We start from the raw sequence: 56,702 nt of genomic DNA on the forward strand, positions 1-56,702 counted from the left end.
GAGCTACATGAAGACTTACAACCATCTCATCCCGCAACGGGCGCTCAAACACGTCTCACCCGTTCAGGCGCTGAAAGACTGGCATGCCAAAAAACCTGAATTGTTCAAGAAGCGCGTTTATAACCAGCCGGGACTTGACACCTAGCCTGCCCAGTGTGGCATTTGGTCTTGAAGCGGCCCGCCGCCCGCACCCGGCCCGCAGACCGCGAGTCGCCCGTGTCGGCCCATAGTGGCCCCCAACGACGCCGCTCCGAGCCGCCCCTCCCTACCCCACTCGCCCGGCCCGGCGAGGCACCATGGGCCGCTCTTCGCGGCAAGTTCCAAAGGCCGCCCCGAGAAAAGCCGCGCGCCCTGGCATTGTCGGGGTTCGATCGGCTATCGTCTCTGCAACTCCTTGAATCGATTCGCTTTTTTGAATAAATCAGGAGCCCGGCATTGACGGCGGTTCGGCATAGGTTCGGTCAAGACGAAGACCCACTTGCGTCACTCCAAAAAACATGTTAAGATTCTTCATCTTACGGATAATCGGTGGTCGGACTGTTAATCCGTAGGTCCCTGGTTCGAGCCCAGGTCGAGGAGCCAAATAAGCGAAGCCCTGTACGAAAGTACGGGGCTTTTTGCTTCGTAGGTTCGGAAACCGAACTTCGATCATTGCTCTGCTCTCATCGCCACATACTCATGAGCACCTTGCCCGCCTGCCCTCAGTGCCAGTCCGCCTTCACCTATGAAGACGGCGCTCAGCTCATCTGCCCTGAGTGCGGCCACGAGTGGTCGGCGCCATCCACTGCGTCGTCGGCACCTGATGACATCCGCGTGATCCGCGATGCCAACGGCAATGAACTCAAAGACGGCGACACGGTCACAGTGATCAAGGACTTGAAGATCAAGGGATCTTCGCTCGTGGTCAAGGTCGGCACCAAGGTCAAGAACATCCGACTGGCCGAGGGCGATCACGACATCGACTGCAAGATCGACGGGATCGGCGCGATGGGCCTGAAATCAGAATTCGTCAGGAAGCTCACATGAAACCGATCCAAGCTGGCGATCACGCCGAGATCATCGAAGGCGCCCTGGGCACCAAGGGGCCGAACGTGGGCAAGAAGGTTCGCGTGGTGTGCCTGCGTGGGGAACACAGCGAGCATGGCCGCATCTGGAAGGTCGAGGGCGAAGGCTTGATCAGTGAATATGGCGCCGTGGGCACGACGGTGGACTGCGCTCAGTCGTGGCTGCGCAAGATTGAGCCACCAAAGGTGGGTTCGGACAGCAGCGCCAAGAAGGAAATTGACGCGCCGTTGACGCAGTCATAGCCAAGGGACCGCACCTCCTGGTGGTGCACCAATTGGAAACGCCTCAAGCAGCAATGTTGGAGGCGTTTTTCTTTGCCGGTTCGGTTACCGAACTTGAGAGTAATGGCGCTCTTGCACTTAAATGCTCTTTGGTGTTGCCGCCGAGACCGGAGTGAGCCACCGAGCCGACCTTCGACTGCGCCACTTGTTCAGCCCCGACGTCTAACAGGAGTGCGGGTCTCTGACCCGCTCGTGTGGCTCACGGGGTCGTCGGCACATGAGCCAAAAGTGGCTCACATCTGCATCGGCGCCAACACCATTGGTCCTGGCTTGGGGCAAGCACGAAGGATGGTGGTGAAGCTGGCCAAAAACGGTGCAGGCGTGGTCATGCACCGTTTGGAAGGACCGGGCGAACGTGTGAGACGCGCATTTTGAAAACTGACCGTCCGAATTCAATCGGCGCTGACAGTTCATACCCCGGATCACCAATAACTTGCGCGAGTTCGAGCGTGTGCCTGGATTGCTGCTGGGCAATTGGGTTTGACCTGAATCAACCATCCACCACCAAGGCTTCTCCATCCGGCGTCGTGAACAGGACCAAGTCCTTGTCGATGGAGAAGTACCCGATGTCATAAGTGCGTCGCAAACGGCGCTGCGTCTTGCCAAAGGCCAGGTCCACCGGGCCCGATACTCCCGCGCCGATCTCGACACGCGCGTTGCCAAACAAGGCCATCTGCTTGTCCAGCTCATCCTTGCGCACCAGTAACAAGCCCAGGGCCTGCAGCGCCTGCGCCCAGTTGGACCGCAGCCGGTCCAGCACACCCGTTTTGTCGCCCTGCCGGGTCAGGTGCTGGACAAGCCTGCCGAGGTTTTCTTCTTCCTGGTTCTGCTTGGCAATCAGGCCCAGCACATCCTGGTATTCGGCCTCCAGCACAGGGTTGACGCCCACCAGCACCTGGGTGACCACGCTGGCCGAATCGCCCAGCAGGGGCACACGGATCAGCATCATGGCGCGGGCAGAACCGCCCACCAGGCGCCCACGCTGCGGTGACTGCGTGCCAACGATGATCTGGTTACCAGCCTGCAATTGGCTTTGCAAGACCATGCTGTCGATGGTGATGCCAACACCGGCATCAACGCTGGAGTTTTCGACAAATCGGGCCGACACCGAATCGCCCGCGCGCGCACTGGCACGGGCGATGATGCCGCCGCCCACCCTGATGCTGCCGCCGGCCTCCAGGTGCCCGCCATCCACGGTCCCTGTCACGATGATGTCGCCGCTGGCCTGCACTTTCATGCCGGTGAGGACGTCACCTTCAATTTGCGCGGTGCCATCAAACGCGATGTTGCCCGTGGCCATGCTCGCGCCATTGAAATAAACCACCTGCTCGACCATGACGCCGTCGCCCATGCGCACCGGCTGCCCCTTGAAAAGGGCGCGCAAGAGCTTAGGGTCTTGGCCATCCACCTTGGCACCGGGCAGGTCTGCCGCGAAAGCCACGGGTTGGCCGCGCACCGGCTCCAGCACCTCGGCGCGGACGTTGCGGCCCAGGAATCCCACGGTTTCGGGGATGATTTTCATCAAGGCCTGATCAGCCTCGACCACGGGGATGTCACCCAGCTCACGGAAATCGATCAAGCCGTTCTGGCCCACTTTGGGTCGGCGATCGCGCGTGACGTCGACCAGCATCTCGAAACGTGCGTCTTCGCCATTGCGGGCCGGTTTGCCCTTGGCGGCCACCACCCGGCCACCTTCGGGCGAGGCGCACACTTGCTGCAAGGCGGCTTCGTCAACGCCAAACAGCACACCGGCCTGGGCCAATGCAGGCACCAGGACACTCACATCCAGCAAGCTGCCGCCCCGCGCTGGGCTTACCGTCACCCAGGCGCACATGGCATCGGGCGCGATTTCAAGTTCGAAGCTGGCGTCTCGCCGCTCGGCGATGACCACCTTGAAGGACTCTTCACTGGCACACCGGCTCACTGCCTGGTGCAGTTCGTCACCCAGCAAAAACCAATGGGCATGCCCGGATTGGGCAATCAAATCCTTCGCCGCCTCGACACTCAAGGCGGGGCGGTTGGGCATGGGCCGGTGGTGCAACCAGAGTTGCCCTTCGGCCTCGATCAGATCAACACCAGAAGAACCCGACATCTGCAGCCCTTTCCAATCGGGACAAGGTCCCAGGCTTCAGTGCTGACCAGTGTATCGAGCCCACTTTGGCTGGCAATAGCGGAAACACTTTTTTTGCAACCAACTGATCACAACTTGCCCGGGGCGCGTGGGCGCCTCAGCGCATTTTCAACTGCCCCACCCGGCTCATCGCCAGTCCGGCGGCCGCCGTGCGGGTCTCGACGCCCAGCTTGGCAAAGACATGTTCCAGCTGTTTTTTGACGGTGGCCGGACTGGTGCCCAGGATGTCGCCAATGTCGCGGTTGGTCTTGCCCTTGACCACCCAGTAGAGCACTTCGCCCTCGCGGGCCGTGAGCTTGAGCTCCTGGGTCAGGGCTTGGATGGCCGCCTCGTCCGAGGTCTCGCGCATGACCAGCAGCCAGTTGTCATCGCCCGTGGGTTCGTGCAGGGCAAAGCTCAGGCGCCGACCGGCTTGCTGCACCAGCCAGGGCGTTGGCGGCTTGCCGGTGGCCATGTCGGCCAGGGCGCTGGGCGTGACCTGGCGCAGCCAGACGACCAACTCGTCGGGCGCCACGCTCTCGGGCGTCTCGAAATACTGCTGCAAGAGTTTGCGCGCCAAGGGCGTCTGCCACATGACCCGGCCGTCCGACAAGCGCACCGTCATCGACGCATGGCCAAAGGCATCCAACGCACTGCGAGCTTGCCTGGCCTGGCGCGCGCTGGCCATGTGCGAGACGATGCGGGCCAGCACTTCGCGGGGTCTGATCGGTTTGGTAACGTAGTCCACGCCACCGGCTTCAAAGGCGGCCACCACGTGCTCGGTCTCGGTCAGGCCGGTCATGAAGACGATCGGGATGTGGCTGGTCTCGGGCAGTGCTTTCAGGCGGCGGGCCACCTCAAAGCCGTCCATGCCGGGCATCAAGGCGTCGAGCAAGATGATGTCGGGCACCGATTGGCTGGCGCGCTGCAAGGCGGCTTCACCATGCGTGGCCACCAGCACGGTGTAGCCGGCTTCGTCCAGCGCATCGTGCAGCAGGGAGAGGTTGTCGGGCACATCGTCCACGATGAGCACGACATCGGTACGGCTGCGGTCGAGTCGGTCAAGCATGGGGATCATGGCCGCGATTGTGCATGGAACTGCACCAGCGCCCGCTTGACGGCATCGGCCAAGGCATCGAGCTGGAACTGCTTGGCCAGGTGGCGCATGTGCTGCACAAACACCTCGCATTGGGGCTCGGCCGCCGCGATCTGGTCCAGCGTTTTGTGCACACCGCGCACATAGCCTGCATCGATCAGCTCTTCCAGGCTTTGCAAGGCTTTGAGCGATGGCAGCACCTGCATGCCGTCGCCCGCGCTTTGCGCGCCCATGGGTTGGCTGACGGCGGGGCGTTGCGCCTCGATCCATTGCAAGGTCAGGCGCCGCCCCAGCCAATCCAGCAGCTCGGCCATGCGCACGGGCTTGACGATGAAATCGTCAAACGTCACGCCCACGTCGTTGTCCATGCCCTTGTCAAAGGCGTTGGCCGACACGATGGCAATCGGCGCGCGGCTCAAGCCTTCTTGCTTGATGGTACGGATGGTGGTCCAACCGTCGATGCCGGGCATCGCCAGGTCCATCAACACGGCATGGGGTTCTTGCGCCTGCGGGCAACTGCGCAAAAGGGACAGGCACTCCACGCCCGATGCCAACGGGGTCACATCAAAGCCCAGGGGTTCGAGGATGCGCACCAGCAGGCCACGGTCGGCCTCTTCGTTGTCCACCACCCAGACCCGGAGGCGATCACCCACATAGCCGGTGCGCAGGCCCAAGGGCACCGAGCGGTCAGCGTGGGTCAGGCGCACCTGCGGCAGGAACAGGCGGATGCGGAAAACCGTGCCCTGCCCTTCCACACTGCTGACCTTCATCTCGCCGCCCATCAGGTCGGTCAGCATCTTGCTGATGGTCAAGCCCAGGCCGGTGCCTGCCACCGACGAGCCCGCCACCGATGAACCACGCGCAAAGGGCTCGAAGACGCGCTCCAGCTCGTCGATCGGGATGCCGGGCCCAGTGTCGATCACCTCGACCAAAGCGATTTCACGGGCGTAGCTGACCCGGAATTTCACGCTGCCTTGTGAGGTGAACTTCACCGCGTTGCCCAGCACGTTGAACAGGATCTGGCGCACCCGGCGTTCGTCGGCACGCACCACTTCAGGCAGGGCCGCGTCCAACTCCACCTCAAAGCTCAAGCCCTTGCTCAAGGCTTGCGGCTGCAGCATGTTGATGATCTGCTGCAGGGACTCGAACAAGCGCATGGGCTTGACGTCCAGCGTCAGCTTGCCGCTTTCGATGCGGGCGATGTCCAGGGTGCCTTCGATCAGCGACAGCAAATGGTCGCCACCGCGCTTGATCACCTCGATGCCGTGCCTGGCGTGCTCGGGCAGGCGCTGGTCTTCGTCCAGCAATTGCGCATAGCCCAGGATGCTGTTGAGCGGCGTGCGCAGCTCGTGGCTGATGGTCGAGATGTAGCGGCTTTTGGCCTGGTTGGCCTGCTCGGCGGTGCGTTTGGCCTGCTGCAGTTTGTCATCGGTGCGGCGGTGCAACTCTACTTCGCGCACCAGCAAGTGGGTCTGCCGGTTGGATTCTTCTTGCGCCACCTTGCGGCTTTTGTGCGCCAGTACCAGCCACCAGCCCACCACGCCCGAGATCACCAGCAGCACGGCAAAGACCTTGAGGAAGCCGCTTTGCAGCGCGTCGATCAGGCCCAAGGTGGCCGGCTGATCCAAGGCGCGCAACTCGTGGTTGAAGATCAGGGCGAACAGCAGCGCCAAGGCCGGTACCAGCCCGCCCATCAACAGCATGAAGTGGCCCAACTCGGTGTCCAGGTGGCGCCAGACGAAAGGTGGCAGCAGCTTTTGCCCCACCGCCCGCCACTGCGCCGACCAGCGCGCATCGGGCTTGCACAGGTCGTGGCAGCGGGCATCCAGCGAGCAGCACAGCGAGCAGATGAAGCCCTGGTAAGCCGGGCAATGGGCCATGTCCTCGCCTTCGTACTCGCGCTCGCACACGGTGCAGCGGTAGACGCCTTTCATGCCTTGCTTTGATGGACAGGTGTCGCAGCTGGGCGCCTTGGGCTCGGGCTGACGCGCGATGTAATAGCGCCCCTGGGTGAACCAGGCGATCAGCGGTGAGGTGACCAGGGCCGTGACCAACGCGATCAAGGCCGAGAAGGCCTGCGCCATCGGCCCCAGCCAGCCCAAGTAGGCCGTCACCGACAGGATCGACGCCGCGCTCATCGCGCCCACACCCACCGGGTTCACGTCGTACAAATAAGCGCGCTTGAACTCGATGCCCTTGGGCGACCAACCCATGGGTTTGTTGATGACCAGGTCGGCCACCACGGCCATCATCCAGGCGATGGCGATGTTGGAGTAAAGCCCCAGCACGCGCCCCAAGGCCTGGAACACGTTCAACTCCATCAGCATCAAGGCGATCATGGTGTTGAACACCACCCAGACCACGCGCCCGGGGTGGCTGTGCGTGATGCGCGCAAAGAAGTTGGACCAGGCCAGCGAACCCGCGTAGGCGTTGGTGACGTTGATCTTGAGCTGAGAAATCACCACGAACAGGCAGGTGGCCGCCACCGCCCAGCTCAGGTTCGAGAACATGGTCTCGTAGGCCAGCAGGTACATTTGATTGGGGTCAACCGCGCGGTCCGCCGGCACCGACAGGCTCAAGGCCAGGTAGGCCAGCACCGTGCCGCCCAACATCTTCAGCACGCCCAGGATCACCCAGCCCGGCCCGCCCATGAACACGCTGAACCACCAGCGCGCCTTGTGTTTGGGCTGCTGCTCGGGCATGAAGCGCAGGTAGTCGGCCTGCTCGCCCATCTGTGTGATCAAGGCCACGCCCACCGTCATGGCCGCGCCAAAGGACATCAGGTTGAAGCCCGGCGCCTGCCCCTGTGCGCCGCCATACCCCACCAGGTCGCTCAGCACATGCGGATTGGCCTTGAACACGTAGATGTAAGGCAGCACCAGCATCACCAGCCAAATCGGCTGCGTCCACACCTGCAATCGGCTGATGACCGTGACCCCGTGCGTGACCAGCGGCACGACCACCACCGCGCAGATCAGGTAGCCCCAGGCGGGCGGGATGTCGAAGGCCAGCTCCAGCGCATAGGCCATGATCGCGGCCACCAGCGCGAAGAAGATGAAGGTGAAGGTGGCGTAGATCAGCGAGGTGATGGTGGAGCCGATGTAGCCAAAGCCGGCGCCCCGCGTCAGCAGGTCCATGTCCACGCCATGGCGGGCCGCGTACACGCTGATCGGCCAACCGGCCAGCAAGATGATCAAGCCGGTGGCCAGGATGGCCCATAAGGCGTTGATGAAGCCATGCTCCACCATCAAGGTGGCGCCGACCGCTTCCAGCACCAGGAAAGACGCCGCGCCGAAGGCCGTGTTGGCCACCCGCCATTCGCTCCACTTGCGGAAAGACCGGGGCGTGAAGCGCAGGGCGTAGTCCTCCAGCGTCTCGCTGCCCACCCAAGTGTTGTAGTCACGCCGCACCTTGACCACGCGCTGCAGGGCCTGGTCTCCCAGCAAATCGGCCGAAGACTCGTCCTCGGCGGCGGGCGGGCCATCAATGCGCCGTTCGGCGGCTGGACTCATTTGGCGTGTGTCTTGCATAGTGGGTACTTCATCAACGGCCAGTGCCGCAATTTCGGTGCCGAGAACAACAATGGAACTGACCCCACGAGAGAAAGACAAGCTGCTGATCTTCACGGCCGCCCTGCTGGCCGAGCGCCGCAAGGCCCGGGGACTCAAGCTGAATTACCCGGAAGCCGTGGCCCTGATCACGGCCGCCATCATGGAAGGCGCCCGCGACGGCAAAACCGTGGCCACTTTGATGAGCGAAGGCAAAACCGTGTTGAGCCGCCACGACGTCATGGACGGCGTGGCCGACATGGTGCCTGAAATCCAGGTGGAAGCGACCTTCCCGGACGGCACCAAATTGGTGACCGTGCACCAACCTATTGCTTGAAACCATTCCATCAGCCTTGAATTGCACCAATAAGGTTCAATCAAACCCGTCCACGTCCCAGCCTGGATTCAAGAACATGCCGACAACCTCATTCCGCCGCACCATGGTGGCTTGCACTCCCTGGGCTGCCGGCCTGGCTGCGGCCACCTTGGCGTCCGTGGCGCAAGCCCACGTGGGCGCCGATGGCCTGGCCCACCACCGCGGCGCCTTTGACGGCTTCACCGCAGGCGGGGCCCACCCGTTGACGGGATTGGACCACTTGGCCGCCATGATCAGCGTCGGCTTGTGGAACGCCTTGAGCCTGGGGGCCAAATCGACCCCATCCGCCAGCGCCAGGCACCTTCTGTCTGCACCGCTGGCGTTTGCGGCCACCTTGCTGATCGGCGCCTTGATGGCCCTCAATGGCGTCACCCTACCGGGCGTTGAACCCATGATCGCCGCCTCGCTGTTGGCCCTGGGGCTGCTGGTGGCCACGCGCATCGAATTGCCGACCGGCGTGGGCGCCGCCCTGGTGGCGGGTTTCGCCCTCTTCCACGGGTTGGCCCATGGCCAGGAACTGGGCGGCCACGCGGCCGCAGCGCTCACCGGCATGGTCCTGAGCACCCTGGCCCTGCACATGGCTGGCATCGGCGTCGGCCTGGCTTTGCGCCAACGCAGCCGCTGGCTGCCTCGCATCGCTGGCCTCGGTGTCACCACCTTGGGCCTTAGCCTCTTGAGCCCCGCCATCGCTGGCTTGTTCTGAGGAGCCCACCATGATCCCTGGCGAACTCTTCACCGATGGCCCCGACCACAACCTCAACCCCGGCCGCCGCACCATCACCCTGGTCGTCGAGAACGCGGGCGACCGCCCCATCCAGGTCGGCTCGCACTACCACTTCAGCGAAACCAACGCCGGCCTGCGATTTGACCGCGGCGCCGCTCACGGCATGCGCCTGAACATCGCCTCCGGCACCGCCGTGCGCTTCGAGCCCGGCCAGCAGCGCACCGTCGAGCTGGTCGACTACGCCGGCGACCGCATCGTCTATGGATTCCGTGGCCTGACCCAAGGCCCGCTCTGATTTTTCCGAAGGATCACCCCTGATGGCAACCATCCAACGGCGTGCCTACGCTGAAATGTTCGGCCCCACCGTGGGCGACCGACTGCGCCTGGCCGACACCGACCTGGTCATCGAAGTCGAGCAAGACCTGACATTGCGGGCCGGTGGCTACGGCGAGGAAGTCAAGTTCGGCGGCGGCAAAACCATCCGTGACGGCATGGGCCAAAGCCAGCGCGTCAACGGCCCCGGCCCCATGGACGCGGTCGATTGCGTGCTGACCAATGCCCTGATCCTGGACCACTGGGGCATCGTCAAAGCCGACATTGGCCTGCGCGGCGGCCGCATCTTCAAGATCGGCAAGGCGGGCAACCCCGACGTGCAACCCGGCGTGGACATCGTCATCGGCCCTGGCACCGAAATCATCGCGGCCGAAGGCATGATCGTGACTGCTGGTGGCATCGACACGCACATCCACTTCATCTGCCCGCAGCAGATCGAAGAAGCACTGATGAGTGGCGTGACCACCATGATCGGCGGCGGCACCGGCCCGGCCACCGGCACCTTCGCCACCACCTGCACGCCCGGCCCCGAAAACATCAAGCTGATGATGCAGGCCGGCGATGCCTTCCCCATGAACCTGGGCTTTTTGGGCAAGGGCAACGCCAGCCGCCCCGAAGCCTTGCGCCAGCAGGTCGAGGCCGGCGTGATCGGCCTGAAGCTGCACGAAGACTGGGGCACCACGCCCGCCGCCATCGACACCTGCCTGAGCGTGGCCGAAGAGACCGATATCCAGGTGGCGATCCACTCCGACACCCTGAACGAGTCGGGCTTTGTGGAAGACACGGTGGCCGCCTTCAAGGGGCGCACCATCCACAGTTTCCACACCGAGGGCGCTGGCGGCGGCCACGCCCCGGACATCATGAAGGTGGTGGGCGAGCCCAATGTGCTGCCTTCATCGACCAACCCGACGCGGCCCTTCACCATCAACACCATTGACGAGCACCTCGACATGCTCATGGTGTGCCACCACTTGGATGCCTCCATCGCCGAAGACTTGGCCTTCGCCGAAAGCCGCATCCGGCGCGAAACCATCGCCGCCGAAGACATCCTGCACGACCTGGGCGCCATCAGCATGTTCAGCTCCGACTCGCAGGCCATGGGCCGCGTCGGCGAGGTCATCATGCGCACCTGGCAGACCGCCCACAAGATGAAGTCACAGCGGGGCAAGCTGCCCGGCGACACCGACCGCCACGACAACGCGCGCATCAAGCGCTACGTGGCCAAGTACACCATCAACCCGGCGCTGGCCCACGGCATTTCGCACGAGGTGGGCAGCATCGAAGAAGGCAAATGGGCCGACCTGGTGGTCTGGCGCCCGGCGTTTTTTGGCGTCAAGCCTTCGCTCATCTTGAAGGGCGGCTTCATCGCGGCGGCGGCCATGGGTGATCCGAACGCGTCCATCCCCACGCCGCAGCCAGTGCACTACCGCGCCATGTTCGGCTCATATGGCGGCGCCCTGCCGCGCACCTCGCTGACCTTCATGAGCCAGGCGGGCGTGGCTGCAGGCTTGCCCGAGCAATATGGTTTGAAGAAAACCGTGTCGGCCGTGAAGGGCTGCCGCAGCGTCAAGAAGATGGACATGGTGCACAACCACTACCTGCCGGTGATGGAGATCGACGCGCAAACCTACCAAGTGCGCGCCGATGGCCAGTTGCTGACCTGCGAGCCCGCCACGGTCTTGCCAATGGCGCAGCGCTACTTCTTGTTTTAAGCCTCGCCCGGCGGAAACACGATGAGGTGATCCATCTCCAGGCGCACGCCGATGGATTCGTTGAGCGCATGGTCGTGGTGCGAAGGCACCATCGACAGCACCCTGGCGCCACTGGGCAGCTCCAGGGTGTAGAGGATCTCGGCACCCCGGAAAGCCTTGTGTTTCACCAAAGCCCGCACCGCGCTGGCATCGTCGTGGACCACGTCATCGGGCCGCAACAACACTTCCACCGGACTGCCAGGGGCGCAGGGCGCCAGGTCATTCGCGTAGCAGATGGGCCCGGGTGAGATCACATCACCCAGCTCAATGCTCAAGCATTGCGCCTCGCGCACACGGCCTGGCACGAACACGCCCTGCCCGATGAAGTCGGCCACGAAACGACTGCGGGGCCGGTGGTACAGGTTGTAGGCCGTGTCGATTTGCTGAATGCGCCCGTGATCCATCACCACGATCTGATCGGCCATGGCAAACGCCTCGTTCTGATCATGCGTGACAAAAACCGCCGTGGTGCCCGTGGCCTTCAGCACACCACGCACCTCGGTGGCGAGTTGCTCACGCAAGGCCACGTCCAGGTTGGAAAAGGGCTCGTCCAGCAACAGCAAGCGCGGCTGGGGCGCCAAGGCCCGCGCCAAAGCCACCCGCTGCTGTTGCCCCCCGGACAGCTCATGCGGATAGCGCTTGGCGGCGGCGGCCAAGCCCACCGTGTCCAGCCATTGCCGCGCCGTTTGAAGTGCCCCCTCTCCGCCCTTCAAACCAAACGCCACATTGCGCTCGACAGTCAGGTGGGGAAACAAGGCGTAGTCCTGGAACACCATGCCAATGCGCCTGCGCTCAGGGGGCACATGCCGCCCCTGCCCGCTGACCACGTCGCCCCCCATGCTGATCGATCCCGCGGTCAGGCGCTCAAAGCCGCCCACACACCGCAAAACTGTGGTCTTGCCGCAGCCTGAGGGGCCCAACAAACAGCAGATGTCACCAGCCTCGACCGACAGGCTCAACTGCGCCACAGTGGTTCGGCCCCCATAAGCGTGGTGAATGCCGTGCAGCGCCAGCGAGGGATGGGGTGGTAAATGAGTCATACAGGGGGGCACCTTACACTAGACCGCATCCATGATGTCCCCCTACTCCCACCGTATTCGACCCAGTGGGCTGACCCTGCTCGCACTGCTCATCGCCGTGGTCATGGTCATCCCGCTGTTGTCCGTTGCCACCAATGTGTTCAACACAGGCACCACTGGCACCTGGACCCACCTGATGGACACGGTGATGCCAGACTACATCACCACCACCGTGGTGTTGTGCCTGGGCGTGGGCATCGGCACGACGTTGGTCGGCGTGGGCGCGGCCTGGCTAGTCACCCATTGCGAGTTTCCGGGGCGCCGTGTTTTTGAATGGGCGCTGGTGTTGCCACTGGCCATGCCTGCTTATGTGATGGCCTATGCCTACACGGATTTCCTCCAATTCTCAGGCCCCATCCAAACCTGGCTTCGGGCCAGCTTGAACTGGACCCGTGCCGACTACTGGTTCCCGGACGTTCGCACTTTGGCCGGGGCCATCTTCATGTTCATTGGGGTGATGTACCCCTATGTGTACATGCTGACCCGCACCGCCTTTCTGGAAAGAGGCGGCGCAGTGACCGAAGCCGCCCGTTCTCTGGGCTTGAGCCCGTGGCAAAGCTTTGCCCGCGTCTCGCTGCCCATCGCCCGCCCCGCCATTGCCGCGGGCGTGACACTGGCTTTGATGGAAACACTGGCCGACTACGGGACCGTCTCTTACTTTGCCGTTCAAACCTTCACCACCGGCATCTACCGGGCCTGGTTCTCATTGGGCGACCGTGTGGCCGCAGCTCAGTTGGCCATGTGCCTGCTGGGCTTTGTGCTGGTGGTGCTGAGCATTGAGCAAAGCTCGCGCGGAAGAGCCCGCTACCACGGCACTGGTTTGCGCAAACCATCGCGAGGTCACCGCCTTGGGGGCTGGCCAGCAGGACTGGCCGTGGTGGCTTGCCTGATCCCCCTGATGATCGGCTTCGTGTTGCCAGGCGGCGTGATGTTGCACATGGCACTGACCGACGGCGATGCCCAATTCGGCTCGCGCTTCCTGACCTTGGCGCGCAACAGCTTCCTGGTGTCAACCATGACTGCCGTGCTGGCCGTGACACTGGCCCTCATCGTGGCTTATGCCCATCGCCTGCACCCCACTCTTTGGACCAGAGCCGCCCATGGCGCCGTGGGCATGGGTTATGCCTTGCCGGGATCCGTCATCGCCGTCGGCGTTCTGATCCCGGTCACCCAACTGGACAATGCCTTGGTGTCGGCTTTGAAAGCGCACCTGGGTTGGCAAGGCGGCTTGATCCTCACAGGCGGCATTGCTGCGCTGGTGTACGCCTGCCTGGTCCGTTTTTTAACCGCCGCCTTGCAAAACGTGGATGCCGCCTTGCACCGGGTCACACCCCACATGGACGACGCGGCGCGCAGCCTGGGCCTGTCATCAGGCAAAACCTTGCTCAGGGTTCACCTGCCGCTGCTGAGGCGAGGCCTGCTGACCGCGGGCCTGCTCGTGTTCATCGACGTGATGAAAGAGCTGCCTGCCACGCTGGTCATGCGGCCTTTTAATTTCGACACCCTGGCCACGCAGGTCTACACCCTGGCCTCGGACGAGCGTTTGAGCGAAGCCTCCACCGCCGCCCTGGCCATTGTGGCCGTGGGCTTGGTGCCACTCATCATTTTGTGCCGCCAGATTGCCGCCGATCGGCAATCTTGATTCAACGCCAGCCAGCGCGGTCAAACACCTTCTGGGCCAGCACCGCGTTGGCGGCCAGTTGGCCCACGGGCAGTGCATCTGACTTGAACGAACCCAAGGAATCCAACGCCGGGTTCTTGACCTTGGCCGAACTGACCACTGGCCACTCGTTGTTGCCATCGGCAAAGTAAGCCTGGGCCTCGTCGCTGCTCAAGTACTCCAGAAAACGAATGGCCGCGTCACGGTTCGGTGCCGTCTTGATCACGCCTGCGCCCGATACATTGATGTGGGTGCCCCAAGACTTCTGGTTGGGCCAGGCCACACCCAGGTCCTTGACCACCAGAAGGTCTTCCGGCTTGCTGGAGCGCATGAGGCGCGCCAGGTAATAGCTGTTTGAAATGGCCACGCCGCATTCGCCAGACGCCACCGCCTTGATCTGGTCGGTGTCACCGCCCTTGGGCGAACGGGCAAAATTGGCCACCAGGCCCTTGGCCCACTCTTCAGTCCTGGCCTCGCCCAGGTGAGCGATCATGGCGCCGCCGAGCGACAAGTTGTAAGGGTGCGAGCCCGAGCGAACGCAAACTTGCCCCTTCAAACGTGGCAAGGCCAAGTCTTCATACGTTTGAACCATGTCGGCCTTGATGGCGGCCTTGTTGTACACGATCAGGCGAGCCCTGGTTGAAAACGCAACCCAGTTTGGCGTGCGCAAGGCCGCTGGAATGCGGGCTTCCAGCACTTTGGATTGCCAGGGTTGAAACAGCCCGGCCTTGTCCGCGACTTCAAGGCGCGAGGCATCCACGGTGATCAGCAGGTCAGCCGGGCCGTTGGCCCCTTCGTTTTTGATCCGCTCCAGCAGTTCGTCTTCCTTGCCATCAAGGCGGTTGATCTTGATGCCAGTGTGCTTGGTGAAGTTGGCGTACATCGCCTCATCGGTTTGATAATGACGCGCTGAGTAAATGTTAAGCACTCCGCCAGATTGAGCATGAGCACTGAGTGCTGCAAGGCCAGCAAGCAGGCCGGTAAAAATGGATTTGACGATGAGGTTCATGAGTTGTGATGCCTTGTGGCGTCCAGTTATTCTTCAAAAAAATAATAACAGAAATGATTCGCATTCGCGAATTTGGGATGTCACGTTTTTTGCTTACCATTGGACCCATGCTGACCGTCAACAAACTCCTCCCCCAAGGCCAAGGCCTGGCCAACGCGCTGCTCAAGCGCGCCCACACGCTTGAACTCGACTGGGACGTGCGCCAGAAAAGCCGCTTCGACGCCACCGACAGTGCTGGCCGCCAACTCGGCATCTTTCTGAGCCGTGGCACTGCCGTGCGCGGTGGCGATGTGCTGGTGGCCGAAGACGGCTCGCTGATCCGCGTCACCGCCAAGCCCCAGCCTGTGCTGGTGATCACGCCCTGTGCAGAGCACGGCCATGCCTTTGACCTGACCCGTGCCGCCTACCATCTGGGCAACCGCCACGTGCAGATCGAACTGCAGCCCGATCATTTGAAGATCGAACCCGACCACGTGCTAGCCGACATGCTGCGCGCCCTGCACCTGACGGTGGTTGAGGCCAACGCCGCGTTTGAACCCGAAGGTGGCGCTTATGCCGCAGGCGGGGGCCATTCGCACGATCACCATGATCACGGCCATGCCACGCCAGCCACACCAGCCACACCAGCCACACCAGCGCGCGGCAAGCCCATCGGCATCGCCGTGAAGGCCGACGCAAAACCCCACGTCCACGGGCCTGGTTGCAACCACGGCCACGACCACTGATGTCTCGCGTACTGGGTGCCGCCGTGCCCCTCAGCGCCGCTGCCCGCTTGCAATTGATGTGGCTGGCTTCACCGGCCTTGCCGGTCGGGGGCTTCAGCTATTCCGAGGGACTGGAAGCGGCCGTCGAGTCCGGCTTCATCACCAACGAAGCCACCGCCGGGGCCTGGCTGCGCGACCAAATGCACCTGAGCCTGGCCCGATCAGACCTGGCCGTGGTGGCCAAGGCCTTGCCCGCCTGGCAGCGCCATGACCTGGCCCGCATCACCCAACTGAACGACTGGATCGGGCACACCCGCGAGACCACCGAGTTCAAGTTGCAGGCCGAGCAAATGGGCCGCTCGCTGGTGGAATGGGTGCGCAACCGTGGCGCCTCCGTGGCCCCGAACGACCCACGCCTGGCACAATGCGCCGCCTTGAAGCCCGCACCCACCTGGCCGGTGGCCTTTGCCCTGGCCGTGGCCCAGTGCCTGCCCGATAACCCGGCCAGCACGGCCCCTCACAGCAACACCATCAAGGACACGCTGCTGAGTTTCGCGTTCGGCTGGGCCGAGAACATGGTTCAGGCCGCCATTAAGTCGGTGCCCCTGGGCCAAAGCGCCGGCCAACGCATCTTGCAAAGCCTGATTGACGACATCCCCGCCGCCATTGACCACGCCTGCGCCCTGCCCGACAGCCAGCGCCAGGCTTTCACGCCCATGCTGGCCATCTTGAGCAGCCAGCACGAAACCCAATACTCACGCCTCTTCCGATCATGAGCAATCTGCACAACATCCCCAACCGCACCAAGAAACTGCCCCCCCTGCGCGTTGGTGTGGGCGGCCCGGTTGGCTCCGGCAAGACCACCCTGGTTGAGATGCTCTGCAAGGGCATGCGCGACACCTACGACCTGGTCGTGGTCACCAACGACATCTACACCAAGGAAGATCAGCGCCTGCTGACCGTGGCCGGCGCGCTGGAGCCCGACCGCATCATGGGCGTGGAAACCGGCGGCTGCCCGCACACCGCCATCCGCGAAGACGCCTCCATCAACCTGGAAGCCGTGGACCGCATGCTGACCAAGTACCCCAATGCCGACATCGTCTTCATTGAATCGGGTGGCGACAACCTGGCCGCGACCTTCAGCCCGGAGCTGAGCGACCTGACCATCTACGTGATCGACGTGGCCGCCGGCGAGAAGATTCCGCGCAAGGGCGGGCCCGGCATCACCAAGAGCGATTTGTTCATCATCAACAAGACCGACTTGGCGCCCTATGTGGGGGCCAATCTGGACGTGATGGAGGCCGACACCAAGCGCATGCGGGGCGCGCGGCCGTTTGTGATGAGCAACCTGAAAACCAAGGCCGGCTTGGACGAGGTGATCAGCTTCATCAAGACCAAGGGCTTGCTCAAGAGCTGATGGTGGCCCCAGCAGGAATCGAACCTGCATCTGCCCCTTAGGAGGGGGCTGTTCTATCCATTGAACCATGGAGCCTGACCGGCCACGATTGTGCCTCAGGTCTGGCGTGCTTATTCGCGGCCAGGAATCCGTTCCATGGTTTCATGCTCGTCCTTCAGTCCGACACCTGAGCGCTGACGTCGTTTGGACTCGCGCAGCAACTGCAGCAACTTCAAAGCCGCCTGATCGCAGCCAAGCCCAGCAGGCCGCACATTGGAGATGCAATTGCGGTCCGCATCCGTCAGGCCAAGACGCGGCATCCAGGTCAGGTACAGGCCCATGCTGTCGGGTGAACTCAAGCCAGGCCGTTCGCCGATCAGGATGACGACCAGGCGCGCGCCCAGCAACTCCCCCACCTCGTCACCGATGGCCACCCGGCCTTGCTCCACCACGGCCAAGGGGGCGACCGACCAGCCTTCGGCTTGAAGCGGAGGCAGCACACGCTGCAGCAAAGGCACCGCGTGCGAACCTACCGCCAGGGCCGACAGTCCGTCGGCCACGACGAAGGCAATGTCATGGTGGCGTGCCTGGACAGCACCGGCGTGGCCACCACTCAACCGGCTCAGCAGTGCCTGACGCGAGGTGGCATCCAGCCGCCGCCCCAAATCCGGCCGCTTCAAATACGTGTCCCGGTCAAGCGCAGCGCTGTGCAACACCAGGGTCTCGTGAACCAAGGCGCTCAACGCGGCTTGCATCGCAGGCACGTCCAGCGCCAGGTGCACCGCGTCCCGGGCTTGGGCATGCGCCAGTTGAAACGCCAGCTGCGGCGCGGTTGGCAAACTCACACCAGCACGGCCCAGCGCGATGCGCGCCTGCGTGAACCGGCGCAAGGCCAGCCAGGGGTTTGACGTGACCGGAGACTGGCTCATGGCGCACTCATGGTGGATTCAGCAAAACATGCTGAAACCCAGGCGGCAATTCATCCAACAGCCGAAACCCCGCGCCCTCACCTTGCATGATCTGCATGCTGTGCAACCACGCCTCGAACTCGGGCGCCGCCCGCAAGCCCAGCACCCGGCGCACATACAGCGCATCGTGGAACGAGGTGCTCTGGTAGTTGAGCATGATGTCGTCCGAGCCGGGCACGCCCATCACGAAGGTGCAGCCGGCCGTGGCCAGCACCGTGAGCAGCACGTCCATGTCATCCTGATCGGCTTCGGCATGGTTGGTGTAGCAAACATCGCAGCCCATGGGCAGGCCCAGCAGCTTGCCGCAAAAGTGGTCTTCCAGGCCGGCGCGGATGATCTGCTTGCCGTCGTATAAATACTCGGGCCCGATGAAGCCGACCACCGTGTTCACCAGCAAGGGCTTGAAGTGCCGCGCCACCGCGTAGGCGCGCGCCTCGCAGGTTTGCTGGTCCACGCCGTGGTGCGCATTGGCTGACAGGGCACTGCCCTGGCCGGTTTCAAAGTACATGACGTTGTCGCCCACCGTGCCCCGCTTCAAGCAGAGCGCCGCCTCGCGTGCCTGCCCTAACATGGCCAGGTCAATGCCAAAGCTGCGGTTGGTGGCCTCGGTGCCACCAATGGACTGGAACACCAGGTCGACCGGCGCGCCGCGCTCCATGGCGGCCAGGGTGTTGGTGACGTGGGTGAGCACGCAGGATTGGGTCGGGATGGCGTATTGCTCAATCAGTTCGGCCATCATCGTCACCAGCTTGATGACCTGCGGCACGTTGTCAGTCGCGGGGTTGATGCCGATGACCGCATCGCCACTGCCATACAACAGCCCATCGATCAGGCTGGCCGCGATGCCGCTTGCGTCGTCGGTGGGGTGATTGGGTTGCAGGCGGGTGGACAAGCTCCCCTTCAAACCGATGGTGTTGCGAAAGGCGGTGACCACCCGGCACTTTTGACCGACCAGGATCAGGTCCTGGTTGCGCATGATCTTGCAAACGGCGGCGGCCATCTCGGGCGTGATGCCGGGCGCCACGGCCGCCAAAGTGTCACTGTCGGTATCGTCTCGCAACAGCCAGTTTCTGAAATCGCCCACCGTGAGGTGCGAGATCAGGGCAAATGCCTGGGCATCGTGGGTGTCGATGATCAGGCGCGTGACTTCATCCTCTTCATAGGGGATCAGCGCGTCGTTCAAGAAGGTGAGCAAGGGCAGATCGGCCAAGGCCATCTGGGCCAACACGCGCTCCTGCGCGGTATGCGCGGCAATGCCCGCCAGCAGGTCGCCCGATCGGGCGGGCGTGGCCTTGGCCATCAGGTCTTTCAAATCGCGAAATGCAGGCATGGCAGGACGAATTCAGTCCAGACCAACACAGTCTGCCTGATTTTGGCGAAGGGCGGCACCCGCATTGCTGGTCTGCTGGATCAAGCGCTTTTTTCAGTTTGTTCAACATGCACATTGCCTGGTTCGTGCTGGTGGGGGTCGTGCTGATCGCGATGGCGTTTTCCAGCCATCTGGTCAAGCGACTGCCTTTGTCACCGGCCCTCCTTTACCTCGGCGTTGGCGCCCTGATCGGGCCGCTGGGCGCCGGCCTGCTGGACCTGTCGCCCCAAGACAGCATGCCCTGGCTGGAGCTGCTCACGGAGGTGGCGGTGCTGATCACCTTGTTCACGGTGGGCATGCGTTTGCGCGTGCCGTTTTCATGGTCAGCGTGGGCCGTTCCGCTGCGGCTGGCCACGGCGGGCATGGTGGTCACCACAGCCAGCATCGCCTTGATTGGGTGGCTGCTGCTGGACCTGCCCTGGCCCGCCTTGCTGCTGCTGGGCGCCATTTTGTCGCCGACTGATCCGGTGCTGGCTTCCGAAGTTCAGATACGGCATCCGGATGACAGGGATGGCTTGCGGTTTTCGCTGACCGCCGAGGGGGGTCTCAACGATGGCATGGCTTTTCCAGGCGTGATGTTGGCACTGGGGCTGATGGGCCTGCACGAGATCGGTGACCTGGGCTGGCGCTGGCTGGCCGTCGATGTGGTGTGGGCGGTGTCTTGCGGCCTATTGCTGGGCTGGTTGTGCGGCCATGCCGTGGGGCGATCGGTGCATGCCTTGCGGCAAAGCGGGCACCCGCTGGAGGCCGAAGAGTTTTTGGCCTTTGGGGTGATTGCCCTGGTCTATGGGGCTGCACTGCTGGTGCACGCCTATGGTTTCCTGGCAGTGTTCGCGGCGGGTGCGGCGCTGGCCTACAGCGAACGTTCTTTGCGGGCCGACAAAACACCTCATCAGGACGGGGCGCACTCGTCTCGATTGATCCACTTCAGCGCGCAGAGCGAGCACCTGGCGGAGGTGGCGATCGTGCTCGTCATCGGGGCCTCGCTGGCCTCGGTCGATTGGGACTGGGCCACCGTTTTGTTTGCCCTGTTGGTGATGCTGGTGGCGCGGCCCGTGTCGGTGCTGGCCACCGTTCCTTTGCGCCTGATGGCCCATCCGCAGCGCCGACTGGTGGCATGGTTCGGCATCCGGGGGGTGGGGTCGGTGTACTACCTGGCGTATGCCATCAACCACGGCATCGATGGCACGGTGGCGCGAACCTTGACCAGCGCGGTCATGATCGCGATCTTCATGTCCATCGTGGCCCATGGCATCACGGCCACCCCGCTGATGGGGCGCTACATGAAACTGAAGAGGCGCAGGCCCAGCGCTGAACGCAGCTAGACCCATGTGCACCGTCAGCGCTTGGACGCCACCAAAGGCTCTTTCTTGCGGCAGCTGCCCGGGCCGTCAGGCGCCTTCTCTTGCACCAGCGGCATCAAGGCAGGTGCGAGTGCCTTGAGCACTTGGGCCGACAAGGCGCTGGTGAAGGTGTACTTGGCCGCGTAGGGCTCATGCACATAGGCTGTCAAGGTGCCAAAAAAACGGTCGCCAATCAGGAAGACGAACGTGGCCGATCGGTTGACCACGCGCGATGAGATGAGGCCGCCGCCGGGGCCATGCACGTCAAAGCGGTGGTCACCCGTGCCGGTTTTTCCGCCCACCTCGATGACGCTGCCATCGGGCCTGACAAACGCCCCTTTGAGGCGCCTGGCCGTGCCGCCCTCGACCACGGTGAGCAAGGTGCGGCGCACCACGTCGGCGACCTCTTCGGGCAAGACGCGCTCGGCCTTGGCGGTGGCCTGCTCAAGCCGGGTTTCGAATGGTGTGCCCGAGGCAAAGTCAAGGCGCTGCAGCTTGCTGACCGGCATGCGCATGCCTTTGTTGACGATGATGCCCATCAATTCGGCCAAGGCCGCCGGGCGATCGCCAGAAGCACCCAGGGCCGTGGCATAGGACGGGGTCAGCGTGGCAAATGGGTAGCCCAGGCGACGCCAGTCACGATTGAGGTCGGTGAAGGCGTCGCGCTCCAGCAGGTTGCGGATGCGGGAGTCCTGGGCGGTCTTGTGGCGAGTTTTGAACAGCCAGCCGTAGACCTCTTGGCGCTGGTCGCGGCTGGCGTCCATCACCTCGGTCAAGGTGGCCTTGGGGTGGGCTTTCAGGTGGCCGACCAGCCACAGGTCGAGCGGGTGAACGCGGGCAATGTAGCCACGGTCGGCCAGCGAGAATTTCTCAAGCGCGTAGTCGTCGTACAGGCGCTGCAGCTTGGCCTCGCCCAACTCCTTCTGGGGCAACTGCTCGTTCATGAAGGCCGTGAACTCGGCCACCGTGGCTTGGGGATCGATGCCGCGGTGAATGGCGGCCAGCCGCGAGGGTGCGGCGTTGGCACGCTTGGTGAGCAAGGCGCGGGCCGCTTCGGGCGACTTGCCTTTGTACTTTTTGTAGAAACGGCGCAGGAACTCACGGCCTTCGCTGTCGGCGAAGCGGGCCAGGTACTCCTGACGACGCGGGTCGTCCGAGTCTTCAAGCAGGTCGCTGTCGGCCTGGCTGTTGTTGGCCATGTAGGTGTAGACCACATCGCGCATCAGGCGGATGAACACCAGGTTGACGGAGTGCTGGAAGGCCTCGCGCAGGTCCATGACCCGACCGTCTTCGTTGGATTCAAAGTTGTTGAAGTGGTGCGCGCCACCACCGGTGAAGAAGGTCTCGCCCGGGCTGGCCGAATACTTGCGATCCATGGCCGCCTCCAGCATGGGCGTGAGGCTCTTGTCTTTGGCATCTAGTAGGTAGTCGCGCGCCCAGCGGCGCAGCACATCCTTGCGCTGCACGGGCACGCCAGTCAGGTCCTCTTCGCTCATGGGGCTGTACTGCCCATGCAGGTCGGCGATGATTTTGAGGTAGGTGATCAGCGTGCGCAGCTTGGCGGTGGAACCCAGGTCGAGCTTGGCCCCTTCGTTGATGTCGAAGGGCTGGTCGAGGTTGTCGCTTTGCACGCGCAGCAGGTTGGCTTGGCCGCTGCGTTCAAACAGCGTGAAACTCAAGGTCAGTTTGCTGGGGTCATCGCCCTCTTGAAGCATGTGGAAGCCGTACAGGCCCTGGGTCTTGGCCAGTTTGGGGTCTTTGAGGTCGCTGAGCAGGCGGGTGGCCGTGCGCTGCAACTCGCCATCCAGGGTGCTGTTGGTCTTCAGGTCCAGGCGGTCCAGGTCGTACAGGCGCGGCACTTTCAGCATGGTGGACAGCGTGGAGCGCATCGCCGTGATGGCTTTGCGGTCCACAAATGACACAGGCCGCTCGGTGGGCTGCACCGGGTGCAGCTTGAGCTTGATGGGCAAAGCGGCGTCGCGCAGCGCGATCGGGATCAGGTTGACGCTGGCCAGCAGCCGCAGGTGGCTGTCGGCCAGCCTTTGCAGGTCTGCATGGCCATCGACCAGGTAATACGAGGGGCGGCGTTGGGCAATGAACAGGGACAGCACCTGTTTGTAGGCTTCGGCCTGGCGCAGCAGTTCAGGGCCTGGTGCGGCGGGTGATTTGATGGCGGCGTTCAGCAAGGCGTTGACCTCGGCGAAATCGCGGCCGTACCAGGCCCACAGGCCATCGCCAACGCCATGCACTTCGCCCACGCCGGGCTTGGCCGACAGGGGCACGGAGTTGACGTAGTCGAGCACGATGCGGCGGCGCGCGCCACGGGTGTCCTCACCGTCCAGGTAGGCACGCACCGAGGCAGAGGCCACCTGGCGCAGCTTTTCTTTCATGGACGAGGTGCGACCGTCGGGCGAATGCCGGAATTTCTCAATCTGCGTGGCCAAGGTGCTGCCGCCGGCCGAGCCTGGCGCATCGCTGACATGGCGGGCCACCTGCGTGATCAGGGCCTTGCCCAGGCGGCTCCACTCGATGGCCGGGTTGTGCGTAGGGTAGGTGGCATCGAGTAGTTCGCGGTTCTCGATGAACAGCAGCGCGTCGACCAGGGAGTCGGGGATGGCCTCGAAACGCGGGTAGACACGCTCGGGGAAGCGAACCGCGTACATGGCCTGGCCGCTGCAATCCAGGATCTGCAGGCCGGCTTGTGAGGGCTCGTGGTAGGCCGTGAAGATGCCGTTGTCGGTCACGCGCAGCAGGTCGCCAGACATGCGCGCCTGGGCGCTGACCTGGTACCCCTGCACGCCCAATCGTTTGACGAAATCAGGAATGTGGCTGTAGCCCAACCGGTCGTCATAAGGGCCTGGATTTGGAAAACGGAGCGCATTGCTGGGACCAGGCTCGACTTTGTAGGTCAGGCCCTGGGCCAGACCACTCAGGTAGCGGGCCTGCAAACGAGAAGTTTGCGCTTCGTCTGACACGAAATGGGCAGCCGCCGCGATGGAGGCCACCACGACACTGCCAATGAGCAGCCGCTTCCATACTCGGGCGGACTTGGGTTGTGAATCGGTCAAGGGTCACTCAGCTGGAAAAACGAGGCCGCTGGCCAGCGGCCAACACGGGCAATTCGCAAAATCCAGCATAAAGCGGATCGACCTTTTTCATCATTAAAAATGGCCGTGGCTTCCCCGCTTCTTTCCTGTTGCACCACACGATGTGTGTTGGGCGCAACGCCCCCCCGCTCAGATAACCCTCAAGCGCAAGTTTTGGTAGACGGATTCGTAGCGGGCAGCGCTGCCCGACCAGTCCAGCGACTGGCTCAGGCCGCCCTGAACGAGGCAATCCCAGGCGGCGGGATCCCGGTAGCGGCTGAAGGCCCGCTCCACGGCGGCGATCAGCGCCTCGGCCGTGGCAGGTGCGAAAACGAAGCCGGTGACCTTGTCGACCACGGAATCAGCCAGCCCGCCGGTGGCGTGAACGATGGGCGGTGTGCCATAAGCCCGGCTGTAGAGCTGGTTCAGGCCACACGGTTCAAACCGGGAGGGCATCAGGAAACAATCTGCGCCAGCCTCGATCAGGTGGGCCAGGCTTTCGTCAAAACCGATCGTCACGTGGACGCGCCCGGGGTGCTGCTGCGCCATCGAGCGCAGGGCGTTTTCCAGGTCGGCATCGCCTTTGCCCAACATGACCAACTGGCCACTCTGGGCGATGATGTCAGGCGCCGCCTGCACGATCAGGTCCGTGCCTTTCTGCGCGGTCAAGCGGCTGACGACGCCAAACAGCATCGCCCGCGGATCGGGGTTCAACTGTCAGTGCGTTTGCAGCGCCGCTTTGTTGGCCTGCTTGCCGGTTTGCACGGTTGAGACGTCATAGCGTTGCGGGATGAAGGTGTCCACGGCCGGATGCCACACCGCCATGTCGATGCCGTTGAGGATGCCGTGCAGGCGGTCGGCGTGGTCGCGCAGCACGCCCTGCAGGCCAACGCCGAGTGGCTCTTGCTGGATTTCGCGGGCACAGTTGGGGCTGACCGTGGTGATGGCATCCGCGAATTGCAGGCCACCTTTCATGAATGACAGCTGCGACCAGTACTCCAGGCCGCTCATCGTCAACCATTCGCCGGGCAGGTCTGGCAAGCGGCTTAGGTAGGCGGGTGCCAAGCCGGTGGGCCAGTCGTTGGCATGAACAATGTCGGCCAGGACCTGGCCTTGGTCCAGCAGGCCCTGCAAACTTTTGTAGGCGGGCATGAGCACTTTGACGTCATGGCCCCGCTCGCTGAGGGCTTTGGGCAAGGCCGCTGACACTTCCCCCAGGTCGCCAGTTTTAACCCAAGGTGCGCACTCAGGGGTGACAAACAAGATCTTCATGAGGGGTTCACCGCCTGGTCGACGGGGACCAGCACGGCGGCCGGCCAGTGCTTGAACAGGTCGGCCAAGGCCAGACCACGGGCTGGTCCATCGGTCGCCGTCAGGATCCTGCCCGTGAGGACATCACGCCAACGCGCAGGTGCATCCCCCGGCAAGCCCACGCGCGTAACGCCCCAGCATTCAGGTCGGTGCAAGCCATGGTGATCCCCTTGCGTCAAAGAATGCAACAAGCGGCTGCCAATGGTGATGCATTGCTGGCCGTCCAGGGCCCTGACACAGGCCACCACGTGTGAGGCCGCCGGCCCCAGCACGGGCAGCGCCTGGTACGAGCCTTTGCTGAACAACTCGGGGTGGCCAGCGCGCAATTGCAGCAGGCGCCAGGTGAACAACATCTTGGGGCCACCGTCACGCCAGTTGTCCCGAAGGCCGTTCAGCGATCGCTCATCGGCTTGGCCACCCGCGAACAGCGATTGCACTTGGGCGTGCCGAGCCTGCAAGGCTTTGAAGTCCACAGGGCGGCGGTTGTCGGGGTCTACCAGGCTGAAATTCCAGGTCTCGCAGCCTTGGTAGATGTCTGGCACGCCCGGCACGGTCAATTTAAAAGCCACCAAGCTGAGGCTGTTCAAGGCGCCGAACGGTGCGATCTGTTCTACGAATGACTGCAGGTCTTTCAAGAAGGGATTGGGCTCCAGTTGCCCCAGCAGTGCATCGATGAAGCGCGCCAGGGCCGCCTCGTAATCCTGGTGAGGGTTGACCCAACTGGTCTGCTCTTTGGCCTCACGCACCGCCTTGAGCATGTAGGCCTGAACGCGCTGGCACACGTCGGCCAGTGCCTCGCTGTTGACTTGTTGCAGCGGCCACACGCCGACCAGCGTCTGGTACAGCAGGTACTCGTCGTTGCGCGTGGGCGCCAGCACGCCCTCGATGCGGGTGGTGCGCTTGTGGTTCATGACCTGCCACCGCTCAATGGCACTTTGCCAGGCAGTGGGGATCTCTGACAAGACATCAATGCGGGTGCGCACGTCTTCCGAACGCTTGGTGTCGTGGGTCGAGGTGGCCAGCATGTTGTGGGGCGTGAAGCGAGCCCGGTGCTGGTTGGCCGCGTGGAAGGCACTGACCGACAGGCCAAAGTGGCGCGGGTCGCCCCCCACGTCGTTGAGCGAAGCCAGGCGGTGGTAACGGTAAAAGGCCGTGTCTTCCATGGACTTGGCCATGACCGGGGCGGTGAACTGCTGCCAACGGTAGACCAGGTTCAGCATGGCCTGGCGGCGCTCGGGATCGGGCTCGGTCGGCGCGCCCAGCATGATGTCGCGCAGGTAGTCGATGTCGCTGACATCCGAGGTTCGGCTGCTGCGCTTGGCCGCCGCCGTGGCCCAATCAATGTGCTGGCGGTCAACGTCGCTGAAGCCTCGCTCGCCAATGTAGGTGCGGTACACCGGGAAAGCTGCGGCCACGGCGCGCAAGGCCACCCGCAGTCGGTTGCGGGTGAAGTCGCAGGTGCGCCGATCGCCCAGGGCAATGCGGTGCAGGGCCTCGGTCAGGATTTCCAAGTCGCTGGACAACGACGTGGCGATGATGTCGAGCTTGGCCTGGTACAGCACCTCGTCGAACACCAGCTTGTGGCCAATGAAGTCGGTGTAAAGGCGATCGAAGTCTTCCTCGTGCTCGCCGTCCACGAACAGGCCGTTGACCAGGTTGGAAAAACGGTAGCCCGTGCCGCCATGCACCGGCCAGTCGGGCGGCAGGCGCTCGTGGTCGGCCAGGATCTTTTCCACGGCCAGGAACAAGGCCTTGGGCGCTTCGTCCGGCTCGTCTGCCGTCCGCATGATGGCGAGGTAACGCGATTGCAAGCGCGTGAAATAGCCTTGCGGATCGCACAGGCCGTCGGGGTGATCGATGCGCAGGCCCGCCACCTGGCGTGCTCGCAACCATTGGAAGATGGTGTGGTGCGTGGCCTCGAACACGGCTTCGCGCTCCATGCGCACCGCTGCCAGGGTGTTGATGTCAAAGAAGCGGCGGTAGTTGATGTCATCACCCGCGACCCGCCAGAAGGCCAGCCGGTAGGCCTGCTGCCTGATCAGCGCATCCAGCAGGTCGAAGCTGGCCGCATCACCAGGGGTGCCGTTCATCACACTCAGGCAGGCATCGGTCCAGGGGCCAAGCCAATTGAAGCGCCTGGCCAGTTGGGCCAATCGCCGCTTGTGGATGCCCTTGTCACGGTGCCGCACCGCGCGCTGCGACGGCGACAAATCATCTCGCGGCGGCAAACTGGCCAAGGCATGCAGCAGGGACTGAACGATCTCGACTTCTTCGCTGACCGAGTCGTCGGCGGGGGTCGGCCCTGGCACCACGGCCATGATGTCGGCGCAGTGGCGAGGGTCGATGGGGAAACGGTGACCGTGGTAGTGGATCCAGAACTCCCCGGCCGAAGCATCGAACGAGAGCTTGAGTTCGCCCGCCTCCAGCACCTTGCCATAGTGGTCGCCCAGCACCGGCAGCAACACCTGGCCCGACAACTCGGGCGCGGGTGGGTTCCATTCGATGTCAAAGGTCTCGGCGTGCACGGAGGCCGGGCCATTCTCCAGCACGTCCAGCCACCAGGCGTTGTCGGCCTCGAGCACGCCCATGTGGTTGGGCACGATGTCGATCAACTGGTGCATGCCGTGGCGCGACAGGCTGGCGCACAGTTGCTCGAAGTCGCCCTCGTCGCCGATCTCGGGGTTCAGCGCGTTGTGGTCAACGATGTCGTAGCCATGCATGCTGCCCGCTCGGGCTCGCAGGTACGGCGAGGTGTAGAGGTGGCTGATGCCCAGTGCATCCAGGTAAGGCACGATGTCCATGGCATCGCTGAAGCGAAAGCCTTGGTGCAGTTGCACGCGGTAAGTGGCACGGGGGATCAAGGCGGTGGCCAGCGCCGGCAGTTCATCCATGGGGCCGTGAGGCGCCACATCGCTTGGCCGCGCGCGCCGCAAAGCCGCACTGACCGACAGCAGGCGGGGATCGCGGGCCAGGCTTTCAAGAGTGACGCCCAGCTTGCGCCGCCAGTTGGGAAACTGCGATTCACTGGTGCCCGGAATGTTGACCTGGATGAGCTGCTGGGTGACGTCTTCCAACTGGACACCCACCAGTTGCGAGGGCGTGCGCCCCAGGAAGCTGTAGACCGCGTCCGTGAACGCTGGCGAGGTGTCGTCCATCATGGGTGGGTGCACGCTGGCATCTTTGGCGGTCACGCCCTCCTGCTCCAAGGCCAACAACAATTGCGCCCGATCTTGCGCGCGGCCCACCACCTGCTGGGCGCGGATCTCCTCGTTGGGGAACAGGCCTAACTCGGTCCGCAGGTCCACATCCTTGCCATTCCAGAAGCCGCGCAATGTGGGCAGGTCGTGCGTGCTGACCACGGCCATGGCGTTCGCAGGCCAATCGGCAGGCGGCTTGAAGCGACCGTCGTGCGTGCGCTCAAAAAACAGTGGGCAGTAAGACAGCAGGTATTGCTCACGCATGGCCTCGCGCATGCGCGGCGGCACGGTGCCCAGGTCTTCGCCAATGACCAGGCAACCGTGGCGGTGGCTTTCCAGCGCCAGGATGCCCATCATCTCGTCGAAGGGGTAGTTCATGTAGGCGCCCGACTTGGCACCATCGTCAGGATGGATCCAGAACAGCCGCATCAAGGCCATCACATGGTCGATGCGCAAGGCACCCGCGCAACGCATGTTGGCGCGCAGGGTGTCAATGAAGGGCTGAAAATCCTGATCGCGCAAACGCGAGGGGATCATCGGCGGCAGCCCCCAGTCCTGTCCGTTCAGGTTGTACTCTTCTGAAGGCGCACCAACGTGCAGGCCCATGGCGTAAAGCGCCTGACGCGACCAGGTTTCCGCCCCACCCTCGTTCACGCCCACGGCCAAGTCACGGTACAGGCCGATGGCCATGCCCAGGGACTCGGCCCGCGCTTGGGCCGACTGCAGCTGCAACTCGGCCTGCCATTGCAGGTACTCGAAGAACTCGATGTGCGCTTCGTGCTCGCGCTCAAAATCTGCCACGGCGGGCGACTGTGGATCGCGGTAGGCTTGCGGCCACAAAGACCAGCCCCACACCGACGAGTCTTGCGCATGGAAGTGCGCCTGCAAGGCCTCGAACAAAGCTTGGCGGCGCAACTCGCTGCCACGCTCTTTCTGGAAGGCCCTGAACGCTCGGGCGCGGCGGGTGTCGGCCGACAGGTGGCGCAGGTGGAAGTGCTTGAACAAGATCTCCAGCACCTCGAACTTGGCCGTGGCCACGGCTTGGTAGCCGACGAGTTCGGGTTCGCGCAAGGCCTGCAAGCGCTGCTGAAACGCCGCACTGTTGACGAGGTCAACGGCATAACGACACTCGGAGAAATCGGGCACGGCCGTCACGTCGATGTACAGCACGTTCAGGGCGTTGCGGCTGGATGGGCTGTAGGGGCTGGCCCGCTCAGGCTCGTGCGGGAACAAGGCGTGCAAAGGGTTCAGGCCGACAAACGATGCGCCCTGCCCGGCCGCGATTTCCAGCAGGCGTTTGAGGTCTGAGAAATCGCCAATGCCCCAGTTGTCGTTGGAACGCAGGGCGTAAAGCTGGATGCTCGGCCCCCACAGCCGCTCACCTTGCTTCAGCACCTTGGGCTCGTGGCACCGTGGCGGGCAGACGATGACCCTCGTGCGCGCCATTTCGCCTGACGACTGCGCAGCCGACTTGAGGGTGAGCTGGTGATATCCCAGTGGCAAAGCCTGCGGTAGATCAATGTGCAGCTTGACCGCGTCAGGGCTGCCACCTTCAGGCGCAAACATCAGACCGCCAAAGCGCTCGGCGTTGTCGCACGCCAGCACCCAGGTGTGGCGGCTGTCCGTCTCGCCATTCAGCGCCTGCGTTGGCAGCGTGACGCTAATGCTGGCGGGCTGGCCCTGGCGCAGCACCAGCACAGAGGGCATGAGCCGATGCTGATCATGGGCCTTCAGCCTGGACAAGGTTTGTTGCGCGGCCTCGTCACTGTCGGCATCCAGGTCCATGGCCTTCAGCAACTTGCGCAGAGAAGCTTCAGGCACCTCACAGGCGTGCCCCCAGAAGTCGTCGTAGCGGCTGGCCAAGCCCACCTGGGCGCACAGCGATTCAAGGGCGGAGGAGCTTGTCATGTGGTCCACCAACAACCTGCCCATGGCCCAAGCTCATCCGTGGACACTTCGCCCACCACCATCAGCGCACCGGCCACCGGCAAATCATGAAGGGAAGCGGGCAAGCTCAAACTCTGCGCTGAGAGGTTGACCACCATGTGCAGCCCTGCCCCGCCGCCCAGCGCCCAACGCACTCGCAGCCCTTGCTCGCCGATGCGTTCTGCCCGGTGTTCACCGGTGAGCAGCGTGGGCAGGTGGGGGGTGATCCACAAGCGTCGCAAAGCCAGCAGTTCGCGGTAAAAACTCACCCAGCGTTGTCCTTCTGGCTGGCTGGCTGCCGCCCAATCCAGGCGGCTGCGAAGAAAGGTGGCCTCGTCGCAGGGATCGGGGATCAGCGCCCGCGTCTCGGCGTTGCAGAACTGAGGGAACAGCGCAAACTCTTTGCGGCGGCCTTCGGTCACGGCGCTGCGCAAGTCGCCACTCCAGTCGCTGAAGTACAGAAACGGCGTGGCAGCCCCAAACTCTTCGCCCATGAACAGCAGTGGCGGCGCTGGATTCAACAAGTGCATGGCGGTGACCAGGCGCAATGCAGGCTCCGCCACCAATTGGACCAGCCGGTCGCCCATGGCGCGGTTGCCCACCTGGTCGTGGTTCTGCAAAAAATTCACCATGTTCAGCAAGGGCTGGGGCGATGTCGTTCGGCGCCTCGGTTTTGCATGCTCCCAGTTGTGCGGACCACCCTGCCACACCAGTCCGCTGGTCAGGCTGGTGGCCAACTGGCCCAGGGCATCGTCCGCATACTCGGCGTAGTAGCCATCGTGCTCGCCGGTCAGCAGCACGTGCACGGGGTGGTGAAAATCGCCATTCCACTGCCCTTCAAACCGGCCCGGCGTGGCGGGCATGTCCAGGCGAGACACATCATTGCTGTCGTTCTCCAGCACGAGGTGAATGTGGCGCTGCGGGAAGGCCTGACGCACACGCACCGACAGCGCCGCCATGATGTCAAGTCGAGAGTCGTCCAGCATGGCGTGCACGGCGTCAAAGCGCAGGCCATCGAAGCGGTATTCATCCAGCCAGTACAGGGCGTTGTCGATGAAAAAGTCACGCACTGTGGCGCTGCCGGGCCCATCGAAGTTGATCGCAGCGCCCCAGGCCGTGTGGTGTTGCTCAGAGAAGAATCCAGGCGCGTAGCGAGGCAGGTAGTTGCCGTCCGGGCCAAAGTGGTTGTAGACCACGTCCAACATCACCATCAGGCCCAAGCCATGGGCCATGTCGATGAAGCGCTTCAAATCGTCTGGCGTGCCATGGCTGCACTGGGGCGCGAAAAGCAGCACGCCGTCGTAGCCCCAGCCAAAGCGGCCAGGGTAGCTGGCTTGCGGCATCAGTTGAACGGCGGTGACGCCCAGCTTGGCCAGGTCTGGCAGGTGCGCCTGTGCGGCGGCGTAAGTGCCTTCGGGCGTGAAAGCGCCCACATGCATCTCGTACATCACGGCTTCGTGCCATGGCAGGCCCTGCCAAGCCTTGGCGTTGGTCCACTCAAAACTGAGTGGGTCGACGACTTCACTAAAATCGTGCACACCATCTGGATTGCTGCGTGAGGCTGGGTCTGGCACGTCCAACTCGCCGTCGATGCGCCAGCGGTAGTGGCTGCCGGCCATGGCTTCCGGCACGTACAGCTCGTACCACTCACGGGCAGGGTCATCATCCCCGGGGCAGGCGTTGCCGTGGGCCTCGATGAAACGCGCCTCGCTGCCGGCGGCCACCTGGATCTTCAACACCAGTTCGACACGCTTGGCACCGGGGGCCCACAGGCGAAAATCAACGCCACCGCCTTCACGCACCTGAGCGCCAAAGCGCATGGCGTGGGCATGCCGATCGCTCATCCCGGATCCTGGGTGAACACGACCATGGACCTGGCCGCCAAGGGATACGCCTCGCCAGCACGCCAAGCCTGCTGCTCGGGTTGGCCGTGGTCATGGCTGGTGTCAAAACGCGCGGTCCAGTCTTTTTGCTCGTAGTGCGGCGGCAGGGTAAAGGGCACGTCCTCGTGGTGCCCATTGATCAGCATCAGCAGCGTCTCGGCATTGGCACGGCGGCCGTGCTCGTCGTATTCGCCCGTGTGACGGCCGCAGAACATGGACGCCACCGTGCGGGCTTCCGGCTCTTCCCAGGCCTCGGTCGTCATCTCGCGGCCTTGGGCATCGAACCAGGTGACGTCGCGGTGGCCGTCTTCGTCAATGTGGCCATCCAGGAAGTCGGTGCGGCGCAAGCCAGGCTGCGCCTTGCGAAACTCGATCAAGCGCTGCACGTAGGCCAGCAGGCCTTGCTGATCAGGGCTCAGCTTCCAGTCAAACCAGCTGATCTCGCTGTCCTGGCAATAGCCGTTGTTGTTGCCCCCTTGCGAGCGCCCGACCTCATCGCCGCCCAGCAACAAGGGCGTGCCTTGCGACAAGAACAAAGTCGTCAGCAGATTGCGCTGCTGCTGCAGACGCAAGGCATGGACGGCTTCATCGTCGGTTTCACCCTCGGCACCGCAATTCCAGCTGCGGCTATGGCTTTCGCCATCGCGGTTGTCTTCGCCATTGGCCTCGTTGTGCTTGTCGTTGTAGCTGACCAGGTCGCGCAGGGTGAAGCCATCGTGCACGGTGATCAGGTTGACGCTGTCGGTCGGGCAGCGTCCCCGGTGTTCGTACAAGTCGCTGGAGCCACACATGCGGCGCGACAACTCGGCCACGGTGTGTTCCTGCCCACGCCAAAAGTCGCGAACGGCATCGCGGTAAAGGCCGTTCCATTCGACCCAGCCTGGCGGAAATCCACCTACCTGGTAGCCGTTGTCACCCAGGTCCCAAGGCTCGGCGATCAGCTTGACGCGCGACAGCACCGGGTCTTGCGCCAGCACGGCGAAGAAACTGCTGTGGTGGTCAAAGGCCGATGCACTGCGGCCCAACGTGGTCGCCAGGTCAAAGCGAAAACCATCCACGTGCATCTGCGTGACCCAGTAGCGCAGGCTGTCCATGATCAGGCGCAACACCACCGGGTGGTGGCTGTTCAGCGTGTTGCCGGTGCCGGTGTAGTCCACGTAATAGCGTGGGTCTTCGGGGCTGAGGCGGTAGTACGTGGCGTTGTCGATGCCCTTGAAGCACAGCGTGGGGCCCATGTGGTTGCCCTCGGCCGTGTGGTTGTAGACCACGTCCAGGATCACCTCCAGCCCGGCGGCGTGCACATCCTTGACCATCTGCTTGAATTCGTTGATGGAGCCCGTGGCGCTGTAGCGCATCTCGGGCGCGAAGAAGCCGATCGTGTTGTAGCCCCAGTAGTTGCGCAAGCCTGACTCGACCAGGCGCTGGTCGTCAATGAAGGCATGCACTGGCAGCAGCTCAATCGACGTCACCCCCAGCTGCTTCAAGTGGTTCAGCACCGGGGGCGAGGCCAAGCCGGCGTAGGTACCACGCTGGGCCTCGGGCACGTCGGGGTGACGTTGGCTCAAGCCTTTGACGTGAACCTCGTAGAAGATGGTGTCGCGCCAAGGCACTTGCGGGGGCTTGTCATTGCCCCAGTCAAATGATTCGTCCACCACTTGCGACTTGGGCATGCCTGGCGCACTGTCGTCGTTGTTCTGCGCCAGGTCTTCGTCAACCGTGTTCAACTCATGGTCATAGTGGGCTGCAGACCAATCCACCGGCCCGACGATGGCTTTGGCATAAGGGTCAATCAACAATTTGCTGGGATTGAAACGCTGCCCTTCTTCAGGATGGTGCGGGCCATGCACCCGGTAGCCATACAGGGTGCCCGCCGGGCAACCCGCCACATAGCCATGCCACACATGGTGCAACCTGCGGGTCAACTCAAAGCGTCGAATCTCATGGCCACCCGGCGCATGAAAGCACAACTCCACCATGTCTGCCGTGCTGGCATAAAGGGCAAAGTTGGTTCCGCCGCCATCGAAGGTGGCCCCCAGCGGATAGGCCTGCCCGGCTTCCAGATGCCAAGCATGCGCGCCCTCTTTCGCCCGTTTTTCTGCCGATGATTTCCTCATCATTCAGGCGTGCCGACTGGTGACGTTGCGCTCCACCGGGAGGGTGCCTGAGAAATAGCCTCGGGGCACGACCACCACCCCACCCTCGCTCACGTGGAAGCGTCGGCGGTCGTTCTCCAGGTCATGACCGATCAACCCGCCCGGCGGGATGTGGTTGTTCTGGTCGATGATGGCGCGCCTGATGCGCGCACCGGCGCTGATCGCCGAACGATTGATCATGCCGTTCTCGATCTGCGCCGATTCGGCAAAATCGTTGCTGGTCGGCCTGGCATCGACTACGCTGTGGTCGGCGTCAATCTCGACAATGCCAAACGATGGGCTTTGCGATACCGGCACCGGCAAGGTCGCCACACTGACATCGGCACCCGTCTGCAAATGGAACTCGACCATTTGGCGAACATCCATGCGGTAAATGTGATCGGCCCCAAACACCGCCACCAGGTCGGGCTGGGCGCTATCGATCAGGTGGATGTTCTGAAAGATGGCGTCGGCCGTGCCCTGTAACCACTCTTTGCCCGAATGCATCTGCGGTGGCACCACGGTGATGAAATGGTTGGGGATGAACCGGCTCATGCTCCACGACTGGCGCACATGCTCAATCAAGGATTGAGACTTGTACTGCACCAGCAAGTACACCGAATAGACCTCGGCGTTGACCAGATTGCTGAGCACGAAATCGGCGATTCGATGCTTGCCATTGAACGGGACCGAAGGCTTGCAACGATCCGCTGTCAATGAATGCAGGCGATGGCCCTCACCGCCTGCCATGACGAAAGCGAGCACGTTCTTGTCGGCAATCATGGCAGTCTCCGTCGGGTCAGCTTGGGTTTTGCAGTCATGGCCAAGTCCTTGAATTGATCGGCGCTCTGTCTGGGCAATTGGTGTGCCCATCCCTCGATCGCTTCAAACCCGGCAACTCAAGGCCCTGGCGTGTAAACCTGTCGCAAAGGCTTGTAAAAGGTGCGCATCAAATCAGCCGACGGGCTCTGGCCTGGTGTTGACCGGCCAGCACAACACCACCGTGATCGCCACCCCCAGCACCGAGCCAATCTGCCGCGGGGCCTGGTTAACGGCACGGCCACCGCGCAGTGCTGTTGGGGAGGCAATGCCGCCAACGACAGCGGCGCCATGGCAGGCATTGATTGTCAGAACAGCCCCTCCGCGACGGGGATGCGCGCGGTGGTGTGGCGCGAGTCCGGGGCGGTCGAAGTGCTGAACAATCGGCCAGACGTGGCCGCGTCCTTGGCCTTCTTTGTCCGGCACCGCTGGGCTTTGAAATCGAGCTGGTGACGGGCGTCGTATCTGCGTTGTCCGGATGCCGTGCTGGTGGAGTTGTGCTCACCCATGGCTGGCTGGCCAACCGTTGAAACTGCGATTTTCACGATGCCGTCTATCGTGTAATTCGAATTTACGCGAAGTATCAGCACTGCTAACTTTGGCAGCTCTGAACCAAAAAAAGGATCGTCATGAAGTGTCCAACCTGCCCTGATTCAACCTTGACCATGTCCGAGCGTCAAAGCGTTGAGATTGACTACTGCCCGCAGTGCCGCGGGGTATGGCTTGACCGCGGAGAACTCGACAAACTGCTGGACCGGTCGAATGCGCAAGAGCCGGTGCGCGCTGCTGCTGCGCCGGATGTGCGCCAGCAATCACGCCGCCCAGACTTTGTGGACTCGGACTACAACAACGGCCAGGGCCAGCGCCAGTACCGAAAGAAGTCCTGGCTCAGCGAGATTTTCGACTGAGCATCAGCCAGACGGTGCCGTGCGCGGCCAAGCCAATCCCCCAGCCCCAGGCCACGATGCTGGCCCAGTCATGCTCGGCGGAGGTGGTCTGGTTGATGCGCCACAAACCCGCCACGACGATGACATAGACCACGGCGTGGATGACGAAACTCAATTGCAACAAACTTCGTTGACGGGTGGCCATGGCTGCGATCCAGATCAATGTTGAAAACATTGAACTATAGGCGTCACTGACCAGCCTGGCTCGCCTTTGCACGCCACGAGGCTTGACCGGGTGCGCCACAGGCCCGACAGCGAGAAGGGTGGACAATGGCGCTCCCGCAACCCCCAGGACCATCTTCCCGATGGAAGCCCCCATGACTCAAGAGAAAAGCCCTTCATCCGAAGCGATCGCCGGATGGGATTCAACCCCCGTGGTCGGCAAAGGCATCAGGCTGCGCTTCCTCACCCAAGGGAAAAATCAAGGCCAACTCGAGTCCGGGCCATGGGTCATGCTGAGCGCCAAGCATTGCGAAGCTTTGGCAGAAGAGCTTTTGCAGGAATCGAAAAAAATCTAGCCAGCGGCGCGGTCGGCCACAGGCGCCAACCGGCTGGGCCGCCGCCCCCACTGAATCGCCAGCAACTCCACGTACCGGTGCAACAGCATGGAAGCGATCAGGGTGCCTGGCACGGCCACGAGCACGACCGTCAAGGCGGTCGGCACCAAGCCCATGCCGAACTGCCGCACGCACACCCAGGTCACCAGTTGCACGATGGGCATGTGGATCAGGTAAGTGGCGTAAGAACGGTCGCCCAGCCAACGCGCGATCGGTGACGCGAATGCCTTGGCAAACGTCCACCGCGCGCCTTGGCTGACCGGGTCGGCGGTCGGCTCATTCTTCAGCAGCATCATGCAGACAAAAGCCGCCCACACCAGGATCGGAGTGGTGCCTGTGGCGTTCATCAGCAAGCCAGCACCCAGCATCAGCAAGGCCAGAGGAAACGCCGAGATGCCAACGCCGGCCTTGAGCAAAAACCGCGTGGCGATGCCCACCCCGAAGTAAAGCCCGGCCCCCGGCAGCACGCTTGGCAGCATGAACTCACCAAACACACCCTGCGTGTACAGCCCATAACCCCAGATCGCCAAAGCCGTCAGCAGCACTTGCCCCAGGCGGTGCGTGGCCAAAGCCACCACCAGTGGGGCCACCAGGTAGAACTGCCACTCCAGCGACAGGCTCCACGCCGGGCCCAGGAACATGTACTGCGATTCGTACAGAACCTGGCTAGAAATGGCGCCATGCAGCATGGACAAATGCGCGGCCAGGTGCCAAGGGAAGTCACCACTGGCCAGGCTCTCGGACTGCATCAGCATCCGCTGCGTGGCGGGCGTCAGGTCACCCCAAGGGTGCGACAGGAAGGTGTCAAACGCCAGGTAGGTGCCACCAATGCCAGCCAACAAGGCTACCGCGTAGACGGGATAAATGCGCAGAAAGCGGCGCACGATGTAACGCGGATAAGGCTCGCGCCGCTCCAACAGTAGATGGGTGATGACGAAGCCGCTGAGGATGGTGAACACCATGACCGAGCAGTCTGCCACCTGCCCCAAAGATTTGGCCAATGCAGGCGCCAGCTGGCTGAACCCCGTGAACGAGGTGATGTGGCTGAACACCACGGTCCACGCCAGCCAGGCCCTGAGCCCCTCCAGTCCGCCAAACCGCCGCATCGTGTCCGTCCCCGGCCAAAGGGACGGATTTTAAAGCGCTCAGACGGCCGGTGGGTCCATGAAGCGTTGAAAGTGCCGGTGCTGGGCGATCGCCGTCTTGAATGTCGCGGCCGTGCTGGCCGCATCTGCTGCCGTGCCCAGGATGACGCCCGGATCGGGCTCGCCCCAAGGCAGCTCAGGCGAGGCCCCCGCCGCTTCCAGCAAAGTGGTCCCTGCGCCCAGTACCAGGATCGGTTTGCAATGGCGGTACTGGTCACGGACGAACTCCAGCACCGGCCCCACCCCCGCCAGCGATGCGATCGCCGCCTCGCCATCGGGGATGACCACGGCGTCGTACAACACCGAGGGTGAGGCTTCGAACGTGATGTCCACGTGGATTGGCGTGTTGGCCAGGGACTGAACGGCACCCAGTTGCAGGCCCACGAATCGGGGCACGGCGCCCTCCTGGATCAACGAGGCATAGATGGCCTTCAAGGAGTCCGCCTCGACACCGTCGGCCACCAACAAGGCCACGCGGCGCGCCTTGATCGAGCCATCGCCCGGCCGGGCAAGCAACGACAGCGCGGGCGACGGCTCGTACACCGGCGCAGGCAGGTCGGTGGCCAGCGGCATGGGCGCGGGCACCAGGATGCCCAGGCCCGTGGCCACGGCTTGCGCCAGGCCAGGATCGACATTGGCCAACATGGACACCACACGCTCGCGGATCGCCTGGGTTTGCACGCGCGTCAACTCAAAGCGGTAAGCCTTGATGATGTGCTCTTGCTCGATGGGCGTCTGGCTTTTCCAGAACAAGGTGGCCTGGGCATGGTGCTCGGCAAACTTCTCGGGCTTGCCGCGCACCTTGTCTTCGGCCACGGGCTCGGGGAAGGACGTGAAGCCCGTCATTCGCCCGGCCTGGAAGGGGCAGCCGCCGCCCAACGAGTTGGGCTCGTAGGCCACACGGCCCCGGTGCACAGCCTGGCGGTGCATGCCATCGCGCTGGTTGTTGTGCACCTGGTTGACGGGCGCGTTGATGGGGATCTCGTGGAAGTTGGCGCCGCCCAGCCGCGAGATCTGCGTGTCCAGGTAGGAGTGGATGCGGCCTTGCAGCAAAGGGTCGTTGCTGAAGTCAATGCCGGGCACGATGTGCGCGGTGCAAAAGGCCACCTGCTCGGTCTCGGCAAAGAAATTGTCGGGGTTGCGGTTGAGCACCATCTTGCCCACGGGCGTGATGGGCACCAGCTCTTCGGGGACGAGCTTGGTGGCGTCCAACACGTCGAAGTCAAAGTGGTCGGCCTGGTCCTCGGTGAAGATCTGCAGGCCCAATTCCCACTCAGGGAAAGCGCCGGCCTCGATGGCCTCCCACAGGTCGCGGCGGTGGAAATCAGAGTCGGCCCCGGCCAGCTTGACGGCCTCGTCCCAATCCAGCGAATGGGTACCAGCAACCGGGTTCCAGTGGAACTTGCAGAACACCGACTCACCGGCCTCGTTGATCAGCCGGAAGGTGTGCACACCAAAGCCCTGCATCATCCGGTAGCTGCGCGGAATGGCCCGGTCCGACAGGTGCCACATCAGCATGTGGGTCGATTCGGGCATCAGCGAGACAAAGTCCCAGAAGGTGTCGTGGGCCGACGCCGCTTGCGGCATGCCGTTGTGCGGTTCGGGCTTGACGGCGTGAATCAGGTCGGGGAACTTCATCGCATCCTGAATGAAGAACACCGGGATGTTGTTGCCCACCAGGTCCCAATTGCCCTCGTCGGTGTAGAACTTGACCGCGAAGCCGCGCACATCGCGCACGGTGTCGGCCGACCCGCGCTCACCCGCCACGGTTGAAAAACGCACGAATACCGGCGTGCGCTTGCCAGCCTCTTTGAAAGGCGCGGCCTTGGTCAAGCCCGTCAGGGGCTTGTAGCACTCGAAGTAGCCATGGGCGGCCGATCCACGCGCGTGGACCACGCGTTCGGGGATGCGCTCGTGGTCAAAGTGCGTGATCTTCTCGCGCAGGATGAAGTCCTCCAGCGCAGTCGGACCCCGCAGCCCGATCTTGAGCGAGTTCTGGTTGTCGGCAATGGCCACGCCCTGGTTGGTGGTCAGCACCTGGCCGCCCGAGTCCACCCGCACGCGGTCCAGCGAGCCTACCGTGGGGTTGTGCCCCGCCGGCGGTTTGCCCGCACCAACCTTGCCCGAAGCTGTACTTTCGCTGATGGTGCTGGCCGTGGCCAGTGGCGTGCTGGGTTCGGTCGATTGGCCTGGCGGTGTGTCGTGCGCGGCTTCACCGTGCTCGGCGGGCTTGTTCTCGTTCCACACCACAGCCGCGGCCAGCTCGGCCGATGCGCTGACCTTGTTGACCAGATCGGGCAGCACCGGGGCGGTGGCCTTGGAGGCCTTGGGCGGTGGCGTGGTTGAAGGGCCCCCCACCGTGGCGAGGACGGATCCGAGGTTCATCTCGATAGCGGGGGGATTGGTGCTCTTGCGCGTTGCCATGGGTCTCTTTCCTGGTCAAAGTGGTGTGGCCAAAACAAGAGCTGCAGTGGCAATCGGGGTGCCGCTGCCCGGCGTGCGTGGTTAGTCCCTTGGGGATGGCTTTTAACGCCGCTTGGCGCAAAGCTTGCTGCAAGTTCGGGTTTACGATGGGAAAACGTTTCCTCAATGCACCAACCTTCAGCAAACGACATGCAAGACACCCTCATCGACACCCCGCCCCTGTCCAGAATCCACTTGATCGGCGGCGAGAAAGGCGGTGTCGGAAAATCCATGGTCTCGCGCCTGCTGGCCCAGTACTTCATCGACCAGCAGCTCCCCTTCGTCGGCTTTGACACCGACCGATCACATGGGGCCTTGCTGCGCTTTTACGCCGGCTTCGCCTCACCGGTGCTGATCGACCGCTACGAGGCCCTGGACCACATCGTTGAAACCGCCATCGAGAAGCCCGGCCAGCGCGTGCTGGTGGACTTGGCCGCGCAAACGCACGAGCCCTTGGTGAAGTGGATGGAAGAATCGGGCGTGCTGGACATGGCGGGCGAGTCGGGCTTCAAGCTCACCTATTGGCACGTGATGGACTCGGGCCGCGATTCGGTCAACCTGCTGACCCGACTGCTAGATCGCTTTGGCACCCGCTTGAACTACGTTCTTGTGCAGAACCAGTTGCGCGGTGATGACTTCAGCCAGCTGGAGAAATCAGGGCAGCTTGAACGCGCCTTGGGCCTGGGCGCCAAAGTGATCGCCATCAAGCGCCTGCACGACAATGTGGTGCAGAAAATCGATGCCAACAACGTGAGCTTTTGGGCGGCCAAAAACAGCGGCGATGTCAGCAGCCTGGGCCTGATGGAACGCCAGCGCCTGAAGACCTGGTTGCAACACGCCTATGGCGAACTGGCCAAAGCCGACGCCTGACCTGGGCCGCAAGGCTCAGACCGTGGGCTTGACCTGCATGGCCGCCAGGCTCTGGGTGCCCACGATGATCATCCGCACCATCGTCACCAGCTGAGCGGTCAACTCGTCTTGCTTGTCAGGCGCCATGTCCATGGCGGAAGCGCCCATGGCGAACACCAGCCGGGTGATGGCCTTGGCGGTCAGGGCGGGCTCAAACAGACCGGTTTGGTTGGCGGCCGCCAGGCGGATCAGGTCCAGCCGCAATTCGTCTTCAAAAAAATGCAGCTCGCGCTCGACGGCCTGCTTGTAGGCATCCGAGCCCACCGTGCCCTCGCACAGCAGGATGTGCAGCAGCTTGTCGTCTGAGCGAAGCTGGTCCATGAACGCGTGGATGGACCCTGCCACCACGCTTTGCTCGGCCGTGGCGCGTTGCCGGGCTTCGCCAATGATCTGGCGCAGGGAGCGCCCTGCCAGGTCGATCAAGGCCACGGCCAGCTCATCCATGTCGCGGAACTGGCGGTAAAAGCTGTTGGGCGCGATGCCCGCCTCGCGGGCCACCTCGCGCAGGCTGAGCGACGACACGCTGCGGTGAGGCCCCACGAGCTTCAAGGCCGCTGCGATGATGTCCTCTCGAGAAATCACGGCTTTTCGCCCCAGCGCATGGCCAGAAGGCAGCGTGCCCGGCAAGGTGTCCAGGAGGTCTAAAGACGTGTCCAAGGTGGTCAACGCGCTTTGTAAAAGTCAGGGATTGTACCTCCCAACATTAATATACAACCGTATAGACAAATGTTCCAAATTCATTACAATGCGATTAACGTCTGCATTTGGAGACCCTGTGACTGCCCGTTCTAACGACACCGCCCTCAGCCGCCTGCTCGCCCCCCTGGTCAAACCATCCGTGTTTGATTTCTGGGCGGGACACCTCAATCCCGCCTGGTCGTGGGAGCGACCCCTGGCACGCGTGGTGGCTCGCCACATCGAAGCCCAGGGCACCGTCACTCTGGACCTGAAGGCCAACCGCCACTGCGCGGCCATTCAATCTGGGCAGCACGTCAACGTCAGCGCCGAGGTCAATGGCCGTCGCGTCACACGCAGCTACAGCCCCACCCGCGTTTCCCGGTCGGGCAAGCGCCTGTCCATCACCGTCAAACAAGTCGATGGCGGCAAATTGAGCCAGCACCTGTGCCGCCAAGCCCAGTTGGGCGATGTGTTGGAAATCGGCCCCGCCTTTGGCGACATGACGCTGACCCAAGCGTCCCAAGGTGGCGCCCAAGCCAGCGGGCCCAGCCTGTTCCTGGCGGCCGGCAGCGGCATCACCCCCTTGATGAGCCTGACCCGCGCGCTCGACCAAGCCGGCCTGACGCACGACCTCACCTTGGTCTACTGGGCCCGCACCCGCGCTGAGTTGTGCTTCGTGGCTGAGTTGCGCGCCCTGGCCGCTCGCCAGCCGCGCTTCAAGGTTCACTTTGTCCTGACCCAGGAAGCCCAGCGTTTGAATGGTGAGCATGCCGAGCGCCTGAACGCCGATCTGCTGGCCACCCTGGTGCCCAATCTGGCCCAACGGCATGTTTACGCCTGTGGCCCGGCGGGCTTCGTGGACACCGCTCGCGCGCTGAGCCTGGGCCAGGCGCGGTCGTTCGTGGGCGAAGCCTTCACGCTGCCCACCCCTGCCATCAGCGACGCCATCGGCACCGTGCGCATCAACCTGGCCTTGAGCGGCCGCACGGTCGAAGTTGCTACCGGCCAAGCCTTGCTGCCCGCCCTGGAAGCCCTGGGTTTGAGCCTGCCTTCGGGTTGCCGCATGGGCATCTGCAACACTTGCGCGTGCCCCAAGCAAACCGGGGTCACCCAAAACCTGCTCAGCGGCGACAAGGATGACGCACCCACTTCGGCCTTGCGCCTTTGCGTCAGTCGCGCCTGCACCGACCTCACGCTTGATCTTTGACGAAGAAACCTGACCCAGCATGACTTCATCCACATCCCTGAGCCGCACCCTGAACGACGAAGAGTTGACGCACTTCGGTGCCGAGATCGATGCCCTGCGTGCCCGCACCGCAGCCGACCTGGGCGAACGCGATGCGCGCTACATCCGCCGCGTCGTCAAGGCCGTCAACTACCTGGAAGCCGGCGGCCGCCTCGTGCTGATGGCCGGTTTGTTTCCACCTGCTTTTGTGTTGGGCACCTTGATGCTGGGCGTGTCCAAGATCATCGAGAACATGGAAGTGGGCCACAACGTTATCCATGGCCAGTACGACTGGATGGGTGACCCCACCCTGACCGGCAAGACCTACGAGTGGGACATCGCGGGCACGGCCGACAGCTGGCGCAAAACCCACAATTTCCGCCACCACACCTACACCAATGTGCATGGCATGGACGACGACATTGGCTACGGCCTGCTGCGCCTGTTCCCTGAGCAAAAGTGGAGCCCCTTCTTCTTGTTTCAACCACTGATCGCGGTGATCTTCGCGCTGTTGTTTCAGTGGGGCGTGGCCATCCAGGATCTGCGCCTGGGCCGCTACTTCAAGGGCAAGATGACGGGCAAGCAACTGGGTGAGCAGTTCAGGCCTGTGGGCAAGAAGATGCGCTATCAAATGCTCAAGGATTTCGTGATATTCCCGCTGCTGGCCGGCCCCTTCTTTTTGCCGGTGTTGCTGGGCAACATGATCGCCAACGGCATGCGCAATGTGTGGACCTACAGCATCATCTTCTGTGGTCACTTCACCACCGACGTAGAAACCTTTCCGCGCAGCATCGTCAAAAACGAAACGCGGGGCCACTGGTATGCGCGCCAGATCAAGGGCTCGTCCAACCTCAAGGGCGGGCGCTTGTTGAACCTGATGTCGGGCAACCTGAGCTTCCAGATCGAACACCATCTGTTCCCTGACCTGCCAGCCAACCGCTACGCAGAGATCGCGCCTGAAGTGCGCGACATCTGCGCACGTTACGGTCAGCACTACAACACCGGGTCGTTCGTGCGCCATTTCGGCCAGGTGATCTGGCGCATCCTGCGCCATGCCCTGCCCAGCCGACCCAAAGCCCTGGCGCCCACGGGCGAACTGGTGATGGACCAGTCCTGATGCGTCTACAGGTCTCCCGTTTGCTGAGAGCAGGCATGCCCTCAACAGGAGACCGCCATGAGCGTCACCGACCGCCTTTGGCCCACCGGCCCCGTTGACCTGCCCCCTGAGGCAGGCAACCTCACTGCATCACGGTATGAGCCTGATGAGCAATGGCTTCAACAAGCCAGTGCAGAGCTCCAGAAGGCCGCGCTGTGGCGGTGGTTCGCGACGCATCTGGAAGATCCCCGCGATGCCGTGCCGCACAGCGAAGATGATGATGATTACTTGTGGGGTGATGACGAACCCGTGTTGGCCGACCGGGCCTTGAACGAGCGGTTCGGCGCCCTGGTTCCCAACACCGTGGTGCGCGAAGTGCTCTCAGCCATTCGCAACGAGGTCGGCAATGAATGGGCCTACAAGCGCATGGACAAGGCGGGTGCCTGAGTTGCAGCGATTACCGTAAAGTTTGCCAGCATGCCCTCCATAGGCGGGGCCACGATCTGTCATCAACGCGCTTGAGCAGGATCGCCCTTGGTGCTGGGCAGCAAACCGCCCTTTCCCTTGTCCGAGGCGTTTACTGTCTGGCCAGACTCAGGCTTGGCAGGCTCCTGGGTGGCCTCAATCTCAGTGAGGTTGGAATCGGGCACTGGCGTACCCCTGTCCTTGGCCGTGCCCTCGTTGTGAGGCGTTCCCGGGCCGTGGCCCACGCTGACGGAAGTCGGAGTACCCATGATCGCGTCCTTGAAAACATGCGGTTGATGAGCCCGATGCCCAGCAATGCACGTTCCCGCCGTCAGGAAACCTGCTCAGGCGTGGGCGTGACCAGCCGCAACTCGTCCACGGTGTAACCCTCTTTGGTCAGGGCTTCGCGAATCCAGGGCGGTTGCGAGCCTTCACCATTCCAGGTGTCACCCGTGCGCGGATGTTGGTATTTGGGCCCTGCCGGAGGCGGCGGTGGCGCTGCTTTGCGAACGATCGTTTCGGACTCTTCGATGCCCAGTTCATCGGGCGATATCTGCCAGAAATCGAGGAGTTTCCTGATCGAGCGCAGTACTGCTTCTTGTTCTGCGGTCAACATGTTTTTTTCAAATCAGGGTAATGATTCACGCATATTCAACATGCGGTCAATTTCAGAAAACAGCTGGATCACGTTCAGGGGTTTGGTGAGGTAAACATCAAACCCGGCACGCTGAGCCTTGGCCACATCACTGGGCATGGCGTTGGCGCTCAGCGCGATGAGCGGAATGTGGCGCGTGGCAGGGTCGCCCTTCAAGCGCCGGCACAACTCAATGCCGTCAATGCCCGGCAAATTGATGTCGATCACCGCCAGATCAGGGGGGTTGGCCCTGGCCATCGCCAAGCCTTGTAGCCCATCGTTGGCCACCTCGACACGATAACCTGCCTGCAAAGCCATCACACCGATGAATAGCTCTACGTTGGACGGATTATCCTCGACATACAGCAATCGGCTTTCGGCCATCACCCCTGGCAAGGCAAGGGAATGGCCATCGACCAGGGCCAGCTTCTCGGCCACCCCGGCTGGTGGCGTGGCCGCTTTAAGTTGAACGCGGAACATCGAGCCTTGCCCCGGCGACGACTCCACCGTCAATTGCCCCCCCATCAGCTCGACCAGCCGGCGCGTGATCACCAGGCCAATGCCCGTGCCCTGGATGATCTCGCCCTCGGCTTCAAAGCGCGTGAAGGGCTGGAACAAGCGCTCCAGTTGCTGCGGCGTCAGGCCACGACCCGTGTCACTCACCACCAGCACCACCTGCCCCGGCGCGCCTGGCTCCACGGTGACCGTCACCGTGCCCTGGTAACGGTTGTACTTGACGCCGTTGGACAGCAGATTGCTCAGTACTTGTTTGAGCCGCTTGCGGTCGGCCAGCACCCATTGGGCCTGGGCTGAACTGCTGCGGTCGAGCAGCACCACGTTGCGCTCTTCGGCCGCCGGGCCCACCATCTCCAGCGTCTCCTTGATCACCAGGCCCAGGTCCAGGGATTCCATCGAGGTGCCCACCGCACCGGCCTCGATGCTGGCCAGGTCCAGCACCTCGTTGATCAGCTCCAGCAGGTGCCAACCAGCCGCTTCGATCTGGCGCACCTTGTGCAGATCAGCATCGCCCAGCGGCGGCCTGGCCAGGCTCAGCAATTGAGCAAAGCCCAGGATGGCGTTCAGGGGCGTGCGCAACTCGTGGCTCATGCCGGAGAGGAACTCGGTCTTGGCACGGCTGGCGTGCTCGGCTTCGTCCTTGGCATGCTCAAGCTCAGTGGTGCGCAAGTGCACGCGCCGCTCCAGCTCGTCATTGGCAGCGCGTAACTCCTGCTCGGCCAGGATGTAACGCGTGACGTCGTTGACGACCGTCATCCCCGCGTAGGGCTCGCCCTCGCCTTCGCGGAACAGCGGTGACACGTTCACCGAGCCCCAGATGCTGGTGCCATCGCTGCGCAGGATGCGAATCAACTCGCCGCGCACGGGCTGGCGGGTTTCCATCATGCGCTGGAAGGGCAACTCATTGGGCCCGTACTCGCTGCCATCGGGCCTGAACTGGCGGATGCCGTAGCGCACCGGGTCGCCCGTGGCCGTCACCGCCGTGGCCTGCTCGCGGCTCACACCATAAAGCGCCAGGGCTGAATCATTGAAGTCGAGCAGCTTGAGGCTGCGCTCGCGCACCACCATGCCTTCGGCCAGGGTATCGATCAGCAAGCGCAGGTAAGACTCTTTCTCTTTCAGCGACTTGACCTGGGCGCGCACCGCCAGCGCCATGCGGTTGAAGCTTTCCGACAGGCGGCCCAACTCATCGTCACGTCGCTTGGACAACACGCGCGGGGCATCGCCCGCCTCGATGGCATCGGTGGCCATTTGCAGGTGCCGCAAGGGCCGGCTGATCTGACGCCGCACGATCCACGCCAACAACAGCAACTCGGCCAACAGCGCCAAGGCGCCCAGCATGACCACGTTGCGGGCGGCGTTGGTGGCCAGTTGGTCCACCACCTGGCGCGGGTACACGGTGACCGAGTACCAGTTGGGCCCGGCAATGCGGGCGATGCCCAGCACCAAGGCATGGTCACTGGTGTCCCTCACCACGGGCGTGTGGCCCGCCTGCTTTACCTGGCGGTAGATTTCGGTCAACACCGGGTCTTGCAGCACATTGAGTTTGAGTTCACCATTCGACGCCTTGATCTTGTCCATCAAGTGTGGGTGCGCGATGAGCTCGCCCTTGTCATTGAAGATCAGGCTGTAAACCCCTTCGGTGGTCTGCTGAATGGTGCGGGCAATCAAGGCATCAATGGACACGTCCTGGCCCGCCAGGCCAACCCACTGGCCAGCCACATCGATCGGCGCAACGACCGAGACCATCCAGGTGCGGGCCTTGTCGTCAAAGTACACATCCGTCCAGGTGCTGACGCGTTTCGGATTGCGACTCGGTGCGGCATCACGCAAGGGGGGATGGTCGAAATCGTGGGTGTCCTTGTTCACCAGCCGCCCCCAGTTCGCACTGGGCGAGTGCATGACAAGGCCCTTGCCTTTCAGAGCGATGTAGGCCGAGTTAGCGCGCTCAGGGCGGATGCGGGTCACGCCATCACTGTCCCTTCTGAACCAGGCATTGAACTCCGCCTGCGGGTCGGCATCACCCTTGGCGTGCAAGCGTTCCAGCCAGGCATCGCGCAAGCGCAGTGTGTTGTCATGCGCGAACTCAAAAGGTTGGGCCTCCAGCTCAGCACGCGCCGCCAAAACCTGCTGCAGGTTCGTGGCCGTCAATGCCCGCACATCTTTCAGGGTGTCCCGGTAGATGAGGGCCGTCGTCAAGCCAGTTGCGGCCGCCATCAGCAACCCCACCTGCAGCAACACCCGACTCGAAAGGCTCAAGCTCATCTCTGCCATTCTGTTCCATCACGCGCTTTGGGAGCCGAAAATGTGGCTGGGGAAGACCCTTAAGGTGCATCCGGTCTAGACTCGTCCAACGGAGGCCCCACTTTGCAATGAAGCTCGCGCTGCTGTCAGACTTACACGCCAATCGCCAGGCCACGGAAGCCGTGTGGGCGCACGCCCAAGAACAAGGCATTGACCAATTGGCCTTGCTGGGCGACTACGTGGACTACGGCGCAGATCCGGTCTGGACCGTTGACTTTGTGCGCGACCAGGTTCGGCAAGGCGCCATTGCCGTGCGTGGCAACCACGATGACGCCATCGACGGCCATGGCAGCGCCGACCTGGCCGGCCATGTGATGCCCTCGCTGGATTGGACGCGCCAGCAGTTGAGCCAGGATCAGCATGTCTTCCTGACCTGCCTGCCCCTGACCGCCACCTTGGGCCCTTGCCTGCTGACGCACGCCAATGCACACGATCCCGTCAACTGGGGCTACATCCACAGCCGGGCTGAAGCCACCCGCAGCTTGTTCTCGACCGACCAGCGTTTCGTGTTTTGCGGGCACATGCACCAACCCTGCCTGTACAACCTCACCGCCACCGGCAAATCGGGCGAATTCAGCCCCGTGGCGGGCGTGCCCATCGAGTTGTCGCCCGCACGCCGTTGGCTGGCCATCCCGGGCTCGGTCGGCCAGCCGCGCGATGGCAACCCAGCTGCTTGCTATGCCTTGTTCGACACCGACAGCGAGACCTTGACCTTTCACCGCGTGCCTTATGACCACGAAGAAGCGGCCAGGCGCATCATCGCGGCGGGCTTGCCGGCACACCATGCCGAAAGGCTGAAGCATGGCCACTGAACCGACCCGGTTGGAGGCCGGTCAGGTCATCGATGGCTTCCGGCTGGATGAGCGCTTGCACCAGGGTGGCATGGCGCACTTGTGGTCGGTGACGGCACTGAACGGCCCCACCGACGTGCCGCTGATCATGAAGGTGCCGCGCATCAAGGGTGGCGAAGATCCGGCCACCATCGTGGGCTTTGAGGTTGAGCGGATGATCATGCCGCGCTTGAGTGGGCCGCATGTGCCGCGCTTCGTGGCGCGGGGCGATTTCACCCGCCAGCCTTACATCGTCATGGAGCGCATCGCAGGCGACACCTTGCGGCCGCGTTTGCTGCAAGCGCCTTTGCCGGCGGACGAGATCGCCCGCCTTGGCGCCAGCGTGGCGCATGCCTTGCACGCCCTGCACTCACAGCACGTGGTGCACCTGGACGTCAAACCCAGCAACATCATGTTCCGCGAATCGGGCGAGGCGGTGCTGGTGGACTTTGGCCTGTCGCGCCACGACCAGCTGCCCGATCTGCTGGAAGAAGAGTTCACCTTGCCCATGGGCACCGGGCCCTACATGTCGCCCGAACAAGTGCAGTTTGTGCGCAGCGATCCGCGCAGTGACCTGTTCGCGCTGGGCGTGATGATGTACCACCTGGCCACCGGCGAGCGGCCCTTTGGCCAGCCCACCACCGTGGTGGGTTTGCGCAAGCGCCTGTACACCGAGCCCATGCCGCCCCGGGCCTCTCGCCCTGACCTGCCAGCCTGGTTCCAGGAGGTCGTGCTGCATTGCCTGGAGGTCGATCCCGACAACCGCTATCAGACCGCCGCGCAATTGGCGTTTGATCTTCAGAACCCCGATCAAGTCGCCTTGACCGGCCGCGCCGCGAAGTTGATCAAGGCCGGGCCCATCACCACCTTCGGCCGCTGGTTCAAGGCCATGGGTGCCGAACCCAAAGGCGACATCACGGCCACGGCGCAGATCGACCGCAGCCCGATCATCATGGTGGCCATTGGCCTGAAATCCAGCCCTTTGGAATTGCAGCAAAAGTTGCTGACCACCGTGGGCCGCATCCTGCAGATCGAGCCCAAGGCGCGGCTGGCCTGCGTCAGCATCATGAAGACCAACCGCGTCGGCATGGACAAGCTGACCGATGAGGCGGGCAACAGCCTGCACGTGCAGCAACTGGTGGCCATCAAGCATTGGGCGCGGCCTCTGCAGCAATCTTTGAAGATGGAAGACCAGCGCCTGACCTTCCATGTGCTGGAGGCACCAGACACGGCTGCGGCCATCGTTGAGTTCGCCACGCGCAACCGGGTCGACCACATCGTGATGGGTGCGCGCGGCAATTCAGCCTTGCGGCGTTACCTGGGCAGCGTGTCGGCCCAGGTGGTGGCCGAGGCGAAATGCTCGGTCACCGTGGTTCGGGTATTGCCTTTTTAACTGGCCGGTTAAATCGGCAACACCCTCATCACCTTTTGCATCCCATCAACGGCCTTGCCCTTGCGGGCACGCTTGCCGATGTGGGCCGCGTAGCCTGAGTTGCGCACGTCTTCTTCCTTGTCCTTGCCGCCCCGGCCCGAGCCGATCACCTTGACGCCGTTGTGCGCCGTGGTCACCGAGATCAGGGGATCCTTCTTCGGGTCCACGTCCATCAAGGTCAGGCCGCGTCCGCCGTTGGATTGCAGCTTGAGCTCGTCCAGCGCGAACACCAGCATGCGCCCGCCTTGGGCCAGGCAGGCCACCTGTGTGTGTGCGGGCTGCACCAGCACGGGTGGCAACACCAGGTCACCATCGTCCAGCGTCAGGAAGCCCTTGCCGCCCTTCTGGCGCGTGATCAGGTCGCCCATCTTGGCCAAGAGACCGAAGCCGCCCGTGTTGGCCAACAGCAGGGTTTGGTCCACGGCGCCGGCCAGGTAATGCACCGGCTGCGTGCCTGATTCGAGCTCGATCATGCTGGTGATGGGGGAACCATCGCCCCGCGCGCCCGGCAAGGCGCTGACCTGCAGGCTGTAGACGCGGCCATTGCTGCCGATCACGATCATCGGGTCAACGGTGCGGCATTCCAAGGTGCCGTACAGGCCGTCGCCCGCTTTGAAAGCGAAGCTGGCGGGATCGTGGCCATGGCCGGTGCGCGCACGCACCCAGCCCTTCTGGCTGACCACCACGGTCACAGGTTCGTCGATGACCTTGACCTCGGCCACGGCGCGCTTCTCGGCCTGGATCAGGGTGCGGCGCTCGTCACCAAACTGTTTGGTATCGGCCTCGATCTCCTTGATCACGGTGCGCTTGAGCACGCCGGGGTTGTCGAGGATGTCGCGCAACTTGGCTTCTTCGGTGCGCAGCTCGGCCAGCTCTTGCTCGATCTTGATGGATTCCAGCCGGGCCAGTTGGCGCAGGCGGATGTCGAGGATGTCGTCGGCCTGCCGCTCGCTGAGCTTGAAGCGCTCGATCAGCGCCGCCTTGGGCTCGTCGCTCTCGCGGATGATGCGGATCACCTCGTCGATGTTCAGCAAAACGAGCTGGCGACCCTCCAGGATGTGGATGCGGTCCAGCACCTTGCCGAGGCGGTGGTTGGTGCGGCGCGTGACGGTTTCCATGCGGAAACCGATCCACTCCACCAACATCTGCCGCAGGCTCTTTTGCGTGGGCCGGCCATCGGCGCCCACCATCGTCATGTTGATCGACGACGAGGTTTCCAGGCTGGTGTGCGCCAGCAAGGTGGTGATCAGCTCCTGCTGCCCCACCGTGCGGGTTTTGGGCTCGAACACCAGGCGCACGGCCGCGTCTTTGCTCGACTCGTCGCGCACGGTGTCGAGCACGGACAGCACCGTGGTTTTCAGTTGGGTCTGCTCGGCCGTCAGGGCCTTCTTACCCGTTTTGACCTTCGGATTGGTCAGCTCTTCAATCTCTTCCAGCACCTTTTGCGAACTGGTGCCGTGCGGCAACTCGGTGACCACCAGCTGCCACTGCCCACGCGCCAGATCCTCGATCTTCCAGCGCGCGCGCACCTTCAGGCTGCCACGCCCGCTGCGGTAGGCATCCTGGATGTCCTGCGGGCTGGAGATGATCTGCCCGCCGCCCGGAAAGTCGGGGCCCTGGATGTGGCCGAACAACTCTTCGTCCGTCAGCTGGTCATTGCGGATCAGCGCCACGACCGCATTGGAGACCTCGCGCAGGTTGTGGCTGGGGATCTCGGTGGCCAAGCCCACGGCGATGCCGCTGGCGCCATTGAGCAGCACAAAGGGCAGGCGCGCAGGCAAGCGCTTGGGCTCTTCAAACGAGCCGTCGTAGGTGGGGACGAAATCCACCGTGCCCATGTCGATTTCATCGAGCAGCAGGCGGGTGATGGGCGCCAGGCGCGCCTCGGTGTAGCGCATGGCCGCAGCGCCGTCGCCATCGCGGCTGCCGAAGTTGCCCTGGCCGTCGATCAGCGGGTAGCGCAGCGCAAAGTCTTGGGCCATGCGCACCATGGCGTCGTAAGCAGCGCTGTCGCCGTGCGGGTGGTACTTGCCCAGCACGTCGCCCACCACACGGGCACTTTTAACGGGCTTGGGGCCGGTGTTGCCCGCAAAGCTCAAGCCCATCCGATCCATCGAGTACAGGATGCGGCGCTGCACGGGCTTTTGGCCATCGCACACATCGGGCAAGGCGCGGCCCTTGACCACGCTCAGGGCGTATTCCAGGTAGGCGCGCTCGGCGTAGTGCGACAGGGTCAGGGATTCGCTCTCATCCGCAGGGGGCGGAGGCGGCGGCGGGGGAAAGTCCATGGTTTGCTGGGTCATTTTGGTGTGGTCGAAACCAGTCGGTATTTTTTCATGTCGGACAACGCTGACAAGCAAAGCAGACAAGGCCGATGGCTTGGCATCAGGTTTGAGGTCACAGTAAGCACATCACCACCTTCATTGCGGCACTGACATGAACAGCATCAAAATTCTGGCCATCGCCATCATCGCTGCGGGCATCCTGGGCCTCACCTTGGGCAGCTTCAGCTACACCAAAGACACGTCGGCAGTGAAGCTTGGTCCGCTAGAGCTGAACGTCAAAGAAAAAGAAACGGTCAACATTCCCCTGTGGGCTGGTGTCTGCGCCATTGTGGTGGGTGGTTTGCTGCTGGTCGGAGGTAGCAGCAAGGTCTGAGGTCAGATGTCGATGTCCACCTCGTCGCCATGCAGCTCCATCAGCTCACGGCGCGAGGCGGCTTCGCCCTTGCCCATCAGCTTGTTGAATGACACCTCGGTCAGGTCGAAACCGGGCACGCCATAAGCCACAGGCAGCAAGCGGCGGGTGTCGGGGTTCAAGGTGGTGTCCCACAACTGCTCGGCGTTCATCTCGCCCAGGCCCTTGAAACGGCTGATGGACCAGGTGCCTTCGCGGCAACCCTCTTTGCGCAACTTATCAAGGGTGGCCGTCAGTTCGCCATCATCCAAGGCGTACAACTTGGCGGCGGGCTTCTTGCCTCGCGCGGGGGCATCCACCCGGAACAAAGGCGGGCGCGCGATGTAGATGTGGCCCGTTTCGATCAGCTTGGGGAAGTGCCTGAAAAACAGCGTCAGCAACAGCACCTGGATGTGCGAGCCGTCCACGTCAGCGTCTGACAGGATGCAGACCTTGCCATAGCGCAGGCCAGACAGGTCGGGCGAATCGTTGGGGCCGTGTGGATCGACACCAATCGCCACCGAGATGTCGTGGATTTCGTTGTTGGCAAAGAGGCGGTCGCGCTCGACCTCCCAGGCGTTGAGCACCTTGCCGCGCAAAGGCAGGATGGCCTGAGTCTCTTTGTTGCGGCCCATCTTGGCGCTGCCCCCGGCCGAATCGCCTTCCACCAAAAACACTTCATTCAGGTTGAGGTCGCGGCTTTCGCAATCGGTCAGCTTGCCGGGCAGCACGGCCACGCCGGAGCCCTTTCGCTTCTCGACTTTTTGGCCAGCTTTTTGGCGGGCCTGGGCCTGCTTGATGACCAGCTCGGCCAACTTCTTGCCGTAGTCCACGTGCTGGTTCAGCCACAAATCCAAGGATGGTTTGACGTAGGTGGTGACCAGGCGCAACGCGTCGCGGCTGTTCAGGCGCTCTTTGGTCTGGCCTTGAAACTGCGGATCGAGCACCTTGGCTGACAACACAAAGCTGGCGCGTGAGAACACGTCGTCGGGCATGAGCTTGACGCCTTTGGGCATCAGGCTGTGCATCTCGATGAAGCCCTTGATGGCGTTGAACAGGCCATCCTTCAAGCCCGCCTCGTGCGTGCCACCGGCCACCGTGGGGATCAGGTTGACGTAGCTCTCGCGCATGGACGCGCCCTCTTCAGTGAAGGCCACGCACCAGGCGGCGCCCTCGCCTTCGGCGAAGTTCTCGGTCTCGGCGCCGGTGGCGAACTGCTCGCCTTCAAACAGCGGAATGATCGGGTCGGTGTGCAGGGCTTGCGTCAGGTAATCGCGCAGGCCGCCTTTGTAGAGCCAGGTCAGCGTCTCGCCGGTTTTTTCGGTGGTCAGCGTGATGGTCACGCCAGGCATCAGCACGGCTTTGCTGCGCAAGGCGTGCATCAAGTCGCTGCGCGGCAGGTCAGCGCTTTCAAAGTATTTGGGATCAGGCCAGGCGCGCGCGGTGGTGCCGTTTTTGCGCTCGCCAGAGGCCAGTGGGCGCACGGTCAAGGGCTCAATCACATCGCCGCCGCTGAAGGCCAGTTGGGCCACCTGCTTGTCGCGGTAAACGGTGACTTGCAGGCGCGTGGACAGCGCATTGGTCACGCTCACACCCACGCCGTGCAGGCCGCCCGAGAAGCTGTAGGCGCCGCCCGAACCCTTGTCGAACTTGCCACCGGCGTGCAGGCGCGTGAACACGATCTCGACCACGGGCACCTGCTCTTCAGGGTGCAAGCCAAAGGGGATGCCCCGGCCATCGTCTTCCACGCTGGCAGAGCCATCGGTGTGCAGGGTAACGGCGATGCGCTTGCCAAAACCGGCCAGGGCCTCGTCGGCCGCGTTGTCGATCACTTCCTGGATGATGTGCAGCGGGGTGTCGGTGCGGGTGTACATGCCCGGGCGCGGCTTGACGGGCTCCAGGCCCTTGAGCACGCGGACCGACGACTCGCCGTAACTGGCGCTGGGCTTGGTGGAGGAAACGGGGACAGGCGTGGGTTTCAATGACATGGGCGCGATTCTACGAACTTAAGGGGCGCGGAAAATTTCGGTGACGGGTTGCAGATTGAGCCACTCTTTCTCGGCCTCCGAGCCCGAGCCTTCGACAATTTGGTGAAATTCCCGGAAATCGGACTTGAATCGATCCAGGGCGCCGTTCAGCCACAACACGGTGGCCAGCACATTGAGGTGGTCCACCCGCCCCGCGAAGTCGCCCGGCTTCACGCCTGCGCCGAAAAACAGGGTCGGGATGCGGCCGGTGCCGGTGATGTAGCCATTGCCCCGGCTGGTGTCGGTGCTGCCGTCTTCGTCAAACGTGACGATGAGCAGGCTGTTGTGGGCCTTGGCCCAGGCCGCGTAGGCGCCGATGTTCTGGCGCAGCCAATCGTCGGCCACCTGGGCGCTGTTGCTGTGGGCGTCGTGCTGCTCGTTGGGGACCACGATGGACACGTGGGGCAGCTGGTCGAAAGGCAGCGGCTTGCCCTTGGCGTCGCGGTCAAAGCCGCGGAAAGATTGCTTGAGCACCGGGTCTTGCGTGGGCATGAAACCCAGGTTGACGCTGACGGGCATCACATGTTGGGCCAGGTCGCCTTTGTGGCCGCGCGGGCTGGTGGGCGCCAACTGGTCCGTCCAATTGACGGTGGGGTTGTGCTTGCGGCGGTAGAAATCGGTCAGGGCCTGGGTGCTGGAGCAAGCGGTCAGGCTGCTGTCGGTGCCGCAGTTCCAGCTGGGGTATGGCAGAGATTCGCTGAAGCTGGCGAACGTGCGGCCGGATTGCAGCAAGGCGGCGCCCAGGTTGGGCGATGTGAGGGGCAGCCAGACGCTGGGCAGGTTGGCGTTGCCGACGCCGATGTGGGTATCGCGCGGGGCGGGCAGCAAGCGGCCCTGGCGGTCGTAGGCGGCCTGGCCGGTGTAGGGCGAGCGCGTGTCTTCGAACCAGGCGGGCAGGACGCCCTGGTGGTGGCCTGAGAACAGGAAGAGGTAGTTGGGCTGGCTGGGGCGCGTGGGCAGGCCCGAGCCATAGGGGGTTTGCGTGAAATGGGCGTTGGTGAAGCGGGCGCCCTGGCTGGCCAACTCGTTGAGGTAGCGCCAGTTCGAGGTTTTGGAGAACACCGGCGCATCGGCCCTTTTGAGCTGGGCTTCGGTGGCCTCGAAGGCGGAGAGGTTTTCGAGGATGACGAAGACGGTGTGGTCGGGGCGCCAGGCTGGGAGGGGCTCGGTGGGCGTTGGTGCGGGATCGGCTTTGGCGGGGGGGTTGCGGAGGGCGGTGGCCAGTGCGGACAGGGGACCGGTGCTGAGCAAAGTGGCGAGGAGGCGGCGCAGGGTGGTGCGGCGAGTGATGGCGACGGGGCGGCGGGGCTTCATGAGGGCGTAGGTTAGCCGACGGGTGGGTTGAGGCGGCGGGGGTGAACCCGCTCGACGGCCCATGCTGCGGTGGCGAGTTGGTCGCCAGGCCTCGGCGCCCGGCATCCAGCTTGGTCAAAAGCCCGGCCTCTGCGCAGCGGGTGTTCAAGCCGCAGGGCTGCAGTCGAAACCAGAGGCGCAGCCCCACCGCCGCGCAGATCTGGCGCAGGCATCCACGGTTGCTGGCCCGCTCGGGTGGCACCAGCCCCAGTGCCCGGCACACCGTGTCCGCAGACGATGTGTGCTGGGCCGATGTCATCTTCGCCATGGAAGACAAGC

General features: G+C 63.3%; 44 protein-coding genes, 1 tRNA gene and 3 pseudogenes. 23 read left to right on the forward strand and 25 right to left on the reverse strand.

All coding sequences use genetic code 11. The features are described 5' to 3' along the window. From H7225_RS07890 to H7225_RS07900, 3 genes and pseudogenes are all read left to right on the forward strand, one after another. Positions 1–145 (forward strand): annotated as a pseudogene (locus tag H7225_RS07890) (IS481 family transposase); the annotation flags it as partial. A gap of 533 nt (positions 146–678) precedes the next feature. After that, a complete protein-coding gene (locus H7225_RS07895; protein WP_290660556.1) occupies positions 679–1,026 on the forward strand; it encodes a zinc ribbon domain-containing protein YjdM in 348 nt (115 codons plus the stop codon). Further along, the gene (locus tag H7225_RS07900; protein ID WP_290660558.1) at positions 1,023–1,307 is read left to right on the forward strand and encodes a hypothetical protein; all 285 of its coding nucleotides are present in this window, start codon (positions 1,023–1,025) and stop codon (positions 1,305–1,307) included. The genes H7225_RS07895 and H7225_RS07900 overlap by 4 nt, the downstream gene beginning before the upstream one ends. 529 nt (positions 1,308–1,836) lie before the next feature. Here the strand turns inward: H7225_RS07900 and H7225_RS07905 are convergent. The 3 genes from H7225_RS07905 to H7225_RS07915 all read right to left on the reverse strand — a co-directional run bounded on the left by H7225_RS07905 (position 1,837) and on the right by H7225_RS07915 (position 8,064). Further along, positions 1,837–3,438, reverse strand: coding sequence for a FapA family protein (locus H7225_RS07905; protein ID WP_290660560.1), 1,602 nt, complete (start codon positions 3,436–3,438; stop codon positions 1,837–1,839). Between the two features lie 136 nt (positions 3,439–3,574). Beyond that, entirely contained in the window at positions 3,575–4,534 is a 960-nt protein-coding gene (locus H7225_RS07910) for a response regulator transcription factor (protein ID WP_290660562.1), read from the reverse strand. Next, the gene (locus H7225_RS07915; protein ID WP_290660564.1) at positions 4,531–8,064 is read right to left on the reverse strand and encodes an ATP-binding protein; all 3,534 of its coding nucleotides are present in this window, start codon (positions 8,062–8,064) and stop codon (positions 4,531–4,533) included. Before H7225_RS07915 ends, H7225_RS07910 begins: the two co-directional genes overlap by 4 nt. 70 nt (positions 8,065–8,134) lie before the next feature. Here H7225_RS07915 and ureA point away from each other — a divergent pair, with 70 nt between their 5' ends. The 4 genes from ureA (at position 8,135) to ureC (ending at position 11,245) form a co-directional block, all read left to right on the forward strand. After that, a complete protein-coding gene (gene ureA, locus H7225_RS07920) occupies positions 8,135–8,437 on the forward strand; it encodes an urease subunit gamma (RefSeq protein WP_230182490.1) in 303 nt (100 codons plus the stop codon). Positions 8,438–8,513: 76 nt separating this feature from the next. Continuing rightward, positions 8,514–9,179: a HupE/UreJ family protein gene (locus tag H7225_RS07925; RefSeq protein WP_290660568.1), complete on the forward strand. Its 666-nt coding sequence runs from the start codon at positions 8,514–8,516 to the stop codon at positions 9,177–9,179. A gap of 10 nt (positions 9,180–9,189) precedes the next feature. Then, the gene (locus H7225_RS07930) at positions 9,190–9,495 is read left to right on the forward strand and encodes an urease subunit beta (RefSeq protein ID WP_290660570.1); all 306 of its coding nucleotides are present in this window, start codon (positions 9,190–9,192) and stop codon (positions 9,493–9,495) included. Positions 9,496–9,517: 22 nt separating this feature from the next. After that, positions 9,518–11,245, forward strand: a complete 1,728-nt coding sequence (gene ureC / locus H7225_RS07935) for an urease subunit alpha (protein ID WP_290660572.1) — start codon at positions 9,518–9,520, stop codon at positions 11,243–11,245. Here the strand turns inward: ureC and H7225_RS07940 are convergent. Further along, complete coding sequence (locus H7225_RS07940) at positions 11,242–12,324, reverse strand: ABC transporter ATP-binding protein (RefSeq protein WP_290660574.1); 1,083 nt, start codon at positions 12,322–12,324, stop codon at positions 11,242–11,244. The two genes, ureC and H7225_RS07940, sit on opposite strands and share 4 nt — an antisense overlap. 31 nt (positions 12,325–12,355) lie before the next feature. Here H7225_RS07940 and H7225_RS07945 point away from each other — a divergent pair, with 31 nt between their 5' ends. Beyond that, on the forward strand, positions 12,356–14,005 hold the full coding sequence (locus tag H7225_RS07945; RefSeq protein ID WP_366481306.1) for an iron ABC transporter permease: 1,650 nt from the start codon (positions 12,356–12,358) through the stop codon (positions 14,003–14,005). 1 nt (position 14,006) lies between these two features. On the opposite strand, the gene H7225_RS07950 is transcribed toward H7225_RS07945, so the two are convergent. After that, complete coding sequence (locus H7225_RS07950) at positions 14,007–14,906, reverse strand: extracellular solute-binding protein (RefSeq protein WP_290660577.1); 900 nt, start codon at positions 14,904–14,906, stop codon at positions 14,007–14,009. Between the two features lie 233 nt (positions 14,907–15,139). Between H7225_RS07950 and ureE the strand changes: the two genes are divergently transcribed. Genes ureE through ureG form a run of 3 tightly spaced genes read left to right on the forward strand, consistent with a single transcriptional unit; the run spans position 15,140 to position 17,153 of the window. Next, entirely contained in the window at positions 15,140–15,757 is a 618-nt protein-coding gene (gene ureE, locus H7225_RS07955) for an urease accessory protein UreE (protein WP_290660579.1), read from the forward strand. Then, positions 15,757–16,512 carry an urease accessory UreF family protein gene (locus H7225_RS07960; RefSeq protein WP_290660581.1) on the forward strand — a complete coding sequence of 252 codons (756 nt, stop codon included), beginning with the start codon at positions 15,757–15,759 and terminating at the stop codon, positions 16,510–16,512. Before ureE ends, H7225_RS07960 begins: the two co-directional genes overlap by 1 nt. Next, positions 16,509–17,153: an urease accessory protein UreG gene (gene ureG, locus H7225_RS07965; protein ID WP_290660583.1), complete on the forward strand. Its 645-nt coding sequence runs from the start codon at positions 16,509–16,511 to the stop codon at positions 17,151–17,153. The genes H7225_RS07960 and ureG overlap by 4 nt, the downstream gene beginning before the upstream one ends. Here ureG and H7225_RS07970 read toward each other — a convergent pair. The 3 genes from H7225_RS07970 to H7225_RS07980 all read right to left on the reverse strand — a co-directional run bounded on the left by H7225_RS07970 (position 17,154) and on the right by H7225_RS07980 (position 19,430). Further along, a tRNA-Arg gene (locus tag H7225_RS07970) sits at positions 17,154–17,228 on the reverse strand. 35 nt (positions 17,229–17,263) lie between these two features. Then, the gene (eutC, locus tag H7225_RS07975) at positions 17,264–18,061 is read right to left on the reverse strand and encodes an ethanolamine ammonia-lyase subunit EutC (protein ID WP_290660585.1); all 798 of its coding nucleotides are present in this window, start codon (positions 18,059–18,061) and stop codon (positions 17,264–17,266) included. Positions 18,062–18,068: 7 nt separating this feature from the next. Further along, on the reverse strand, positions 18,069–19,430 hold the full coding sequence (locus H7225_RS07980) for an ethanolamine ammonia-lyase subunit EutB (protein WP_290660587.1): 1,362 nt from the start codon (positions 19,428–19,430) through the stop codon (positions 18,069–18,071). Positions 19,431–19,537: 107 nt separating this feature from the next. On the opposite strand from H7225_RS07980, the gene H7225_RS07985 reads away from it, so the two are divergent. Beyond that, complete coding sequence (locus tag H7225_RS07985) at positions 19,538–20,794, forward strand: sodium:proton antiporter (RefSeq protein WP_290660589.1); 1,257 nt, start codon at positions 19,538–19,540, stop codon at positions 20,792–20,794. Between the two features lie 14 nt (positions 20,795–20,808). Here H7225_RS07985 and H7225_RS07990 read toward each other — a convergent pair whose 3' ends face one another. The 7 genes and pseudogenes from H7225_RS07990 to H7225_RS08020 all read right to left on the reverse strand — a co-directional run bounded on the left by H7225_RS07990 (position 20,809) and on the right by H7225_RS08020 (position 35,711). Then, a complete protein-coding gene (locus H7225_RS07990) occupies positions 20,809–23,880 on the reverse strand; it encodes a transglycosylase domain-containing protein (protein ID WP_290660591.1) in 3,072 nt (1,023 codons plus the stop codon). 168 nt (positions 23,881–24,048) lie between these two features. Next, positions 24,049–25,170, reverse strand: a pseudogene (locus H7225_RS07995) (glycogen synthase). After that, positions 25,167–30,314, reverse strand: coding sequence for a malto-oligosyltrehalose synthase (locus H7225_RS08000; protein ID WP_290660593.1), 5,148 nt, complete (start codon positions 30,312–30,314; stop codon positions 25,167–25,169). Before H7225_RS08000 ends, H7225_RS07995 begins: the two are co-directional and overlap by 4 nt. After that, positions 30,311–32,176, reverse strand: coding sequence for a malto-oligosyltrehalose trehalohydrolase (gene treZ / locus H7225_RS08005; protein ID WP_290660595.1), 1,866 nt, complete (start codon positions 32,174–32,176; stop codon positions 30,311–30,313). The genes H7225_RS08000 and treZ overlap by 4 nt, the downstream gene beginning before the upstream one ends. Beyond that, on the reverse strand, positions 32,173–34,332 hold the full coding sequence (gene glgX / locus H7225_RS08010) for a glycogen debranching protein GlgX (RefSeq protein WP_290660597.1): 2,160 nt from the start codon (positions 34,330–34,332) through the stop codon (positions 32,173–32,175). Before glgX ends, treZ begins: the two co-directional genes overlap by 4 nt. Then, positions 34,333–35,130: a sugar phosphate nucleotidyltransferase gene (locus tag H7225_RS08015; protein ID WP_366481307.1), complete on the reverse strand. Its 798-nt coding sequence runs from the start codon at positions 35,128–35,130 to the stop codon at positions 34,333–34,335. 344 nt (positions 35,131–35,474) lie between these two features. Beyond that, complete coding sequence (locus H7225_RS08020; RefSeq protein ID WP_290660599.1) at positions 35,475–35,711, reverse strand: hypothetical protein; 237 nt, start codon at positions 35,709–35,711, stop codon at positions 35,475–35,477. Positions 35,712–35,795: 84 nt separating this feature from the next. Here H7225_RS08020 and H7225_RS08025 point away from each other — a divergent pair, with 84 nt between their 5' ends. After that, positions 35,796–36,074: a zf-TFIIB domain-containing protein gene (locus H7225_RS08025; protein ID WP_290660601.1), complete on the forward strand. Its 279-nt coding sequence runs from the start codon at positions 35,796–35,798 to the stop codon at positions 36,072–36,074. Here H7225_RS08025 and H7225_RS08030 read toward each other — a convergent pair. Next, positions 36,055–36,258, reverse strand: a complete 204-nt coding sequence (locus tag H7225_RS08030; RefSeq protein WP_230179680.1) for a 2TM domain-containing protein — start codon at positions 36,256–36,258, stop codon at positions 36,055–36,057. The genes H7225_RS08025 and H7225_RS08030 overlap by 20 nt on opposite strands. Before the next feature lie 172 nt (positions 36,259–36,430). On the opposite strand from H7225_RS08030, the gene H7225_RS08035 reads away from it, so the two are divergent. Then, a complete protein-coding gene (locus H7225_RS08035; RefSeq protein ID WP_290660605.1) occupies positions 36,431–36,631 on the forward strand; it encodes a hypothetical protein in 201 nt (66 codons plus the stop codon). Here H7225_RS08035 and H7225_RS08040 read toward each other — a convergent pair. Next, entirely contained in the window at positions 36,628–37,710 is a 1,083-nt protein-coding gene (locus tag H7225_RS08040) for an acyltransferase (RefSeq protein WP_290660638.1), read from the reverse strand. The two genes, H7225_RS08035 and H7225_RS08040, sit on opposite strands and share 4 nt — an antisense overlap. Here H7225_RS08040 and H7225_RS08045 point away from each other — a divergent pair. After that, positions 37,631–37,810: a hypothetical protein gene (locus H7225_RS08045; protein ID WP_290660640.1), complete on the forward strand. Its 180-nt coding sequence runs from the start codon at positions 37,631–37,633 to the stop codon at positions 37,808–37,810. The genes H7225_RS08040 and H7225_RS08045 overlap by 80 nt on opposite strands. A 5-nt stretch (positions 37,811–37,815) precedes the next feature. Here the strand turns inward: H7225_RS08045 and H7225_RS08050 are convergent, their stop codons facing one another. After that, positions 37,816–40,239 carry a catalase gene (locus tag H7225_RS08050; RefSeq protein WP_290660607.1) on the reverse strand — a complete coding sequence of 808 codons (2,424 nt, stop codon included), beginning with the start codon at positions 40,237–40,239 and terminating at the stop codon, positions 37,816–37,818. A gap of 189 nt (positions 40,240–40,428) precedes the next feature. On the opposite strand from H7225_RS08050, the gene H7225_RS08055 reads away from it, so the two are divergent. Continuing rightward, positions 40,429–41,148, forward strand: coding sequence for a mobilization protein (locus tag H7225_RS08055; RefSeq protein WP_290660609.1), 720 nt, complete (start codon positions 40,429–40,431; stop codon positions 41,146–41,148). 15 nt (positions 41,149–41,163) lie between these two features. On the opposite strand, the gene fabR is transcribed toward H7225_RS08055, so the two are convergent. Further along, the gene (fabR, locus tag H7225_RS08060) at positions 41,164–41,844 is read right to left on the reverse strand and encodes an HTH-type transcriptional repressor FabR (protein ID WP_290660611.1); all 681 of its coding nucleotides are present in this window, start codon (positions 41,842–41,844) and stop codon (positions 41,164–41,166) included. A 118-nt stretch (positions 41,845–41,962) separates the two neighbouring features. Between fabR and H7225_RS08065 the strand changes: the two genes are divergently transcribed. The 3 genes from H7225_RS08065 to H7225_RS08075 are packed head-to-tail and all read left to right on the forward strand — an operon-like array spanning position 41,963 to position 44,633. Then, positions 41,963–43,072 carry a ferredoxin reductase gene (locus tag H7225_RS08065; protein WP_290660613.1) on the forward strand — a complete coding sequence of 370 codons (1,110 nt, stop codon included), beginning with the start codon at positions 41,963–41,965 and terminating at the stop codon, positions 43,070–43,072. Between the two features lie 19 nt (positions 43,073–43,091). After that, positions 43,092–44,207 carry an acyl-CoA desaturase gene (locus H7225_RS08070; RefSeq protein WP_290660614.1) on the forward strand — a complete coding sequence of 372 codons (1,116 nt, stop codon included), beginning with the start codon at positions 43,092–43,094 and terminating at the stop codon, positions 44,205–44,207. 57 nt (positions 44,208–44,264) lie between these two features. Then, positions 44,265–44,633, forward strand: a complete 369-nt coding sequence (locus H7225_RS08075) for a hypothetical protein (protein ID WP_290660616.1) — start codon at positions 44,265–44,267, stop codon at positions 44,631–44,633. Positions 44,634–44,695: 62 nt separating this feature from the next. Here the strand turns inward: H7225_RS08075 and H7225_RS08080 are convergent, their stop codons facing one another. From H7225_RS08080 to H7225_RS08090, 3 genes are all read right to left on the reverse strand, one after another. Then, entirely contained in the window at positions 44,696–44,920 is a 225-nt protein-coding gene (locus H7225_RS08080; protein WP_290660618.1) for a hypothetical protein, read from the reverse strand. Positions 44,921–44,982: 62 nt separating this feature from the next. After that, the gene (locus H7225_RS08085) at positions 44,983–45,267 is read right to left on the reverse strand and encodes an H-NS family nucleoid-associated regulatory protein (RefSeq protein ID WP_290660620.1); all 285 of its coding nucleotides are present in this window, start codon (positions 45,265–45,267) and stop codon (positions 44,983–44,985) included. Between the two features lie 12 nt (positions 45,268–45,279). Beyond that, positions 45,280–48,066 carry an ATP-binding protein gene (locus tag H7225_RS08090; protein ID WP_290660622.1) on the reverse strand — a complete coding sequence of 929 codons (2,787 nt, stop codon included), beginning with the start codon at positions 48,064–48,066 and terminating at the stop codon, positions 45,280–45,282. A 107-nt stretch (positions 48,067–48,173) separates the two neighbouring features. Between H7225_RS08090 and H7225_RS08095 the strand changes: the two genes are divergently transcribed. Together H7225_RS08095 and H7225_RS08100 are read left to right on the forward strand one after the other, a co-directional pair. Beyond that, entirely contained in the window at positions 48,174–48,917 is a 744-nt protein-coding gene (locus H7225_RS08095) for a metallophosphoesterase family protein (protein WP_290660624.1), read from the forward strand. After that, positions 48,907–50,328 carry a bifunctional serine/threonine-protein kinase/universal stress protein gene (locus H7225_RS08100; RefSeq protein WP_290660626.1) on the forward strand — a complete coding sequence of 474 codons (1,422 nt, stop codon included), beginning with the start codon at positions 48,907–48,909 and terminating at the stop codon, positions 50,326–50,328. Before H7225_RS08095 ends, H7225_RS08100 begins: the two co-directional genes overlap by 11 nt. Before the next feature lie 8 nt (positions 50,329–50,336). Here the strand turns inward: H7225_RS08100 and parC are convergent, their stop codons facing one another. After that, a complete protein-coding gene (parC, locus tag H7225_RS08105) occupies positions 50,337–52,655 on the reverse strand; it encodes a DNA topoisomerase IV subunit A (protein ID WP_290660628.1) in 2,319 nt (772 codons plus the stop codon). 148 nt (positions 52,656–52,803) lie between these two features. On the opposite strand from parC, the gene H7225_RS08110 reads away from it, so the two are divergent. Next, positions 52,804–53,025, forward strand: a complete 222-nt coding sequence (locus H7225_RS08110) for a hypothetical protein (protein WP_290660630.1) — start codon at positions 52,804–52,806, stop codon at positions 53,023–53,025. A gap of 2 nt (positions 53,026–53,027) precedes the next feature. Here H7225_RS08110 and H7225_RS08115 read toward each other — a convergent pair whose 3' ends face one another. Then, the gene (locus H7225_RS08115; RefSeq protein ID WP_290660632.1) at positions 53,028–55,031 is read right to left on the reverse strand and encodes a DNA topoisomerase IV subunit B; all 2,004 of its coding nucleotides are present in this window, start codon (positions 55,029–55,031) and stop codon (positions 53,028–53,030) included. 18 nt (positions 55,032–55,049) lie between these two features. Beyond that, positions 55,050–56,384, reverse strand: a complete 1,335-nt coding sequence (locus H7225_RS08120; protein ID WP_290660634.1) for an alkaline phosphatase family protein — start codon at positions 56,382–56,384, stop codon at positions 55,050–55,052. Positions 56,385–56,449: 65 nt separating this feature from the next. Between H7225_RS08120 and H7225_RS08125 the strand changes: the two are divergent. Continuing rightward, positions 56,450–56,548: pseudogene (locus H7225_RS08125) on the forward strand (DUF1272 domain-containing protein); the annotation flags it as partial. Positions 56,549–56,702 lie beyond the last annotated feature (154 nt).

The organism is Aquabacterium sp. (genome assembly GCF_014378415.1).
Classification (GTDB): Bacteria; Pseudomonadota; Gammaproteobacteria; order Burkholderiales; family Burkholderiaceae_C; genus Aquabacterium.

What these genes read in the sequence shown, in the direction of transcription:
- H7225_RS07985 (WP_290660589.1), top strand. Translation starts at nt 19,538, where the DNA reads ATGCACATTGCCTGGTTCGTGCTGGTGGGGGTCGTGCTGATCGCGATG.
- H7225_RS08050 (WP_290660607.1), bottom strand. Translation starts at nt 40,239, where the DNA reads ATGGCAACGCGCAAGAGCACCAATCCCCCCGCTATCGAGATGAACCTC.
- H7225_RS08085 (WP_290660620.1), bottom strand. Translation starts at nt 45,267, where the DNA reads ATGTTGACCGCAGAACAAGAAGCAGTACTGCGCTCGATCAGGAAACTC.
- eutC (WP_290660585.1), bottom strand. Translation starts at nt 18,061, where the DNA reads ATGAGCCAGTCTCCGGTCACGTCAAACCCCTGGCTGGCCTTGCGCCGG.
- H7225_RS08095 (WP_290660624.1), top strand. Translation starts at nt 48,174, where the DNA reads ATGAAGCTCGCGCTGCTGTCAGACTTACACGCCAATCGCCAGGCCACG.
- H7225_RS08110 (WP_290660630.1), top strand. Translation starts at nt 52,804, where the DNA reads ATGAACAGCATCAAAATTCTGGCCATCGCCATCATCGCTGCGGGCATC.
- H7225_RS07980 (WP_290660587.1), bottom strand. Translation starts at nt 19,430, where the DNA reads ATGCCTGCATTTCGCGATTTGAAAGACCTGATGGCCAAGGCCACGCCC.
- H7225_RS08055 (WP_290660609.1), top strand. Translation starts at nt 40,429, where the DNA reads ATGCAAGACACCCTCATCGACACCCCGCCCCTGTCCAGAATCCACTTG.
- H7225_RS07960 (WP_290660581.1), top strand. Translation starts at nt 15,757, where the DNA reads ATGTCTCGCGTACTGGGTGCCGCCGTGCCCCTCAGCGCCGCTGCCCGC.
- H7225_RS07915 (WP_290660564.1), bottom strand. Translation starts at nt 8,064, where the DNA reads ATGAGTCCAGCCGCCGAACGGCGCATTGATGGCCCGCCCGCCGCCGAG.
- H7225_RS08015 (WP_366481307.1), bottom strand. Translation starts at nt 35,130, where the DNA reads ATGATTGCCGACAAGAACGTGCTCGCTTTCGTCATGGCAGGCGGTGAG.
- treZ (WP_290660595.1), bottom strand. Translation starts at nt 32,176, where the DNA reads ATGAGCGATCGGCATGCCCACGCCATGCGCTTTGGCGCTCAGGTGCGT.
- H7225_RS08080 (WP_290660618.1), bottom strand. Translation starts at nt 44,920, where the DNA reads ATGGGTACTCCGACTTCCGTCAGCGTGGGCCACGGCCCGGGAACGCCT.
- H7225_RS08030 (WP_230179680.1), bottom strand. Translation starts at nt 36,258, where the DNA reads ATGGCCACCCGTCAACGAAGTTTGTTGCAATTGAGTTTCGTCATCCAC.
- H7225_RS08045 (WP_290660640.1), top strand. Translation starts at nt 37,631, where the DNA reads ATGACCGAGCAGTCTGCCACCTGCCCCAAAGATTTGGCCAATGCAGGC.
- H7225_RS08070 (WP_290660614.1), top strand. Translation starts at nt 43,092, where the DNA reads ATGACTTCATCCACATCCCTGAGCCGCACCCTGAACGACGAAGAGTTG.
- H7225_RS08100 (WP_290660626.1), top strand. Translation starts at nt 48,907, where the DNA reads ATGGCCACTGAACCGACCCGGTTGGAGGCCGGTCAGGTCATCGATGGC.
- H7225_RS07950 (WP_290660577.1), bottom strand. Translation starts at nt 14,906, where the DNA reads ATGTACGCCAACTTCACCAAGCACACTGGCATCAAGATCAACCGCCTT.
- H7225_RS07925 (WP_290660568.1), top strand. Translation starts at nt 8,514, where the DNA reads ATGCCGACAACCTCATTCCGCCGCACCATGGTGGCTTGCACTCCCTGG.
- H7225_RS07895 (WP_290660556.1), top strand. Translation starts at nt 679, where the DNA reads ATGAGCACCTTGCCCGCCTGCCCTCAGTGCCAGTCCGCCTTCACCTAT.
- H7225_RS08090 (WP_290660622.1), bottom strand. Translation starts at nt 48,066, where the DNA reads ATGAGCTTGAGCCTTTCGAGTCGGGTGTTGCTGCAGGTGGGGTTGCTG.
- H7225_RS07905 (WP_290660560.1), bottom strand. Translation starts at nt 3,438, where the DNA reads ATGTCGGGTTCTTCTGGTGTTGATCTGATCGAGGCCGAAGGGCAACTC.
- H7225_RS08035 (WP_290660605.1), top strand. Translation starts at nt 36,431, where the DNA reads ATGACTCAAGAGAAAAGCCCTTCATCCGAAGCGATCGCCGGATGGGAT.
- H7225_RS07900 (WP_290660558.1), top strand. Translation starts at nt 1,023, where the DNA reads ATGAAACCGATCCAAGCTGGCGATCACGCCGAGATCATCGAAGGCGCC.
- parC (WP_290660628.1), bottom strand. Translation starts at nt 52,655, where the DNA reads ATGGACTTTCCCCCGCCGCCGCCTCCGCCCCCTGCGGATGAGAGCGAA.
- H7225_RS07945 (WP_366481306.1), top strand. Translation starts at nt 12,356, where the DNA reads ATGATGTCCCCCTACTCCCACCGTATTCGACCCAGTGGGCTGACCCTG.
- H7225_RS08025 (WP_290660601.1), top strand. Translation starts at nt 35,796, where the DNA reads ATGAAGTGTCCAACCTGCCCTGATTCAACCTTGACCATGTCCGAGCGT.
- H7225_RS07930 (WP_290660570.1), top strand. Translation starts at nt 9,190, where the DNA reads ATGATCCCTGGCGAACTCTTCACCGATGGCCCCGACCACAACCTCAAC.
- ureE (WP_290660579.1), top strand. Translation starts at nt 15,140, where the DNA reads ATGCTGACCGTCAACAAACTCCTCCCCCAAGGCCAAGGCCTGGCCAAC.
- H7225_RS07940 (WP_290660574.1), bottom strand. Translation starts at nt 12,324, where the DNA reads ATGACTCATTTACCACCCCATCCCTCGCTGGCGCTGCACGGCATTCAC.
- ureA (WP_230182490.1), top strand. Translation starts at nt 8,135, where the DNA reads ATGGAACTGACCCCACGAGAGAAAGACAAGCTGCTGATCTTCACGGCC.
- ureG (WP_290660583.1), top strand. Translation starts at nt 16,509, where the DNA reads ATGAGCAATCTGCACAACATCCCCAACCGCACCAAGAAACTGCCCCCC.
- H7225_RS08000 (WP_290660593.1), bottom strand. Translation starts at nt 30,314, where the DNA reads ATGACAAGCTCCTCCGCCCTTGAATCGCTGTGCGCCCAGGTGGGCTTG.
- ureC (WP_290660572.1), top strand. Translation starts at nt 9,518, where the DNA reads ATGGCAACCATCCAACGGCGTGCCTACGCTGAAATGTTCGGCCCCACC.
- H7225_RS08120 (WP_290660634.1), bottom strand. Translation starts at nt 56,384, where the DNA reads ATGAAGCCCCGCCGCCCCGTCGCCATCACTCGCCGCACCACCCTGCGC.
- H7225_RS07910 (WP_290660562.1), bottom strand. Translation starts at nt 4,534, where the DNA reads ATGATCCCCATGCTTGACCGACTCGACCGCAGCCGTACCGATGTCGTG.
- H7225_RS08075 (WP_290660616.1), top strand. Translation starts at nt 44,265, where the DNA reads ATGAGCGTCACCGACCGCCTTTGGCCCACCGGCCCCGTTGACCTGCCC.
- glgX (WP_290660597.1), bottom strand. Translation starts at nt 34,332, where the DNA reads ATGATGAGGAAATCATCGGCAGAAAAACGGGCGAAAGAGGGCGCGCAT.
- H7225_RS08115 (WP_290660632.1), bottom strand. Translation starts at nt 55,031, where the DNA reads ATGTCATTGAAACCCACGCCTGTCCCCGTTTCCTCCACCAAGCCCAGC.